Source organism: Nocardioides ureilyticus (genome assembly GCF_051280745.1).
Lineage (GTDB): Bacteria > Actinomycetota > Actinomycetes > Propionibacteriales > Nocardioidaceae > Nocardioides.
Genome location: NZ_JBNCOG010000026.1, coordinates 1 through 50,727, shown reverse-complemented (window position 1 = coordinate 50,727; position 50,727 = coordinate 1). Strand labels below are relative to the sequence as shown.

Here is a 50,727-nt window from a genome sequence, read left to right as displayed (position 1 = left end):
GGCGGCCGGAGGCCCGGGAGCAGCGCCGGGCGCTCGAGCGGGCGGCCGGCCGGGCGGTGGACCTCGCCGACGACGCCCGCCGGGCGGCCAGGGTGCTCGGCCCGGTCGGGACGGCGGTCGACGTCGTGGTGGCTGCCGACAAGATCCGGGACGGCGCCTCCCCGTCCGAGACGGTCGTCTCGACCGCTGCGGGCGTCGCCGGAGCTGTCGGTGCGGCGGCTCTCGTGTCGGCCGGCGCGCCGATCGTGGTGCCCGCGCTCGCCGCGGGCGCGGGGGCGGTGGTCGCCTCCGAGACAGCCGGGTTCGTGTGGCGCCGGCTGCCGGACGGCTTCACCGAGGAGGTCGACGAGGCGGCCGCCGACGCATGGCACGCCGGGAAGAGGTTCCTCGAGGACGGTCTCGACCGGCTGGTGCCGGGATGAGCGCCGGCAGGCCCCGGGCCTTCCGGGCCGACCTCCGTCGCCGCGGCCTCCTCCTGCTCGCGCTCTTCGGCGGCCCCGGCCTGGTCCTCGCCGCCTTCGCCGAGGGCGCGATGCGCCTCCTCGGTGCCGCCACCCTGGTGGCCTGCTGCTGCCTGTGGTCGCTCGTCCGGCGTGTCCGGCGGCCGTCCGAGACGTTCGATCCCGGTGCCGGTCTCCCCGTCGTCATCGAGGCGGCGCGCCCGATCGCCCGCCTGCTCGCCGTCGCGTACGGCGCGACCCTGCTCGGCGTCGGTGCCGTGACCGTCCAGTTCGTGCTCGCCCCCGACGAGGAGTCCAACCGGCGTGCGGTGGGCTTCGTGGCGGTCGTGGTGCTCAGCATCCCGTCGGCCGCACGCCTGGCGTGGGGCGGGCGGCGGGCGTGGCGGCTGGAGCTCGACCGCTCCGGCATCCGCTACCGCGGCGGTCGCCGCGAGGAGCACGTCCCCTGGCCCGACCTGGGCGAGGTGGCGGTCGACGCGGACGACAGGTACCTCCTCCTGGGCCACCGCCAGCGCTGGCGGGAGCCGGTGTCGGTGCCGGTCGTCGGGTTCGACGTCCACCCGCAGCGCCTGGTCGAGCTCGTCGAGGAGACCCGGACGTCGGCCTCGTCACAACGCTGACCGGCATGGTTCGCGCCCGGACCGGGTATCTGCTCCTCAACCGATCCGGGGAGTGATTCCTTCATGGCAGCGAACACGTCCGCACCGAGCACCGCCGCGGCCGCCGACGGCCGCGACACGATGGTGGCGCTGGCGATGCTCTGGCTGGTCCCGGCGCTGGCCTTCCTGGCCGCGCTCCTGATGCTGGGCTGAGCCCAGCACAGACCAGCCAGCACCCAGCCAGCAGCACCACAGCAACAGCAACCACACCAGGGCCGCCGGGTGCTCACCGCACCTGACGGACCTCGAACGACGCCGGCGGGGTCGCGATGGCCTCCTGGGCAGCGACGAGCTGGATCTCGCGGGTGCCTGCCGCGATGGTCGCCTCCAGCACGGCGAAGACCGACGACGTGGTCCGGGACAGCGCCTCGGCCGGAGACCCGGTCGAGCGCAGGTGGGCCAGGTAGAGCGCTGCGGTGACGTCGCCGCAGCCGTTCGGGCTGATCGGCAGCAGCGGCGTCGTGACGACCCAGGCGCCGGCGTCCGAGACCGCCACGACGTCGAGGAACCCCTCCGCGACCTCGTCGTGGAGCACGCTGGTGACCAGCACGTCACGGGGGCCCCGCTCGCGGACGGCGTCGACCGCCTCCAGCACCTCGGCGAGCGAGCGCGTGGTGCGGCCCGCGAGGAAGTCGAGCTCGAAGTGGTTGGGCGTCAGCACGTCCGCCTGCGGGACGACCGTGTCGCGCATGAACTCCGGGATGCCGGGCCGGACGAACATCCCGCGTCCCACGTCCCCCATGACCGGGTCGCAGCAGTAGACCGCCTCGGGGTTGGCCGCCTTCACCTTGGCGACCGTGTCGAGGATGATCGCGCCGACCGCCGGGTCGCCCTGGTAGCCGGAGAGGACGGCGTCGGCCTCGCCGAGCACGCCGCGGTCCTCGATGCCGGCGATGACGTCGGCCACGTCGGCCGGCGCGAGGAGCGGGCCGCGCCAGGCGCCGTACCCCGTGTGGTTGGAGAAGTGGACCGTCAGCACCGGCCAGACCTCGTGACCCAGCCGCTGCAGCGGGAAGACCGCCGCGGAGTTGCCGACGTGGCCGTAGGCGACCGAGGACTGGATCGAGAGGATCTTCATCCCGCTGATCCAACCGTCCGACGCGTGGTCGAGCAAACTAGAACGAGTTACAGTTATGCCCTACTGTGGGCGCCGACACATTCCGGCAGTATGTGACGCGCCCGGCCCGAGCCGCCGCGCGAGCGCGACCACCAGCAGGGGACGAGATGGCACAGAAGGTCCAGAAGAACGAAGCCGACTACGTGGTGGTGGGCTCCGGCAGCTCCGGTGCCGCGATCGCCGGCCGGCTCGCGGAGTCGGGCGCGAGCGTCATCGTGCTCGAGGCGGGCAAGAGCGACGACCAGTTCCTCACCAAGAAGCCCGGCATGATCGGCCCGATGCACGCCGAGCCGAAGATCAAGCGGCTCAACGACTGGGGCTACTACTCGGTGCCGCAGAAGCACCTCCTGGACCGGAAGATGCCCGTCCCCCGCGGCAAGGTGCTCGGCGGCTCCAGCTCGGTCAACGGCATGGTCTACGTCCGCGGCAACCGCGCCAACTACGACGCCTGGGCCGCGGAGGGCTGCACCGGCTGGGACGCAGACTCGGTGAACGCGGCGTACAAGCGGATGGAGGACTACGAGGGGGGCGAGGACGCCTTCCGCGGCACGGGCGGCCCCATCCGGGTCACGCGCAACAAGGCTCCGCAGGAGGGGTCCCTGCAGTTCCTCCAGGCGACCGCCGACACGGTCGGCTGCAAGATCCTCGACGACTACAACGGGGCCTCGCAGGAGGGGGTCGGCCGGATGCAGCAGAACGCTGCCGACGGCCTGCGCTACAGCGCCTCCCGCGGCTACATCCACCACCTCGCGCCGCCGACGCTCGACGTCCAGACCCGGGTGCTGGTCACCAAGGTCGTCATCGAGAACGGTCGCGCCACCGGCGTCGAGGTGCAGGACAGGGACGGCAGCCGTCGCACGATCCGTGCCGGCAAGGAGGTCATCCTCTCGGCCGGCTTCGTCGGGTCCGCCCAGCTGCTCATGCTCTCGGGCATCGGCCACGCCCAGCACCTCAAGGACCACGGCATCCCCGTGGTCGCGGACCTGCCGGTCGGCGACAACCTCCACGACCACATGTTCCACGCGATGACCTTCCACGCGACGTCGTCCAGGATGCGCGGCAACGCGTTCTTCTTCGCCAAGGGCGTGGCCAGGGAGGTGCTGCGGCCCGGCTCGACGTTCCTCGCCAACTCCGTCTTCGAGGTGCTCGCCTTCCTCAAGAGCTCGCAGGCCACCGACGTGCCCGACCTCCAGCTGCACCTGCTGCCCTGGAGCTACGTCTCCCCGAACCAGGACGCCCCCGTCCGCCACGAGGTCTCCCCGCTGCCGGCGCTGACGGTCCTCACCACGCTGATCTACCCCCGCAGCAGGGGCACGCTCCGGCTGGCCTCGGCCGACCCGACGGCGGCGCCGCTCATCGACCCGCAGTACCTCGCCGAGTCCGCCGACGTCGACCTGCTGGCGGAGGGCTCGGAGCTGGTGCGCGAGATCATGGGCGCCGCCGCGTTCGGCGGCTCGGTCAAGGACGAGATCCACCCCGGCAAGGACCTCCGGGGCCCCGAGCTGCGGCAGGCGATCCTCAACCGGGCCACCTCGGTCTACCACGGCGTCGGCACCTGCCGGATGGGCGTCGACGAGCTCGCCGTGGTCACGCCCGACCTCAAGGTCCGCGGCGTCGAGGGGCTGCGCGTCTGCGACGCCTCGATCATGCCGTCGATCACCGGCGGCAACACCAACGCGCCCGCGATCATGATCGGCGAGCGCGGCGCCGACCTCGTCCTCGGGAGGGCCTGAGATGACCGCCACCGCCGACCGGCCGACCACCACGGGCACCGCCTCCGGCGCCGGCCCGGCCCCCGCGGGACCGCCACGACCGGCCTCGCTGACCGACACCTTCCTCCGTGGCCTGGTCGAGCGGGTGCCCGGGTCCGGCGGTGCGACGTGGTCGCTGACCGAGGTCTACACCGGGGAGACCCTGGTCGAGCTGCCGCAGTCGACGCCCGCCGACATCGAGCGCGCCTTCGCCGCTGCTCGGTCGGCCCAGCAGGAGTGGGCCGCCTGGCCGCTGCGCAAGCGGCTCAAGGTCTTCAAGAAGGCGCACGCGCTGCTGGTCGAGCACGCCCACACGACCGCGGACCTCATCCAGGCCGAGAGCGGCAAGAACCGCCGGATGGCCATCGAGGAGACCTGCGACCCGGTGATGGTGATCAGCCACTACCTCAAGCGGGCGCCGAGGCTGCTGGCCCCGGTGAAGCGCGGCGGCCCGGTCCCGCTGGTCTCCACCTCCACCGAGATCCGCCAGCCCAAGGGCGTCGTCGGCATCATCGCGCCCTGGAACTTCCCGTTCGCGACCGGCCTGTCCGACGCGATCCCGGCGCTGATGGCCGGCAACGCCGTCGTGCTCAAGCCGGACAACAAGACCGCCCTGTCCCCGCTCTACGGCATCTCCCTGCTCGAGAAGGCGGGCCTCCCGAAGGGGCTCTTCCAGGTCGTCTGCGGCGAGGGTCCCGACGTCGGTCCACCGCTCATCGACCGTGCGAACTACGTGATGTTCACCGGCTCGACCGCGACCGGCCGGGTCATCGGGGAGCGGGCGGGGCGCAACCTCATCGGCTGCTGCCTCGAGCTCGGCGGGAAGAACCCGATGATCGTGCTGGACGACGTCGACGTCGACGAGTGGGTCAACGGCGCGCTCTTCGGGGTCTTCGGCAACACCGGCCAGATCTGCATGCACATCGAGCGCATCTACCTCCCCGAGAGCCGGTACGACGAGCTCAAGGCGCGCTTCGTCGCCGCTGCCGAGGGCCTGCGGCTCGCCGCGGCGTACGACTTCGGTCCCGACCTCGGGTCGCTGGTCTCGGTCGACCACATGCAGCGCGTGCACGGTCACGTGCAGGACGCCCTCGCCAAGGGCGCCCGGCTGGTCACCGGCGGCAACCCGCGGCCCGACATCGGCCCGGCGTTCTTCGAGCCGACGATCCTCGAGGGCGTCACCAAGGACATGGCTGCCGGCTGCACCGAGACCTTCGGCCCGGTCGTGGCGCTGCACCGCTACCGGACCGTCGACGAGGCGGTCGCCCTGGCCAACGACACCGACTACGGCCTCAACGCCTCCGTGTGGGGTGCCGACCTCGACCGCGCCACCAAGGTCGCGGCGCGGATCCAGGCCGGCAACGTCAACGTCAACGACTCGCTCGCCACCGCCTACGCGTCCAAGGGCACGCCGTCGGGAGGCGTCAAGCAGTCCGGCGTCGGTGCCCGCCACGGCGACCAGGGCCTGCTGAAGTACACCGACGTGCAGAACCTCGCGGTGCTCAAGAAGCAGGTGATGGGCGCGCGGCCCGGGCAGGACTACGACGAGTACGTCAAGGGGATGCTCACCGGGTTGAAGATGATGCGCCGCACGCGGATCCGCTGACCGGCAGCCGCCAGTCGACCCCCGGAGCCCCCTGCTCCTCGAGCAGCCGGTTCACCCGGCTGAAGGGCCGCGAGCCGAAGAAGCCACGGCTCGCCGAGAGGGGCGAGGGGTGCACGGACTCCACGGACGGGGTCGCGCCCAGCATCGGCTTGAGGCCCTGGGCGTCCCGGCCCCAGAGGATGGCCGCCAGCGGCCCGCCCCGGCCCACCAGGGCCTCGATGGCGCAGGCCGTCACCTCCTCCCAGCCGCGACCGCGGTGCGAGGCGGAGGCGCCGGGGCGGACCGTCAGCACCCGGTTGAGCAGCATGACCCCGGCGTCGGCCCAGGCGGTGAGGTCGCCGTGCTCGGGGCTCTCGATCCCCAGGTCGCTGCGGAGCTCGGTGTAGATGTTCGCCAGCGACCGCGGGACCGGCCGCACGTGGGCGTCGACCGCGAAGCTGAGCCCGATCGGGTGCCCGGGCGTCGGGTACGGGTCCTGGCCCACCACGAGCACCCGGACGTCGGCCATCGGGCGGGCGAAGGCCCGGAACACGTGGTCGCCGGCCGGCAGGTAGCCGTGGCCGGCCGCGACCTCCTCGCGCAGGAAGGACCCCAGCGCCGCGATCCGCCCGTCGACCGGGGCGAGCGCCTCCGCCCAGTCCGGGGCGACGAGGCCCTTGGCGAGGAGTCCGGCGAGCGCGCTCACCCGCCCGAGGCTAGGGGACGACCGGCACGAGGTCGCGGTGAGGGAGGCGACGTGCACCACAGCTCTAGAATCGTGTCCGATCCGGGTGCCGCCCTACAGTCCGGGCTGTGCCTGCCGAGACCCTCGGGCCCACCTCTCCTCGCCGGGTGCCCACCCAGGAGCGGAGTCGACGTCGGGTGGCGCGGATCCTCGACGCCGCGGCCCGGCTGGTGGTCGAGCGCGGGGTGGACTCGATCACCACGCGCGACATCGCCCAGGCGGCCGGGGTCCCCGTGGCCTCGCTGTACCAGTACTTCGCCGACCGCGACGACGTGCTGCTGGCGCTCGCGGAGCGCGACATGGCCGAGATGGACGAGCAGGTGGCCGCGGACGTGGCGGCCCTCGAGGAGCCGTCGATCCCGGTGCTCGTGCGCACGGTGATGCAGGCGTTCGTCTCGGTCTACCACCGGCGCTCCGCCTTCGTCGTGCTCTACCTGCGCGGACGCACCAACGTCGCGGTGCACCGGTTCGGGCGCGAGCACAACGCCAAGGTGGCGGCCGCGCTCCTCGACCATGCCCGCTCGACCGGCCTCGCCGGACCGGGGCTCACGCCTCGGGTCGTCCAGCTGGCGGTCGAGGTCGGCGACCGGGTCTTCCAGCTGGCCTTCGAGCACGACCTGCACGGCGACGCGGAGACCATCGAGGAAGGGATCCAGCTGGTGACCGCCTACCTCGAGAAGGCCGGCTCCCTGGACGCGCGGTCGTGAGGCGTCGGACGCGTCAGCCGGTGCTGGGCCAGACAGGGTCGGGTCGGCTGAGGCGGTCGAGGAAGGTCAGCAGCAGCGCCTCGCGCATCGCGGGCGAGGCCAGGTCGAGCATCGCGTTGACCTCCGCCATCCGCTCCGGCAGCGCCAGCTCGCCGTCCCGGCCCTCTCCGCCCTCGCCGACGAGTCCGGAGGCGGCCAGCAGGCCGTCGAAGTCCGCGTCGCTCAACGTGGCCGGGTCCAGGGACCGGATGTAGTCGGCGATGCCCGGGTCCACGACGACCGGCCCCGCCGCGACGGCCGCGGCCACCGAGTCGCGGAGCGCCGCGAGCAGGTCCTCGACCGAGCCGAGGGTCGCCGCGCTCACCGACAGGTGGATGGTGGGCGGCTGCTCGCCGTAGGACATCTGGGGCTGGACGTACCAGCCGCGGGCGGCCATCTCGTCGCAGACCGTGAAGGCGTCGCAGGTGCCGTCGGTGGCCAGGGCCACCAGGGTGGAGTCGGGTGCGACCACCAGCCGCAGGGCCGGGACGTCGGCCAGCCCGGCCACGATCCGGTCGACCGCCTCGAGCACGTCGGCCGTGAGCCGCTCGTAGCCGGCGTCGCCGAGGGTCCGCACGACCGCCCAGGCACCGGCCGTCGGGCCGCCGGAGCGCGTCGACTGCAGGGTGGCGTTGAGCATCGTGTAGCCCGGCCACGCCGCCGACGCGAAGAGCTGCGGCCGACGTAGCTCGGGCGTGCGGTGCAGCAGCAGCGAGGTGCCCTTCGGGGCGTAGCCGTACTTGTGCAGGTCCACGCTGATCGAGGTCACCCCCTCGACCGCGAAGGTCCACGGGCGGACGGTCCGGCCGAGCCGGGCGGCGTACGGCAGGACCCAGCCGCCGATGCAGGCGTCGACGTGGCAGCGCACGCCGCGGGCGGCGGCCAGCGCGGCGAGCTCGGTGACGGGGTCCACCACGCCGTGGGCGTACGACGGTGCGCTGGCGACCACGAGCACGGTGCTGTCGTCGACGGCGGCCTCGGTGGCCGCGACGTCGGCACGGAAGTCGGCGCCGACAGCGACCAGCCGCGCCTCCACGCCGAAGTAGTGGGCGGCCTTGTGGAAGGCGGCGTGCGCCGTGGCCGGCAGCACCATGGTCGGCCGGGCCACGTCGGGGCGTGCGTCCCTCGCGGCCTGGACCGCGAGCAGCACCGACTCGGTGCCCCCGGAGGTGACCGTGCCGACGACGGACCCCGGCGCGTCCAGCAGCCGGGCCGCGAAGCCGACCAGGTCGTTCTCCATCCGCAGCAGGCTCGGGAAGGCGGCCGGGTCCAACCCGTTGGACCCGGCGTACGCCGCCACGGCCTCGCGCCCGACCCGGTCGACCTCCGCGAGCCCGGAGTCGTAGACGTAGGCCAGCGTGCGGCCGCCGTGCACCGGGAGGTCGTCCTGCTGCATCCGGTGGAGGGCGGCGAGGGTCTCCTGGGCTGTCGCCGGGGATGCATCGGTCACGCGTCGACCTCCGTGGCGTCGAGGGTGTAGCGGGCCAGCCAACCCAGGCTGACCAGCACGAGCAGGGCGGGCAGCAGCGAGAACCCCAGGACGATGGCGGTGACCGCGCTCCCGGGCTGGCTCACCGCCCCGCCGGTCGAGGACTGGTAGTCGCCCACGGCGAGCACGAGCGCGAAGACGGCGGGACCCAGCGCCAGGCCGAGGGTCTCGCCCGCGGTCCAGACGCCGGTGTAGACGCCGACCCGGTTGCTGCCGGTGCGCCGGGCGTCGACCGCCGCCGCGTCGGGCAACATCGCCATCGGGAAGACCTGGCACCCGGCGTACCCCACCCCCGCCAGCGCCACCGCGGCGTAGACGGCGGCGGCGGGCGCGGAGTCGGCCACCACCGACCCGGCCGCGCCGAGCGCGAGGAGGAGCGAGGACGCGACGTACCCGCGCTTCTTGCCGACCCGCTGGCCCACGGCCGACCACACCGGGGTGAGGAGCAGGGCGGGGCCGACGAAGCAGAGGAACAGCACGGTGCTGGCGGCGGTGCTGTCCAGCACGTCGCCGGCGAGGTAGTCGACGCCGGCGAGCATCGCCCCGGTCGCGAGCGCCTGGACGACGAAGGTCGTGAGCAGCAGCCGGAAGTCGCGGGCCGTCGCGACGATCCGCAGCTGGTCGCGGAGCGTGCCGGCGCCCGGCTGCGCCGCGGCCACCGGTGCCCGTCGGGTGCCGGCGTAGGACGCCAGCACGCCGACCAGGATGACCAGCGCCATCACCACGCCCATGACCCGGTAGCCGTCACGGCCGCCGACCGCGTCCCGGATCAGGGGAGCGGTGCCGCCGGCGACCAGGATGGTCGACGCCAGGATGACCACCCGCCAGGTCATCAGCCGGGTGCGCTCGTCGTAGGAGGAGGTGAGCTCCGCGGGCATGGCGACGTAGGGCACCTGGAAGAAGGCGTACGCCGACGCGCAGGCCAGGAAGCAGGCCAGCACCCAGGCCGCCTCGAGACCGGTGGCCATCGAGGGCACCGCGAAGATCAGCGCGAAGGTGGCCGCCAGCGGCAGGCCACCCCGCAGCAGCCACGGTCGGCGCGGGCCCCTCGGGTCGACGGTCCGGTCGCTGATCCGGCCGGCCACGGGGTTGAGGACCACGTCCCAGGCCTTGGGCAGGAAGACGATGACGCCTGCGAGCAGCGCTGTGATGCCGAGCGAGTCGGTGAGGAACGGCAGCAGCATGAGCCCGGGCACGGTCCCGAACGCGCCGGTGGCGACCGATCCCGACCCGTAGCCGATCCGCACGCCCTGGGGGAGCGGCCCCGGCGCCGGCGGGGCGCCGGTCGGGTGGCCGGCCAGGTGGACGGCCAGGTCGCCGCTCAGGTCACGGGCCACGTCGCCGGCCACGTCAGCGGCCCAGCGACCGGGAGCCCGCGGACCCGTAGCGCCGCGAGCGGCTGGTGCCGAGCGTCGGCGGGGCCGGCGCCTCCCGGTCCGACCACTGCTCGAGCCACTCGTCGAGCACCTGCCAGGTCGTGCCGCGGGCGCGGCGGCCGGTCAGCATCCCCAGGTGGCCGCCGGGCACGATCTCGAAGCGGACCTCCTCGGCGGAGGACAGGTGCGGCAGCAGCGCCCGGACGGCCGAGACGGGCGCGATTCCGTCGTTCGCGCCGGCGAAGACCAGGGTCGGGTGGGTGATCGACTCCAGCCGGATGGTGCGCTCGCCCAGCTCCACCTCGCCGGTGCTGAGCACGTTGCCCTTGACGAAGCGGTGGTAGAGCTGGCCGAAGCTGCGGCCCGGGTAGGCGTACATGTTGGCGGTGAACCGGTCGACGGCCTCCAGTTGCGCCAGGAAGTCGGTGTCGTCGAGGTGGGTGGCCACCGCGAGCGGCCTGGTGACCAGCTTCTGGAACGACGAGAGCTGGAAGGCCCACCGCACCAACGGGGCCGGCGCCCCGCCCATCGCCTGGTAGGCGCGGGTCACCGCGCCACGGCCGTCGGTGCGGTTGAGGTTCAGCAGCGGCCGCAACGGTGCCACGATCGGCACCTGCGAGACGTCGAAGGGCGTGCCGACCGCCGTCAGCGACGCGATCGGCAGGTCGGGGTGGTCCGCGGCCGTCAGCAGGGTGAAGATCCCGCCGAGCGACCATCCCACGACGTGGACGGGGCGGCCGCCGGCGTGGGCGGACACCTCCCGGACCGCCGCCGGCACGACCTCGTCGACCCAGTGCTCCATGCCGAGCGAGCGGTCGCGGAAGGAGACCTGGCCGTACTCGACGAGGTACGTCGGCCGGCCGCCCTCCAGCAGGTGCTCGACCAGCGAGCAGCCCCGCCGCAGGTCGAAGCAGATGGCCGGCGCCGCCAGCGGGGTCACGAGGAGCACCGGGTCGCCCTGCTCCCGGACGGTCGCTCGCGGACGGTAGTGGTAGAGCTGGCGCAGGGTGCCCTCGTCGATGAGCGTGCGCGGCATCGGCCGGAGGTCGGCCAGGCCGCCGTAGAGCACCTTGTGCGCCACGTTCCCGGCCGCCGAGACGACCTGGTCGGGCTTGGGGACGAGGTCCATGGGGGGAAGGTACCTGCGCCAGCGGGTACCGCACAGGGCATGAGGTGGACCAAGCTCGCCACGGCCGGTGCCGCTGCCCTCGGGGCGGTCGCCGCCCACGACGTCACGCAGCGCAAGCACGCGATCCTCCGGAATTTCCCGGTGGTCGGCCACCTGCGCTTCCAGCTGGAGCGCTTCGGCCCCGAGCTGCGGCAGTACATCGTGACGTCGAACGACGAGGAGCGCCCCTTCAGCCGCGACCAGCGCCGGTGGGTCTACGCCTCCTCGAAGGGGGAGAACACCTACTTCGGCTTCGGCACCGACAACGACGTGGAGCGCGACGTCGGCTACCCGATCATCAAGCACCGGACGTTCACCGGTCCGGGCGCCACCACCGACCGGCACGCCGAGGAGGGCGTGCCGCTGCCGATGGGCAAGGTGCTCGGCGGCCCTCGTGGCCGGGCCAAGGCGTTCCGCCCCGGCTCGGTCGTCAACATCTCGGGCATGAGCTTCGGGTCGTTGTCCGGCCGGGCGATCGAGGCGCTCAACAAGGGCGCGGCCATGGCCGGCTGCCTGCAGAACACCGGCGAGGGCGGGCTCTCGCCGTACCACCGCAACGGCGGGGAGCTGATCTTCCAGATCGGCACCGCGTACTTCGGCTGCCGCGACGCCGAGGGCCGCTTCGACCTCGACCGGCTCAAGGCGCTCGTCGACTCGGCGCCGGTGCGGGCGCTGGAGGTCAAGCTGTCGCAGGGCGCCAAGCCGGGCCTCGGAGGGATGCTGCCCGGCGCCAAGGTGAGCGAGGAGATCGCCGAGACCAGGGGGATCCCCGCCGGCGAGGACTGCGCCTCGCCGAGCCGGCACACGGCCTTCTCCGACGTCGACTCGATGCTCGACTTCGTCGAGCTGCTCGCGAGCGAGACCGGGCTCCCCGTGGGGATCAAGTCGGCCGTCGGCGACCTCGACTTCTGGGACGAGCTGGTCAGCCTCATGTCGTCGCGGGAGCGAGGGGTCGACTTCGTCAACATCGACGGCGGGGAGGGTGGCACCGGCGCGGCCCCGCTGGTCTTCGCCGACTCGGTCGCCTACCCGTTCCGGGTCGGGTTCACCGAGGTCTACAAGCGGTTCGCCCGTGCCGGGCTCCACGACGAGGTGACGTTCTTCGGCGCCGGCAAGCTGGGGCTGACCGAGAACGCCGTGGTGGCGTTCGCGCTCGGGCTCGATGGCGTCAACGTCGGCCGGGAGGCCATGCTCTCGATCGGGTGCATCCAGGCGCAGAAGTGCCACGCCGACACGTGTCCGACGGGCGTCGCGACCCAGGACCCGTGGCTGGTGCGCGGGCTGGACCCGGAGCTGAAGTCGGTCCGCGCAGCGACGTACGTCCGCTCGCTGCGCCGCGACCTGCTCAAGGTGTCCGAGGCGGTCGGGGTGGTGCACCCGGCGCTGATGGGACCCGGCGACATCGACCTCCTCGACGGCACCCGGTGCGCCACCTCCTTGGGAGAGCTCTACGGCTACGAACCGGGCTGGGGCTGTCCCGGCCCCGAGGTGACCGCCACGGTCGAGGACCTCATGCGCGGCCGGCTGCCCGACGACCGGCACCCCGTGCGGACCTGACCGTCGAGGGCGGGGAGGGTCAGGAGCGCCGGGCGGGACGCACGGCCTTCCCGTGCGAGCCGGGGATCTCGCCGAGCTCGGACATGAAGGAGTCGGCCCAGGCGGCGACGTCGTGCTGCGTCACCGTCCGGCGCATCGCCCGCATCCGCCGGGTCGTCTCCCGCGAGTCGGCGTGGTAGGCGTCGAGCAGCGCCGACTTCATCCCGTTGATGTCGTAGGGGTTGACCAGCCACGCCTGCCGCAGCTCGTCGGCGGCACCGGCGAACTCCGAGAGCACGAGGGCGCCGGTGTCCTCGAAGCGGCACGCGACGTACTCCTTGGCGACCAGGTTCATGCCGTCGCGGTACGGCGTCACGACCATGACGTCGGCGGTCCGGTAGAGCGCCGCCATCTCCTCGCGGGGGTAGGAGGAGTGCAGGTAGCTGATGGCGGGCCGGCCGATGCGGCCGAGGTCGCCGTTGATCCGGCCGACGAGGCGGTCGATCTCGTCGCGCAGGATGCGGTACTGCTCGACCTGCTCCCGCGAGGGGACGGCGACCTGGACGAAGACCGCGTCCTCGACGTCGAGGTGGCCGTCGGCGATCAGCTCGGCGAAGGCGCGGAGCCGGGCGTAGATGCCCTTGGTGTAGTCGAGCCGGTCGATGCCGAGGAAGACCTTGCGCGGGTTGCCGAGTGCCGCCCGGATCTCCTCGGCGCGCGCGGCGACCGGCTCGGACCGCGCGAGGGACTCGAAGCCGGCGGCGTCGATGGAGATCGGGAAGGCCTTGGCCCGCACGGTCCGGCCGTCGGGCAGGTAGACCAGGTCGCGGTGCGTCTTGTGCCCGACGCGCTGGCGGACCAGGCGGATGAAGTTCTGGGCCGCGCCGGGCAGCTGGAAGCCGACCAGGTCCGCGCCGAGCAGGCCCTCGAGGATCTGCCGGCGCCACGGCAGCTGCTGGAACAGCTCGGCCGGGGGGAAGGGGATGTGCAGGTAGAAGCCGATGCGCAGGTCGGGCCGTAGGTCGCGGAGCATCTGCGGCACCAACTGCATCTGGTAGTCGTGCACCCACACCGTCGCACCCTCGGAGGTCAGCTCCGCGGCGCGCTCGGCGAAGCGCCGGTTGACCGCGACGTAGGCGTCCCACCACTCGCGGTGGAACTCCGGCTTGGCGACCAGGTCGTGGTAGAGCGGCCACAGGGTGCCGTTCGAGAAGCCCTCGTAGTGGCCCTCGATCTCCTCGCGGGTCATCGACATCGGCACCAGCTTCATGCCGTCGTCCTCGAAGGGCTCCATGCCCTGGTCCGTGCCGCCGGGCCAGCCCATCCAGGTGCCGTCGTTGGCACGCATCACCGGCTCGATGGCCGTCACCAGGCCGCCGGGCGAGCGCCTCCACCCGGGTGTGCCGTCGGCCAGGTGCACCCGATCGACGGGCAGCCGGTTCGCGACGACGACCAGATCCGCTGACACGCCGCCCACCCTAGGGGAGCGCACAACCGCTCCCCGCCCCACGCCACGGGTCGGCCAGGTCCTCAGCCGAACCGGACGCCGATCTGCTCGCGCAGCGAGTCCAGCTGCCCCATCAGGAGCAGCGTCTGCGCGTGCGGCACCCACGGGCTCTCGCGGAGCCCCTCCCGCAGGCACCGGCCGACCTCCGCGATCTCGTTGCCGTAGCCCCGGCCGACCACCTGCTCGTCGGCAGTGATCTCGACCGGCTCGGCGGAGTCGTGGCGCCCGCCGTCGCCGTACGGCGTGAAGGTGGCGCGGGTCGGGTGGTGGAACTGCGGCACGTCGATGCGTCCGAGGTCGGTGGCGATGGCCGCCGCGCGGGAGGACCAGGAGGTCATCGAGGCCGACATCGAGGCCAGCGCGCCGCCGGGGTAGCGCCCTGCGACGGCCACGTCGAGGTCGATGCCCCGGTCCGACAGGGCGGCGGTCGCGGTCAGCTCCTGGGCCTCGCCGAGCAGCAGGTGCGCGAAGGTCAACGGGTAGATCCCCATGTCGAGCAGGGCGCTCGCGCCCAGCGCCGGGTCGAGCATCCGGTCGCCGGGGTCGGCGTCGACCCGGAAGCCCAGCTCCGCGTGCAGGTGCCGCGGCGTGCCGAAGCGGCCCGACCCCAGCTGGGCCGCGAGCTCACGCACCAGCGGGTGGCACGCGGTCCACATCGCCTCCATGAGGAACCGGTCCGCCTCGGTCGCCAGGCGGACCATCTCCTCGGCGTCGGCCAGGGTGAGGGTCACTGGCTTCTCGCACAGCACGTGCTTGCCGGCCGCGAAGGCCATCCGCGCGTGCTCGAGGTGGAACGCGTGGGGGCTGGCGAGGTAGACGACGTCGACGTCGGGGTCCGCCACCAGCGCGGCGTACGACCCGTGCGCGCGCGGTGCCTCGCAGCCGTGCGCCCGGGCGTGCTCCTCGGCGAAGGCGCGGGCCGACTCCAGCCGCCGGGACCCCACGGCCACGATCGCCGCGTCCTCCACGAGCGCGAGGTCGGCGGCGAAGCTCCGGGCGATCTTGCCGGGCGCCAGCACGCCCCAACGGATGGTCTCGGTCACGCCGGGGAGCCTGGCACACCGTCCGAGGGCGACGCCGCCGATGACGCGCCGGGCGGACCCGGCGATCCGAATGACATCGATGTCGTTCGTCGCCTACAGTGGTGCGCGGACGACCATCGGACACCATCGGACACCGGGAGACTGCGCATGGACGCCGCGAACGCCCTCCACGGCCAGGAGGCCGGTCACGAGGCCGGTCACGAGGCTGCGGCCACGCCGGCCCTGAGCGACCGCGACCGCGAGATCCTCGAGTTCGAGCGCCAGTGGTGGAAGTACGCCGGCGCCAAGGAGACCGCGGTCCGCGAGAAGTTCGACATGAGCTCGACGCGGTACTACCAGGTGCTCAACGCGCTCATCGACCGCCCGGAGGCCCTGGCGGCCGACCCGCTCCTCGTCCGTCGGCTGCGCCGCCTCCGGTCCCAGCGCCAGCGCCAGCGCTCCGCCCGCCGGCTCGGCTTCGAGGTCTGAGCGCGATGCGCCACCGGGACCAGCGCGGCATCGTCTTCCCCTCGCCGGTGGTGATGCTCAGCATCATCGCGGTCGCGATGGCCGCCGTCGCGTTCGTCGCGACCCGCGGCGGCGAGCCCACCGAGAAGGAGATCACCACGATCTCCCGTGAGGCGACGCCCAGTGCGACGCCGACGCCGAGCGCGGCGCCCGAGAAGAAGAAGCAGAAGCCGAAGCCGCCGGCGATCGAGCGCGGCAAGGTCTACGTCGAGGTCTACAACAACTCGGGGATCACCGGGCTCGCGGGCACCGTCGCGGACAGCGCCGGCCGGGCCGGCTGGCAGGTCGTCGGCTCCGACAACTGGTACGGGACGATCCCGGCCACCACTGTCTACTACCCGGCCCGGCTCGAGCGGGCGGCCAAGCTGCTCGCCCTCGACCTGGGCATCGAGCGGACCGCCCCGGCGGTCGACCCGATGCGGCTGGACCGGCTCACCGTCATCCTCACCGGCGCGCTCGACTGAGCCTGCCCGGGCGCCTGCGGGGCGGCCCGCGAGGACCGCGCTGCCGGCGTTCTGGTTGGGTGGTGCCATGGAGTTCACCTCGGCCGAGGGAGAGCAGAGGTACGCCGCGCTCGTGCGCGCGGCGTCACGGGCCGTGGTCGGCCTGGACTTCGACGGCACGCTGTCGCCGATCGTCGAGGACCCGACGAAGGCGCACGTCCACCCCGACGCCGGCCAGGTCCTGCGTGAGCTGAGCGCCGAGGTCGCCGCGATCGCGGTGGTCACCGGGCGCCCGGCCCGCCAGGCGCTCGACCTGGGCGGCCTCGAGGAGGTCGGGGCCGACGTCGCGGCGGCCGGCAAGCACCTGTTCGTGCTCGGCCAGTACGGCAACGAGCGGTGGTCCTCCGAGCGGCGCCGGATCGTCTCGCCCCGCCCGCCGGCCGGCCTGTCGACGTTCCTGCGTGAGCTGCCGCGGGCGCTGCGCGAGGCCGACGCGGCCGAGGCGTGGGTGGAGGACAAGGGGCTCGCCCACGCCGTCCACACCCGGCGGCTGCCCGACCCCCAGGGCGCCCACCAGCGGCTCCTCCCCGTCCTGCGCGACCTGGCCGGGCGCAACGGCCTGGCCGTCGAGCCCGGCCGGCACGTGATCGAGGTGCGCGCCCCCGGGATGGACAAGGGCAAGGCGGTCGAGGTGCTCGCCGAGGAGGTCGGCGCCGGGGCGTTCCTCTTCGCGGGCGACGACCTGGGCGACGTGCCGGCGTTCAAGGCGCTGCGGACGATGGCCGACGGCGGCATGCCCACGCTCCTGGTCTGCTCGGCCTCCGAGGAGGAGAACGCCCTCGTCGAGCTCGCCGACGTGGTCGTCGACGGCCCGGACGGGGTCCTCGACCTGCTGCGGCAGCTCACCGCCGACGCCCGCGCCACCCGCTGACCCGTTGAGTCGTCACTTCTGACCGTCGAGTCGGGACTCCTCGCCGTCGAGTCGGGAAATCTCCTGCCACCCAGCGGCCTGGTGGTGCCCGCGCGTCCACATGGTGGGCCCGATGTGCACATGGTGAGACACCGCCGTACAGTTCTTCCCAGCTCATCCAGAGGGACAGAGGGAACGGCCCTGTGAAGTCCCGGCAACCGCCAACGCGCCTCCGCCCCCGGTCACCCCGGGTCGGTCGTCGGTAACGGTGCCAATTCCGCCCGGCACGACCGTCGTGACCCGGGGAAGATGAGAAGGAGGAATCATGAGCGCTGTCCCCACCGTCGAGCCCACCACTGAGCAGGGTGCCGAGGGCACCGCGATCCGCGAGGGTGCCTTCGGGAACGCGAAGGCCCTGACCTGTCGCGAGTGTGGCCACCAGGTCCCGCTCGGTCCGCACTACGCGTGCAGCGAGTGCTTCGGGCCGCTGGAGATCGCCTACGACTTCCCGCAGGTCACCCGCGAGGAGATCGAGGCCGGCCCCCGCAACATCTGGCGGTACAAGGCCCTGCTGCCGGTGCCGACCGACATCGAGACCAGCCCGAACACCGAGCCGGGCTTCACCCGCCTGCTGGAGGCGCGCAACCTCGCCGCCGAGCTCGGGATGACCAAGCTGTGGGTCAAGGACGACTCGACCAACCCGACGAACTCCTTCAAGGACCGGGTCGTGGCCTGCGCGCTGAGCGCCGCCCGCGAGTTCGGGAGCAAGGTCTTCGCCTGTCCGAGCACCGGCAACCTCGCCAACGCCGTCGCCGCCGCCGGGGCCCGTGCCGGGATGAAGACGGTCGTGTTCATCCCGAGCAACCTCGAGCAGCCCAAGCAGGTCAACTCCGCGGTCTTCACCGACTCGCTGGTCGCGGTCAACGGCAACTACGACGACGTCAACAAGCTCGCCTCGGAGATCGCCGGCGAGGAGGACGGGTGGGCGTTCGTCAACGTCAACGTCCGTCCCTACTACGCCGAGGGCTCCAAGACCCTGGGCTACGAGATCGCCGAGCAGCTCGGCTGGCGGCTGCCCGACCAGATCGTCATCCCGGTGGCCAGCGGCTCGCAGCTGACCAAGGTGCACAAGGCGTTCCAGGAGCTGATCAAGCTCGGGCTGGTCGAGGACAAGCCCTACAAGGTGTACGGCGCGCAGGCCGCCGGCTGCTCGCCGGTCTCGGTCGCCTACAAGGCCGGGGTCGACGCGATCCGCCCCGTCAAGCCCGACACGATCGCCAAGAGCCTGGCCATCGGCAACCCGGCCGACGGCATCTACGTGCTCGACGTGTGCCGGCAGACCGGCGGGGCGGTCGAGGACGTCACCGACGACGAGGTGCGCGAGGCGATCGTGCTGCTCGCGCGCACCGAGGGCATCTTCACCGAGACCGCGGGCGGCACCACGGTCGGCGTGCTGCGGAAGCTGGTCGAGTCCGGCCAGCTCGACACCTCGCTCGAGACCGTCGTCATCAACACCGGCCACGGCCTCAAGACGCTCGACGCGGTCTCCGGCTCCGTGGCGCCGGCCGCGACCATCGACCCGTCCTACGCCGCCTTCGCCGCGACCGGCCTGGCCTGAGCGCCCGGCCCGAGCGCCCGGCCGTCGGACCCACCCACCAGCAGAGGATCAGCACCATGAGCGTCTCCGTCCGCATCCCGACCATCCTGCGCACCTACACGGGCGGGGAGTCCGAGGTGACCGCGACCGGCGGCACCCTCGCGGAGGTCCTCGACGACCTCGACAGCAGCTACACCGGCATCAAGGGGCGGATCCTCGACGACAACGGCGCGCTGCGCCGCTTCGTCAACGTCTACGTCGGCAACGACGACGTCCGGTTCCTCGACGACCTGGCCACCCCCACGCCGGACGGCACGCAGGTCTCGGTCATCCCCGCCGTCGCGGGTGGCTGATCCCCTAGGGTCGGCGCCGTGGTAGGTGACCTGACGCACCGGGAGAACGACGGACCCGCTCTCGCACGGCGGGTCATGCTCGTGGACCTCGACAGTGTCGCGCAAGCAGACGCCTGGCGCTCCTGGGGGAGTCGTGAAGCAGCACGGCGGCTGGGCGGCGCGGTGCGTGCGGCTGTGCTGCTCGAAGGACTGCTCGTGGTCACCGCGGCTCAGCTCTTCGACGGGCGGTACCTCCTTGCGCTGGGGCCGGATGGCCTGGCCCGGTTGCTCGGCTGTGACCATGAGCTCCCCGTGCTCGCGATCTGCCAGGGCGGCAAGCTCTCGGCGGATCTGGCGCGGATGCGATCGGACAGCGGCTTCCACTGGTCGGCGCTTGCAGCCGGTGACCTCAGCCGGCGCGAGCTCGAGGAGCGGCAAGAGCGCTGGCTGGACGCCTTCGGAGAGCAGCGGTTCGAAGCGGCCGCCTACGAGACTCCGACAGGAGCGCTGGAGGCGCAGGTCGGCAACCACCTGTGGCCGCAGGACGTCGACGCGTCGGTGCTCGGCGCTCACCGGGAGCCGTCGATGGATCCGGTGCCGGTGGATGGTCTGTCGCGCTCCGCGGTGTGGGACGGTCTTGTCGCGCGGGCCGAGCACGGGGTGATCACGCCCGAGCAGGCCACCGCCCTGCGGGCGTGGTGGAACGAGCCCTACCTGCAGATGGTGGCTCGCACCAACCACGCGTCGTGGCTCTCGTTCAGTGGCATCGATGCTGGTGCGCATGCCGGTGGCGAACGAGGGCCGGGCTCGCAGAAGAGGCGGCCCGTCCCCGGCGCGCAGCCGTTGCACCGGAAGCCGCCGGCCACCCTCGCTGTGAGGGGAAGCCTGCTCGACGACCTGGCTGCGATGCCGACCTCCGTCTACGAGGCGGGCGCTCACCGGGCCCGCGCGGCTCGACAAGCGTGGCGCGACCGACCGGACCGGCGGACGCTGGCCGACCTGACCTACGCGATGTCAACCGTCGTCGCGCAACCGACCCCCCGTCCCCGGGTCATGGTCTGGGCTGGGGTCCGTCTCACCGTGGTCCTCTTGCTCGCCCTCTACATCGCTGTCGCGGACGTGGTGGGCGCGCGCGATCGAATCGTCACGATGACCGTGGCTGCAGCAGCGTTCTTCTCGACCGTCCCGTGGGCGGACCTGGAGCGGCTGCGGTCGGCGCGGGTCGGCCGGCTCCGCGGCTTAATGCAGGTGACGACGTGAGCGGCGATGGCTGGGTGACCGTGTGGGGGACGACCGAGCCGCCGATCCGGGTCGAGCGCGCGACTGGGCCCACCGGCCTGGAGCTGCACCGGGTCGTGGTCGGCAACGCCTTGCCCGGAGCGGTCGTGCTCGCCGAGCGCGACGACGAAGTGCTGCTCGTGAGCCAGTACCGGCCCGCGATCGGGAGGCGCTGTTGGGAGCTGCCACGCGGGTTCGCCGACCACTCGGATGGTGGCGACCCGCTCGTGGCGGCGGCACGCGAGCTCTTCGAGGAGACCGGTCTCGTCCTGGAGGGCAGTCGGTCGATCGGTTCCGTCTATCCCGACACGGGGCTCCTCGCCGGGGCGGTCGCGATCGTCGCGGGGACAGTTGCCCACGACGACGACCCCGGCGATCCAGGCACCGATGGTGAGGTCGACGAGGTCAGGTGGGTCGACCGGCACCGCTTCCGCTCGATGGTCGAGTCTGGCGAGATCTGCGACGGCATCAGCCTTGGTGCGGCGCTCGTCGGCCGCTGGTGCTAGCGGATGACCCGGGTACTGCTGGCCACCTTCTGCCTGCTCCCGGACGGTGAGGCCGGCGGCGAGCTGCTCCTCGCCGCGCTGGCCGAGCGGGGCGTCGAGGCGCGCTGGGCGGTCTGGGACGACCCGGCCGTGGACTGGGCCTCCGCCGACCTGGTCGCGGTGCGCTCGACCTGGGACTACCACCGCCGTTGTGCTGAGTTCCTGGCGTGGGCGCGCTCGGTCGAGCGGTCGACCCGGCTGCTCAACGGGGCCGACGCCTTCGCGTGGAACGCCGACAAGGCCTACCTGCTCGACCTGGGCGGCGTCGCGACCGTGCCGACCTCGCTGGTCGAGGACCCGGTGCTGGTGCCCACGCTGGCCGCCGCCCTCGAGCGCTGGGGGACCGTGGTCGTGAAGCCGCGGACCGGTGCCGGCGGGGTCGGGGTCGTCGTCGCCGACCGGGTCGACGACCCGCGGCTGGAGGGCCTGGTCGCCGGTCCCTGGGTGGCGCAGCCGCTGGTGGAGTCGGTGCGGACGGCGGGGGAGAGCTCGGTGCACGTGCTCGGCGGCGTGCCGGTCAGCCAGGTGGACAAGCGCCCGGCCGGCGGGGAGATCCGGGTCCACGAGCTGTACGGCGGCCACGCGGCGCCGGCCCCGCTCGACCCGGCCCGCGCCGAGGTCGCCCGGGCGGCGGTCGCAGCCGCGGCCGCGCGGCTCGGTGCGGCTCCGTCGTACGCGCGGGTGGACCTGGTGGAGCTGGCCGGCGCGTGGGTGGTCAGCGAGCTCGAGCTGATCGAGCCGGGGCTCTACCTCGACGTCGTCCCCGGGCTCGCGGGGCGTTTCGCCGACCTGGTCGTCGCGGAGCTCGACCGGCTGTGAGGCGTCTTGCACTCGACGGGTGCGAGTGCTAAACATGGCATTGGCACTCTTACCATGAGAGTGACAAACCGGAGCGGTGTCAGCTGAGGTTCGTTCGCGCCGGCGAGAAAGGGTTCGCCGGGTCTGCAGGACCGTCCGTCGCGGGCAGCCCATCGAGCCGGATCCGCAACTTCCAGCGTGAGGAATCGCAGGAATGCCCAAGCTGATTGCTTTCAACGAGGAGGCCCGGCGCGGCCTCGAGCGTGGCATGAACACGCTCGCCGACGCCGTCAAGGTCACGCTCGGTCCGAAGGGCCGCAACGTCGTCCTCGAGAAGAAGTGGGGCGCGCCCACCATCACCAACGATGGTGTGAGCATCGCCAAGGAGATCGAGCTCGAGGACCCCTACGAGAAGATCGGCGCCGAGCTGGTCAAGGAGGTCGCCAAGAAGACCGACGACGTCGCCGGTGACGGCACGACGACGGCGACCGTCCTGGCCCAGGCGATGGTGCGCGAGGGTCTGCGCAACGTGGCGGCCGGCGCGAACCCGATGGGTCTCAAGCGCGGCATCGAGGCGGCTGTCGAGGCCGTCTCCGAGCAGCTGCTGAACATGGCCAAGGACGTCGAGACCAAGGAGCAGATCGCCTCCACGGCCTCGATCTCCGCCGCTGACACCACCGTCGGCGAGATCATCGCCGAGGCGATGGACAAGGTCGGCAAGGAAGGCGTCATCACCGTCGAGGAGTCGAACACCTTCGGGCTCGACCTCGAGCTCACCGAGGGCATGCGCTTCGACAAGGGCTACATCTCGGCGTACTTCGTCACCGACCCCGAGCGGATGGAGACGGTCCTCGAGGACCCCTACATCCTCATCGCCAACTCCAAGGTCTCGAACGTCAAGGACCTGCTGCCGCTGCTCGAGAAGGTCATGCAGTCCGGCAAGCCGCTCGTCATCCTCGCCGAGGACGTCGACGGCGAGGCGCTCTCGACCCTGGTCGTGAACAAGATCCGCGGCACCTTCAAGTCCGTCGCGGTCAAGGCGCCGGGCTTCGGTGACCGCCGCAAGGCCATGCTGCAGGACATCGCGATCCTGACCGGCGGCCAGGTCATCTCCGAGGAGGTCGGCCTGAAGCTGGAGAACGCCGGCATCGAGCTGCTCGGCCAGGCCCGCAAGGTCGTCATCACCAAGGACGAGACCACCATCGTCGAGGGCTCGGGCGACGCCGACCAGATCGCCGGTCGGGTCAACCAGATCCGCGCCGAGATCGAGAAGTCGGACTCCGACTACGACCGCGAGAAGCTGCAGGAGCGCCTGGCCAAGCTGGCCGGCGGCGTCGCGGTGATCAAGGTCGGCGCGGCCACCGAGGTCGAGCTCAAGGAGCGCAAGCACCGCATCGAGGACGCCGTCCGCAACGCGAAGGCGGCCGTCGAGGAGGGCATCGTCGCCGGCGGCGGCGTGGCCCTGGTGCAGGCCGCGGCCACCGCGTTCGACAAGCTGGACCTGTCGGGCGACGAGGCCGTCGGCGCCAACATCGTCCGCTTCGCCACCGAGGCCCCGCTCAAGCAGATCGCGATCAACGCCGGTCTCGAGGGCGGCGTCGTGGCGGAGAAGGTCCGCAACCTGGAGGCCGGTCACGGCCTCAACGCGGCCACCGGCGAGTACGTCGACATGCTCGCCGAGGGCATCATCGACCCGGCCAAGGTGACCCGCTCGGCGCTGCAGAACGCCGCGTCGATCGCCGCGCTGTTCCTCACCACCGAGGCCGTCGTGGCCGACAAGCCGGAGAAGGCCGCCCCCATGGGTGGCGACCCGTCCGGCGGCATGGGCGGCATGGACTTCTGAGTCCTGCCGACTCCTGACCCGCACCACCAGCAGGGCCCCGCTCCGGCGGGGCCCTGCTGCCGTTCCCGGGCACGGCGGCCGTGCGAGGCTGGGACCGTGGATGCCGAGAGCCGCCGGACCAGGTTCGAGGCGCTGGCGCCCGGTCTGGTCGACCCGCTGCGGCGCTACCTCGCCCGGCGGACCGACGCGGCCACGGCCGACGACGTCCTCTCCGAGACGCTGCTCGTCTGCTGGCGACGGGTCGACGAGCTGCCGCCGGACCCGCTGCCGTGGGCGTACGGCGTGGCGCGCCACGCGCTCGCGAACGCCGAGCGCGGCGCCCGGCGCCAGCGCCGGCTCGCCGCCCGGGTGGCGGTCGTCGACCCGCCGCGTGAGTCGGTCGCCGGCCCGGGTGACGAGGCGGCGGTCGACGTCCCGCTCGAGGAGGCGCTGGCCGCGCTGCGCCCGGCCGATGCCGAGCTGCTCCGGCTGTGGGCGTGGGAGGAGCTCGGTCCCTCGGAGATCGCCACCGTCCTCGGGCTCACGCCGAACGCGGTGAGCATCCGGCTCCACCGGGCCAGGCAGCGGCTCGCCGAGGAGCTGCGAAAGATCGGCGCCCGTGCCGGACATGAGAAGTCGAGGAAGGGCGGTGCGCGGTGAACCAGCGCGACGACGACCACGACGGGCACGACGAGCAGCACGACGACCGGCAGCTGCGGGCGCGGCTGCAGGCCGCGGACCCCGCCTCCTCCCTCGCCCCGGCCGACCCGACCCGGGTGGCCCGACTCCTGGAGGCAGCGATGTCCGAGACCCCTCAGCAGCGTAGGAACCCCTTGACCTGGCTGGCCGCGGCCGCCGCCGTGGTGGTGATCGGCGGTGTGGCGCTCGCCGCCGCGCTCGGTGGTGACGGGGAGACGCCCCCGACCGAGGGCGAGGTCCCGGCGGCCCAGCCCGCCGTGCTCACCCTGGAGGCGCCGGGCGCGGGCGCGGGTCGGTGCATGATCCCGAACGCCCGGGCCCTCGCCATGCAGGAGGTCGCCTTCCTCGGTGTCGTCGAGGAGGTCGGCGACGATGTCGTCGAGCTGACGGTCGAGGAGACCTACGCCGGCACCGAGGCGTCGACCGTCGAGGTCGCCGCGCCGTCCGGCGACCTCTCCCCGACCGTGGGGGAGGTCGACTTCCGGGAGGGGGAGCGGTACCTCGTCTCGGCGACCGACGGCCGGGTCACCGCCTGCGGCTTCAGCGGCCCGGCGACCGAGGACCTCCAGGCGCTCTACGACGAGGCCTTCGCCGGGTGAGTCGAGGATGATCCACGGGTTCGTGCTCGCCGCCGGTGCCGGCACCCGCATGGGCCGCCCCAAGGCGCTGGTCGACGACTGGCTGGCCCGGGCGGTGGCCGCGCTGGCGCAGGGCGGGTGCGACCGGGTCACCGCGGTCCTCGGTGCCCGGGCCGAGGAGGCGGTCGCGCTCCTGCCTCACGGGGCGGACCACGTCGTGGCTGCGGACTGGACCGACGGCATGTCCGCCTCCCTGCGCACCGGCCTGGCCGCCGCCGACCCGGCCGCCGACGCCGCCGTGGTCACGCTGGTCGACCTGCCCGACGTGACGGCCGCGGTGGTCGCGCGGGTGGCCTCCCACGCAGCACCCGCGGCGCTGGCGCGCGCGGCGTACGGCGGGAGGCCCGGCCATCCCGTGCTGCTGGGCCGCGACCACTGGGCCGGTGTGCTGGCCGGCGCCGCGGGCGACGAGGGCGCCAAGCCCTACCTGGCGGTCCGCGAGGTGGACCTGGTCGAGTGTGGCGACCTGGCGACGGGCCGGGACGTCGACTCCCGCTAGGACGGCGGCTCGGACGGCACCCGCCGGATCCGCACCGGCCCTCGGGCGCCGGCGACGTCGACGACCTCGCCGCGCTGGGTGACCTCGACCGCGCCGGTCGCAGCCAGCCGGCCGGCCGCCTCGCGCGCCGGCGCCATCAGCCGCCGCCAGTCGGCCTCCCCGCCGACCGCCCGGGCCGCCTCGGACGGGCAGATGGTCCGGCCCGGCTCCCGTCGGTCGAGCAGGTCGAGGATCCCCCGCTCGAGCCGGGCGCCCAGCTCGCTGTCGTCCACGGGGTCGAGTCAACCAACCGGGGCCCAACACCCGGAGTCGTAGCCTCGCGCCATGGAGGTCTCCCTCGAGGTGGCGGCGGTCGACGATGTCGCGGACCGGCTCGCCGCGACCGGCTACCTCTGCGACCCCGAGCTGGCGACGGTGGCGTTCCTGGCGCTGCGGATGGGGCGCCCGCTGCTGCTCGAGGGCGAGCCGGGCACCGGCAAGACCGCGCTCGCGGAGGCGCTGGCGGAGTCGCTGGGCCTGCCGCTCCTGCGGCTCCAGTGCTACGAGGGGATCGACGCCAGCCAGGCGCTCTACGACTGGGACTTCCCGCGGCAGGTGCTCCACCTGCGCGCGCTGGAGGCGGCCGGCGGAGCGGGCGAGGGTGGTGTCGAAGCGGCCGAGAGGAGCCTGTACGACGAGCGCTTCCTCCTCGCCCGCCCGGTGCTGGCCGCGCTGCAGCGGAGCCCGGCGGTGCTCCTGGTCGACGAGGTCGACCGGGCCGACGACGAGTTCGAGGCGTTCCTGCTCGAGGTCCTCTCGACCTACCAGGTCACGATCCCGGAGCTCGGGACGGTGCGGGCGGCGACCCCGCCGGTCGTCGTGCTGACCTCCAACCGGACCCGCGAGCTGCACGACGCGCTGAAGCGCCGCTGTCTCTACCACTGGATCGACCACCCCACGCTCGAGCGCGAGGTCGAGATCGTCAGGTCGCGGGCGCCCGAGGTGTCCGCGGCGCTGGCCCGTCAGGTGGTGCAGGTCGTCCAGCGGCTGCGCGAGGACGTCGGGCTGATGAAGCCGCCGGGCGTCGCCGAGACGCTGGACTGGGCCCGCGCGCTCCGGCACCTGGGGGCGGCCGAGCTGGACCTGGCGACGGCCGCGGCGACCCTGGGCGCCCTGGTGAAGTACCGCGAGGACGCCGACCGGGTCCGCGCCGCGCTCGACCGGGTGCTGGCGCCGTGACCGCCACGGCCCCCACCCCGGCGGCCCCCGTCGCGGCGCGCGAGGCGGACGAGGTGCTCCTCGGCTTCGCCCGCGCGCTCCGGGCCGCCGGCGTGGCGGTGACCCACGACCGGGCACGGGAGTACCTCGCGGCCGTCGCCGTGCTCGGCCTCTCCGAGGAGGGGACCCGCGCCGCCGGCCGCGCGACCCTCTGCTCCGGGCCCGACGACCTGGTCCGCCACGACCAGGTCTTCGCCGCCTACTTCGACCACCGCACCGGCCTGCCGCGGCCCCGGCCGCGACCGGCCACCACGACCGTGCGGAGCACGCTCCCGGCGGCCGACGCACCCGGCACGGGCAACGAGGGCGACGGGCCCGAGGAGGAGCGGGACGTGCTCCAGGCAGCGGCCAGCGACGTCGAGCAGCTGCGGCACCGGGACGTGGCCGCGCTGTCGGCCGCGGAGCGGGCGCGGCTGGCGCGGATGTTCGCGACGTTGCGCCCCCGGCCGCCGTACCGACGCAGCGCCCGGCACCGGGCGTGGCGCCGCGGGGAGGTCGACGCGGCTCGGACGGTCCGGGCCAGCCTGCGCCGGATGGGCGAGCCGGCCGCGGTCGTGCACCGGCGCCGGACGTCGCGGCCCCGGCGGGTGGTGCTGCTCGTCGACGTGTCCGGCTCGATGAGCGGGTACGCCGACGCCCTGCTGCGGCTGGCGCACCGGATGACCCAGGCGATGCCGGCCACGGTGGAGACCTTCTCGCTCGGCACGCGCCTGACCCCGCTCACCCGCCCGATGCGGGTCCGGGACGCCGAGCGTGCCCTGGCCGCTGCGGGTGAGGCGGTGCCGGACTGGTCGGGCGGCACCCGGCTCGGGGAGAACCTGCAGGCCTTCCTCGACCGCTGGGGCCGCCGCGGCACGGCCCGCGGAGCGGTCGTGGTCGTCTTCAGCGACGGCTGGGAGCGCGGTGACACCGCCGTGCTCGCCGAGCAGGTCGAGCGGCTCTCCCGGGTGGCCCACCGGGTGGTGTGGGTCAACCCGCACCGCGGCAAGGCCGGGTACGAGCCCGTGCAGCGGGGCGTGGTCGCGGTGCTCCCGCACGTCGACGACTTCCTCGCCGGCCACTCGCTGGCCACGTTCGCGGAGGTGGTGGAGGTGGTGGCCCGTGCGTGAGGTGCTGTCGGAGCTGCTCGCCTGGTGGGAGGCGGGGGAGGAGGTCGGCGTCGGCACGGTGGTGGCGACGTTCCGGTCCGCGCCCCGCCCGCCGGGCGCCTCGATGCTGGTGGGACCCGACGGGTCGGCGGTCGGGTCGGTCTCCGGCGGCTGCGTCGAGGGTGCGGTCTACGAGCTGGCGCAGTCGGTCGTCGGCTCCGGCGAGCCGGTGCTCGAGCGGTACGGCGTGTCCGACGACGACGCCTTCGCGGTCGGGCTGACCTGCGGCGGGATCCTCGACGTGTACGTCGAGAAGGTCTCGCGCGCCACCTTCCCCGAGCTGGGCGAGGTGGCGGCGGACGTCGAGGCGGGCCGGCCGGTGGCCGTGGCGACCGTGGTCGAGCACCCGGAGCCGGGCTGGGTCGGTCGGCGGGTCGTGCTCCGTCCCGGCGAGGAGCCGAGCCGCTCGCTGGGGTCGGACCGGGTGGACGCCGCGGTCCGCGACGACGCCCTCGGGCTGCTGGTGGCCGGCCACAGCGGGACGCTCGGCTACGGCCCCGACGGGGAGCGCCGTGGCGAGGGCATGCGGGTCTTCGTGTGGGCCTTCGCCCCGCGGCCGCGGATGCTGGTCTTCGGGGCCATCGACTTCGCGGCGGCGGTCGCCCGGATCGGCTCGTTCCTCGGCTACCGGGTCACCGTCTGCGACGCCCGCCCGGTCTTCGCGACCGCGAGCCGGTTCCCGGAGGCCGACGAGGTCGTCGTGGACTGGCCGCACCGCTATCTCACGGCCGAGGACGAGGCCGGCCGCATCGATGCCCGGACCGTCCTCGCCGTGCTCACCCACGACCCGAAGTTCGACGTGCCGCTGCTCGAGGTCGCGCTGCGCCTGCCCGAGGTCGCCTACGTCGGCGCGATGGGGTCGCGGCGTACCCACGAGGACCGGCTGGCGCGGCTGCGGGAGGCCGGCCTCACCGAGACCGAGCTCGCCGGGCTGCGCAGCCCGATCGGCCTCGACCTGGGCGCCCGGACGCCGGAGGAGACCGCGGTCAGCATCGCCGCGGAGATCATCGCCGGGCGGTGGGGCGGCAGCGGCGGGCCGCTGGCCAGCACCGAGGGGCGCATCCACCGGTGAGGGCGGCTGTCCTCGTCCTCACGGTGCTGGCCGCCCTGGTCTCGTGCAGCGACGAGCCCGCTGCCGGTCCGCCGTCCGCCGGCCCCGCGGCCACGCCGACGGCCACCCCGACGACCACCCCGACGACCACCCCGACCTCCACGCCGACGACCACGCCGACCGTCGGACCGGCCGAGGTGCTGCCGCCGGTGCGCCACCGGCTGTCGCTCCCCGCGCTGATGCGCGAGGAGGTCCGGGCGGGTCGCGTCCGACGTACCCAGCCGCTCGCCGAGACCGAGCGGTGGCGCAGCTGGGCGGTCACCTACTCCGTCGACGGCGCCACGGTGTCCGGAGAGCTGCTCGTGCCGCGGGGGCGAGGACCGTTCCCGGCGGTGGTGCTCAACCACGGGTACATCGACCCCGCGATCTACACGCTCGGCCGGGGGCTCTCGCGGGAGCAGGAGTGGCTGGCGTCGAACGGCTTCGTCGTGCTGCACACCGACTACCGCGGCCACGCCGGCTCCGACCCGGTGAGCGACGTGGGCCGCGAGACGCGGCTGGTCTACACCCGCGACGCGATCGGCGCCGTCAAGGCGCTGGAGCGGGAGCCGTACGTCGACGGCGACCGGCTCGCCATGCTCGGCCGGTCGATGGGCGGCGGGGTCACCTACAACGCGCTGGTCGCCGAGCCGGGCCTCGTCGACGCCGCCGTGGTCTTCGCCTCGGTCAGCTCACGGTTCGTCGACAACCTGCGGCAGTTCACCGAGCCGAACCGGCCGGACGGCGCTCGGGCGTTCTACGACCGGTTCGGCACGCCGTCCGAGTCCCCGGCGTTCTACCGCGGCCTGTCGTCGCGGGCCTACTTCGACCGGATCACCGAGCCGGTCCTCCTGCTCCACGGCACCGCCGACGACACCTGCCCGATCGCCTGGTCGCGGGAGACCCATCGGCTGATGGAGGAGGCCGGCGTCGACGCGCAGCTGCAGGTCTACGAGGGCGAGGGCCACGCCTTCGGGCCCCGCTTCGCGGACTCGATGCGCCGGACGGTGCGGTTCCTGCGGCGCCAGCTCGACCTGTGATCGGGGTCACGGCGTGGTGCTAACGTCCGTGGCGGAGGTCCGCGATGACACCTGACCTGGAGACCCGGCGCCACGAGGCGGTGCGCGCCTGGACGTCGTTCGTCGAGCACGGCGACACCGCTGCCGCCGTACGCCCCGAGATCCTCAGCAGCTGGGCCAGGTCGGCCGCGGTGGGCACCGACGTGACCGAGGCGCCGCTCGCCGACGAGTCGGAGACCGCCAGCCGGTGGCGCGACTCGCCGCTCCAGGTGGCGGTCGAGCGGGTCGAGGCCGAGCTGCGGCGCACCGCCGAGGACGGCGACCTCGTCGTCGCGGTCACCGACCCCGACACCCGCATCCTGTGGACGTACGGCGGGCGCGTCATGCGCCGCAAGGCCGAGACGGTGAACTTCGTGGCCGGCGGCCGGTGGGACGACCGCTCCGTGGGCACCAACGCCCTCGACCTGGCGAACCGGTTGGGCACGCCCTCGATGGTCTTCAGCGCCGAGCACTACGCACCGATCGTCCACAACTGGGTCTGCTGGGCCGCCCCGGTGCACGACCCGGTGAGCGGGGCGCAGCTCGGCGTCATCGACCTGTCGACCACCTGGGAGCGCACCCACCCCATCGGCCTGGCGACGGCGCGGGTGATGGCGCGGCTCATCGAGTCGGCGATGCCCCGCTCCCGCACGCACGGCGGCCGGGAGGAGACCGGTGACCCGGGCCTGGTCATGACCCTGCTCGGCACCGCCGAGACCCGCCTCGACGGCCAGCGGCTGCTGCTCAACCGGCGCCAGACCGAGATCCTCGCCCTACTCGCGATGCACCCCGAGGGGCTCTCGCTCGACCAGCTGCACGCGCTCGTCTACGGCGACCAGGCCGTCACCTTCTCGACCCTCAAGGCCGAGGTGTCCCACCTGCGCGCAGCCCTCGGCGGGCAGCTCTCGTCACGGCCCTACCGCCTGCTCATGCCGGTCGCGACCGACGTCGACCACGTCCTCGCGCTGCTGCGCCGCGGCGACGTCGCGGCCGCGGTCGACGCCTACCGTGGCGACCTGCTGCCCGGCACCAACAGCCCCGCCCTGCACGAGCTCGCCGAGTACGTCGCCGTCGCGCTGCGGGAGGCGCTCCTCGCCGACCCGCAGCCCGACGCCGTGGTCCGCTACAGCGAGCTGGCGCCGTACGACGCCGAGGTGCTCGAGGTCTGCCTCGCCCGGCTCGCGGGCACGCCGCACCCGGCCGTCCCGCTGCTCAAGGGCCGGCTCGCGGTCGCCCACGCCGGCTGAGGCGGACGCGGAGGAGCGCTCAGGTCAGCCGGCTGAACGCCTCCACCTTGGCGCGCGGCCCGGAGACGATGATCTGGTCGCCCGCACGCAGCACCGTCTCCGGCGTCGCGTAGGTGAACTCGCCGGCGCCGGCCTTCACGCCCACGACGGTGACGCCGTACTGCGCCCGGACGCCGTAGCCGGCGAGGCTCCGGTTGACCAGCCCGGGCGGCGGTGCGGTCTTCGCGAACGCGTAGCCGTCGTCGAACTCGATGTACTCCACCATCCCGCCGCGCACCAGGTGCGCGACCCGGCGGCCCATGTCGTGCTCGGGGCGGACGACGTGGTGGACGCCCACCTGGGTGAGGATCCGGGCGTGGGCGGAGCTGATCGCCTTCGCCCACACGTCCCGGACGCCCAGGCTCAGCGCGACCGAGGCGGTGAGGATGCTCGACTCGAGGTCGTTGCCGACGCCGACGACCACCACGTCGAGCTCGGCGATCCCGAGCTGGCGCATCGCGTCCTCGTCGGTGGTGTCGGCCTCCACGACGTGGGTCAGCCGCCCCGCCAGCGACTGCACGATCCGGCCGTCGGAGTCGACGCCGAGCACCTCGACGTCGTCGGCGGCCAGCTCGAGCGCGAGGGAGCGGCCGAAACGGCCGAGGCCGAGGACGGCCACTCCGCTGAGATTCTTCCTAGCCAATGATCGGCCGTCCTTCCGGGAGGCGGTGCAACGAGGGGCGTTCGCGGAGCGCCAACGCCGAGACCAGGGTGACCGGCCCGAGCCGGCCGAGGAACATCAAGACGATGAGGACGACCTGCCCGGAGTCGGGGAGGGCGGCGGTGATCCCCGTGGACAGGCCGACGGTCGCGAAGGCCGAGACCGACTCGAAGAGCACCGCCCGCGTCGGCTCGTCGCTCACCTCGAGCAGCGCGAGCGTCCCGGCGACCACGGCGGCGACGCCCAGCAGGGCGACCGTCAGCGCCTGGCGGACGGCCCGTTCGCCGATCCGGCGCTCGAAGGCCTCCACCTCCGGCTCGCCCCGCACCTCGGCCCAGATGACGAAGAGCAGCAGGACGAAGGTCGTCACCTTGATGCCACCGGCGGTGCCGGCCGCGCCGCCGCCGATGAACATCAGGATCTCGGTGCCGAGGAGCGTGCCCTCGCGGACCTGGCCGTAGTCGATGGCGTTGAAGCCGGCGGTGCGCGGCATGACCGAGTGGAAGAAGCCGACGAGCAGCCGGTCGGGACGCTCGTAGGCCCCCAGGGTGGCGGGGTTGCTCCACTCGTTCGCGGTGACGAAGACGGTGCCGAGGACCAGGAGGACGACGGTGGCCCACAGGGTCATCCGGGTGTGCATGCTCCACTTCCGCGAGCGGCCGAGGTGGCGCCGGAGCTCGATCCACACCGGGAAGCCGAGGCCGCCGGCGATGACGGCGAAGGCGATGGGCAGGCAGATCCACGGGTCGGTGGCGAACTGCGTGAGGCTGTCGCTCCACAGGGCGAAGCCGGCGTTGTTGAACGCCGACACCGCGTGGAAGACGCCGAGGTACGCCGCACGCGGCCACGCCTCGTCGTACCCGAGGGCGAAGCGGAGGGTCAGTGCGACGGCCGTGACGGCCTCGAAGGCGAGGCTCGTGACGACGACCCCGCGGACCACCGAGCGCACCTCGCCGAGCCCGACGGCCTTGGTCTCCGTGGCGGCGATCATCCGCGAGCGGAGCCCGAGCCGCCGCCACACGAGGATGCCGAGCAGCGAGGCGAACGTCATGATGCCCAGCCCGCCGAGCTGGATCATCCCGAGGATCACCCACTCCCCGAACGTCGACCAGTGACCGGCGGTGTCGACGACGGCCAGCCCGGTGACGCACACGGCCGAGGTCGCGGTGAAGGCGGCGGTGAGCAGGGACGTCGGCTCCCCCTCCTCGCTCGACACGGGCAGCGCGAGCAGCGCCGTGCCGATCGCGATGGCGACGGCGAAGCCGATGACGACGAGGCGGGCGGGGTGCCAGTTGATCAACCGCCTGCGCTTGTCGAACGCCGGCGCAGGTCGTGGTGCGCGTCGCATCGGCCTCCCTCCTCGTGCGTGCGGGTCGCGGGCACGCTAGTCCTGTGCTGCGGGCGGGCCGCAGTCGGACCCGGTCATGCCTACGCTGGCCCGGTGCGGAGCCGTGAGACCGACGACCTGGTCGAGGCGGTCGTGCGGCCGGCGCTCCCGGTCGAGCTGTTCGGCCCCGACGCGGAGGCCGCGGAGGCGGCGGAGGCACCGGCTGGCACCCCCGGCACGTCGACCGGTCCGCTCGGCCCCGGCAGCGTGCTCTGGTGCGCCGGGTACCGCGACCTGCAGGCGGGCTACCCGCGGCTGCCGCAGGCGCACGACCAGGAGGAGCACGGCGACGGGAGCTGCGTCGACGTGATGATCGAGGTCGACGCCGACGGTCGGCTGAGCCGCGCCGACGTCGAGACGCTGTCGGTCGGCGCCACCTTCGCCGAGCTGGGGGACCGGGTTCGAGCGGCTCGCGCGGACGCGCTCCTCGGCGCCGACGCGCGCACCGCGCTGCCCCTCCTGGCCGAGCTGCTGCGCGACCTCTTCGCCATGGCCCGCGCCGACTGACCACGCTACCTCCACCGCTCTCCGGCCGACCAACGAACGGCCAACCGTCGGAGTCCTAGCGTGAGCCGGGTCACATCCCGCCACTGGGACGCCACTGCGACGCCACTAGGGAGAGCCATGGTCCGGATCAACCTCACCGTGGACGGCTCGTCGGTCTCCGACGACGTCGAGCCACGCATGCTGCTGGTGCACTACCTGCGCGAGAAGCTCGGCAAGACGGGAACGGTCGTCGGTTGCGACACCAGCAACTGCGGCGCCTGCACCGTCCACCTCGACGGCACGAGCGTGAAGTCGTGCAACGTCCTGGCCGTGCAGGCCGACGGCGCGGACGTCGCCACCGTCGAGGGGCTGGCCACCGACGGCAGGCTGCACCCGGTGCAGGAGGCCTTCCGTGAGTGCCACGGGCTGCAGTGCGGCTTCTGCACGCCGGGGATGATCATGCAGAGCATCGCCCTGCTGGAGGAGAACCCGGACCCCACCGAGGACGAGATCCGGCAGGGGCTCGAGGGCAACCTCTGCCGCTGCACGGGCTACCACAACATCGTCAAGGCCGTGCAGCGCGCGGCGGCCACGAGCCCGGCAGGGGCGGCGCAGTGACGGCCACCGAGGCCCGGCCCGACGCCGAGGCGCCCGAGAAGGAGATCGGCAAGGACCGCCGTCGCAAGGAGGACCAGCGGCTGATCACCGGCCGCACGCGCTGGACCGACAACATCCAGCTCCCCGGCATGCTGCACCTGGCGATGGTGCGCAGCCCCTTCGCACACGCCCGGATCACCAGCATCGACACCGCGGAGGCCAAGCGCAGCACGAACGTCGTCGACGTCGTCACCGGCCAGGACCTCGCCGAGACGCAGGGCACCCTGATCAACGCCTGGCCGATCACGCCCGACCAGGTGACCCCCACCCACCTGCCGGTCGCGATCGACCGGGTCGCCTTCGCCGGCGAGATCGTCGCGGTGGTGGTCGCCCGCAGCGCGGCGGAGGCAAGGGACGCGGCCGAGCTCGTCGACGTCGAGTACGACGAGCTGCCGGCCGCGCTCGACCTGAAGGAGGCCGCGGCCGCGGACGCCGACAACGGGGGAGCGTTGGCCCACCCCGACCTCGGCACCAACAAGTCGGCGTACTGGGTCTTCGACTCCGGTGAGGCCGGCACCGGCGGCGACGTCGACGAGGCGATCGCGAAGGCGCGAGCGGACGGCATCGTGCTGGAGCGGGAGTACCGCCAGCAGCGGCTCATCCCGGCCTTCATGGAGCCGCGGTCGACGGTGGTGGACCCGACGGGCGAGCAGCTGACGGTCTGGTCGGCGACGCAGATCCCGCACATCCTCCGGTTCGCGCTCGCGGCGACGACCGGCATCCCCGAGTCCAAGCTGCGGGTCATCGCGCCCGACGTCGGCGGCGGCTTCGGCGGCAAGCTGCAGACGACCCCCGAGGAGTGGATCACCGTCGCGCTCGCCCGGCGGACCGGCAAGCCGGTGAAGTACACCGAGACCCGCAGCGAGTCGCTGATGGCGGCCCACCACGGCCGCGACCAGTGGCAGAAGCTGACCCTGTCGGCGGAGAAGGACGGCACCGTCACGGGCCTCAAGGTCGAGCTCCTCGCCGACCTCGGGGCCTACATCTCGCTGGTCGGCGGCGGGGTGCCCGTGCTGGGCGCCTTCATGTTCAACGCGATCTACAAGTTCCCGGCCTACCACTTCGCCGTCCAGACGGTGCTGACCAACAAGACCTGGACCGACGCCTACCGCGGCGCCGGCCGGCCCGAGGCCACCTTCGCCATCGAGCGGCTGATGGACGAGCTCGCGGCCGAGGTCGGCGTCGACCCGCTGGAGATCCGGGAGAAGAACTGGATCACCCACGAGGAGTTCCCGTTCACCACGGTGGCCGGGCTGGAGTACGACTCGGGCAACTACGAGAAGGCCACGGCCCACGCCAAGGACCTCTTCGGGTACGACGAGCTGCGGGCCGAGCAGCGCCGCCGGCGCGAGTCGGGCGACCCGGTCCAGCTCGGCATCGGCGTCTCGACCTTCACCGAGATGTGCGGGCTGGCGCCGTCGCGGGTGCTGGGCCAGCTCGACTACGGCGCCGGCGGCTGGGAGCACGCCAGCGTCCGCATGCTCGCCACCGGCAAGGTCGAGGTCGTCACCGGGGCCAGCGGCCACGGCCAGGGCCACGAGACGGCGTTCAGCCAGATCGTCGCCGACCGGCTCGGCGTGCCGTTCGAGGACGTCGAGGTGCTCCACGGCGACACCCAGGTCGCGCCCAAGGGCCTCGACACCTACGGCTCCCGCTCGCTCGTCGTCGGTGGCGAGGCCCTGGTCAAGGCCACCGACAAGGTCGTCGAGAAGGCCAAGGACGTGGCCGCCCACCTGCTCGAGGCCTCCGCCGAGGACCTGGAGTTCGCCGGGGGCCGGTTCACCGTCCGCGGCACCGACCAGGGGGTCGCGATCCAGGAGATCGCCACGGCGGTCTTCGCCGCGCACAACCTGCCGGACGGGATGGAGCCGTCGCTCGACTCCGACGCCACCTACGACCCCGTGAACTTCAACTACCCGCACGGCACGCACCTGTGCGCGATGGAGGTCGACACCGAGACCGGCGCGCTGCGGATGCGGAAGTACACCTGCGTCGACGACATCGGGAACGTGATCAACCCGCTGATCGTCTCCGGCCAGGTCCACGGCGGGCTGGTGCAGGGCATCGCCCAGGCGCTGTGGGAGGAGGCGGTGTACGACGACTCCGGGACGCTGGTCTCGGGATCGTTCACCGACTACCTGCTGCCGACCGCCGCGGACACCATCAGCTTCGAGGTCGACCACACGACGACCCCGTCGCTGACGAACACGCTCGGCACGAAGGGCGTCGGCGAGGCCGGGACCATCGCCTCCACCCCTGCGGTGGTGAACGCGGTGGTCGACGCCCTGCGCCACCTCGGCATCCACGACGTCCGCATGCCGTGCACTCCCGAGCGGGTCTGGCGCGCCATCCAGGACGCCGGCTCCGGCACGGAGCCCACCACCGGTGCGGCTGCCCCGCACTTCGACGCGTCGACGGGCATGGAAGGCACCGTCGACCGCACCACAGGAGGCGACCGATGATCCCCGCGCAGTTCGACTACGTCGCGCCCACCACCGTCGAGGAGGCGCTGGCCGCGCTCTCCGAGCACGGCGACGAGGCCAAGATCCTCGCCGGCGGGCAGAGCCTGCTGCCGGTGCTGCGGATGCGGCTGAACGCACCCGAGATGGTCATCGACCTCGGCCGGATCCCGTCCCTGCGCGGGGTCCGCGACGCCGGTGACGCGATCGTCGTCGGCGCGATGACGCCGCACTCCGTGGTCGGCTCGGACCCGCTGGTCGCAGAGCACGCCGGCCTGGTCGCCGAGGCGGTCGAGCACCTGGCCGACGCCCAGATCCGCCACCGGGGCACCTTCGGCGGTGCGCTGGCCCATGCCGACCCCGCCGGCGACCTCGGGGCGCCGGCCCTGGCCCTCGGTGCCCGGTTCGTCGTCCAGGGCCCGAGCGGGACCCGGACGGTCGAGGCGGAGGACTTCTTCGTCGGGCTCTTCGAGACCGCCATCGGGGAGGACGAGATCCTCACCGAGGTGCACCTGCCCAAGCACACCGGCTGGGGCAGCCACTACGAGAAGTTCGTGCGGGTGGCCCACCAGTGGCCGATCGTGGCCGTGGCGGCCGCGCTGCGCATCGAGGGCCCGCCCGACGACAGGGTGATCGCCGACGCCCGGATCGGGCTCACGAACATGGGCAGCACCCCGCTGCGCGCCAGGGCGGTGGAGGAGGCCCTGCGCGGCCGGCCCGCCACGGAGGACGCGGTGCGCGCCGCCGCCGCACGGGCCGCGGAGGGCGCCGACCCGCCCTCGGACCTCAACGGTGACGCCGACTACCGCCGGCACCTGGCGACGGTCCTGACCCGCCGGGCCGTGCTGGCCGCGGCAGGGTCGGCGGCCGGGAGCGGCGGCTGATGGACCTCCGTCACGAGTTCACCGTCCCCACGGGCGTCGCGGAGGCGTGGGACCACTTCAACGACATCGCGTCCGTGGCCGAGTGCTTCCCCGGCGCGACCGTGACCTCGGTCGAGGACGACTCCTTCACCGGCACGGTCAAGGTCAAGCTGGGCCCGATCGCGTTGGTCTACGGCGGCTCGGGGACCTTCGTGGAGAAGGACGAGGCGGCCCACCGGTTCGTCGTCGAGGCGAAGGGCAAGGACAAGCGCGGCAACGGCACGGCCGGGGCCACGGTCACGCTGACCATGGCGGACAGCGGCGGGTCCACCGACGTGGTCGTGGTGACCGACCTGTCGATCACCGGCAAGCCGGCGCAGTTCGGCCGGGGCGTGATGCAGGACGTCTCCGACAAGCTGCTCGGCCAGTTCGTGGCCTGCCTGGAGCAGCGGCTGACCGGCCCCTCCGAGCCGGCCGGCCAGGGGGCGGCGCCGGCCGGTGACCTCGCCGGCACGGTGGCGGCCTCGGGGGCCGACGACTCCGTGGCCGCCGACGAGGTCGCGCCCGTCGTCGCCACGACGGGCAACCCGCCGCCGGCACCAGCGTCGGGAGGAGGCCCGGGAGCAGGCCCGGGAGCAGGCCCGGGAGCAGGCCCGGGAGCAGGCTCTGGCGGACGCGCCGACGACGCCCTCGACATGGGCGCCGCCGTGCTGCCGGTGCTGCTCAGGAGCTACGGCAAGCAGGCCGGTGCCGGGCTCCTGGTCGTGCTGCTGCTCCTGGTGCTCAGGAGACGGCGTTCTCGCTGACGTGGGGTGCCGGTCGCGCGGCGTCGACGGGGTGCTCGGGCACGTGGACCCCGTTGACGCCGGGCGGCAGCCGGCGCTCGACGCGCAGCACGGCGTGTGCGGCGACGGCGAGGCAGCCGAGGACCAGCGACGCGACGTACACCTCGCCCAGTGAGTGGCCGATGAGGTAGCCGGCGACCGCCGGCGCGACCACCTGGGCCAGCTGGAAGGAGCCCGAGCTGAGCGCGTTGTAGCGGCCACGGAGGTGGTCGGGCGCGAGGTCGTTGACCAGCGCCGGGATGGTCGGCTGCAGCAGCGTCTCGCCGAGCCCGAAGACGGACGCGCACGCCGCCACGAGGAGGGTCGCGCCGAGGGTGCCGGCCACCAGCCCGGAGGCGCCGAGCAGCAGCCACGCCACCGCCCACAGCAACGCCATCACCACGATCACGCGGGTCCGACGGCGACCCTCGATCCGGCCGAGCACCGCCAGCTGGAGCACCACGATCACCAGGGTGTTGGCGGCGAAGGCGAACCCGAGCCCCTCGGTGGAGACCTCGCCCACCGCGCGGGCGTACGCCGGCATGCCGGCGTTGAGCTGGGCGTACCCCACGAACGACGCGCAGAAGCCCAGTGCCATGAGCGAGGCCACCGCCGGGCGGCGCAGCACGGCCAGGTAGGACGCCCGGTCCTCGGTGGCCGTGGCGTCCGGCACGGGTCGACCGGCGACGTGGCGCAACGGCACGAGGAGGAGGAACAGCGCCGGGAGGTAGCTCGCCGCGTCGCCGAGGTAGATCGCCTGGAAGGTGACCAGCCGGTCGACGTCGACCACGAGGCCACCGATGACCCCGCCGAGCCCGATGCCGAGGTTGAGCAGCGTGAAGTTCACGCCGAAGTACCGCTGGCGCAACGCCCGGGGCACGACCGCCGCGATGAGGCTCTGGCTGGCCGGCCAGGAGACCCCGAGCGCCACGCCGGACATCGAGAGGGCGACGGCCGCGGCCGCGGGCGTCGCGGCCAACGAGAGCACCACGTTCCCCACCACGAGGAGTCCCAGCGCTCCGATGAGGATCCGGCGGGCGCCGAGGCGGTCGATGGCGGCGCCGGTCGGCCCGACGGCGAGGAATCCCATGAGCGGGGGCACTGCGAGCAGCAGGCCGACGTCGCTCAGCGGGAAGTCCCGGACCTCGTTGAGGTAGACGACGTGGAAGGGGAGCACCAGGCCGGTCCCGAGGAACTGCAGGACGACGACCGAGAGCAGCAGCCGCCCCTCGCGGGGGAGGTCGCTCCAGAACGAGGCGAGGGTCAGGCGGGTCGGCGAGGTGGTGTCGTGCGGGGTGCTCATCAGGGCGGGAAGTCTTCCACCGACCCGCTCGAGGTCAGAACACGCCGAACGGCCGGAACTGCACCGAGATCCGCGGCCCGGCGGAGGCGACCTTCGGCACCGCGTGCTCCCAGGTGCGCTGGCAGGACCCGCCCATGACGACGAGGTCGCCGTGGCCCATCTCGATCTGGATCGCGCGGCCGCCGGACCGGGGCCGCAGGTGCAGCCGGCGCGGGTCGCCGACCGACACGATGGCGACCATGGTGTCGCGGCTGGAGCCACGACCGATGGTGTCGCCGTGCCACGCCACGCTGTCGCGGCCGTCGCGGTAGTAGCAGCAGCCGGCCGTCCGGAACGGCTCGCCGAGCTCGGGGAGGTAGTGCGCGCTCAGCGCCTCCCGGGCGTCGGTGAGCGCCGGGTGGGGGAGCTCCTCACCGGCCAGGTAGGTGTGCAGCAGCCGCGGCACGTCGACGACCCGGTCGTACATCTGCCGCCGGTCGCGGCGCCACGGCACGGAGGACACCAGCGTCGCGAAGACGTCGTCGGGGACGGGCAGCCAGGACCGGCGTACGTCGACCCAGGCGCCGTGGCTGAGCGGGTGCCGCTCGGCTCCCCGCAGGTCGGCCACCAGCGCTCGCCGGCGGCCCTGCGGTCGGTCGCCGGCCGCCTGCCCGGGCTCCTCCGTGGCGAAGAGGGAGGTCTGGAAGTCCACCCGCCGCAGGCTATCGAACAGGTGTTCGAGGCGCAAGGGTGTCTGCGGGTTCTCCGAATCCCAGGACAGCGGTGGTCTGGTCCGCCTACGCTCCGTGGCGTGGACGAGGTGCTGGTGTCGGACGGACGTGCGTTGAAGCACGTCCAAGTGCGCGAGTACGTGCGTTCCCTGGTCAACGGGAGCGCTCCCGGATCGCCCGCTCCCTCGGAGCGCGAGCTGGTCCATCGGTTCGGTGTCGCGCGGATGACCGTCCGTCAGGCGATGGACGCCCTCGTGGTGGAGGGGCTGCTCGAGCGGATCCCCGGGCGCGGCACCTTCGTCGCGCGGCCGCGACGCAGCGCCAGCCGGATCACCGGCTACACCGAGGAGATGAACCGGCGTGGCCTGCTCGCCGAGTCCTCGACGTTGCTGGCCCGCCGGGAGCAGGCCGGCCCGGGTGTCGCGCGGGCGCTGAACCTGTCCGAGGGCGACGCGGTCATCCACTGGCGACGGCTCCGGCGCGCCGACGCCATCCCGATGTGTCTCGAGGACGCCTACCTCAACGAGGTGCTGCTCCCCGGCTTCCTGCAGAGCGGCATGCCGACCAGCCTCTACGAGGCCCTGGAGATCCGCGGCCTGCGCCCCACCTGGGCCGAGGACTCCATCGCCGCCGACCAGGCGACCGCGGAGGAGGCCAAGCTGCTCGACGTCGAGCAGGGAGCGCCGGTGCTGCGGCACTCGCGCCGTGCGATCGCCGGTGAGAAGGTCGTCGAGGTCTCCCGCACCGTCTACCGCGCGGACCGGTTCACGCTCTGGGTGCAGCTCGGGCACGAGGGCTGACGGCCCCCGTCCGGCTCGCCGCTCACAGGCTCCCCAGCGGGGCGATCGCCTCGCCCGACTCCTCGCAGACCCAGACCGGGTCGGGGCCGCCCAGGTCGGGCTGGATGTAGAGGGCGTGCTCGGGCTTGCCCTGGCAGCCCAGGCACAGCGGCCAGCGTCCGACGGTCTCGAAGAGCGCGTCCTGGACGTCCTGGGCGACCAGCCCGGCGACGTACTCCTCTCCCTGCGGCCACTGCTCGGCCCACCACTGGCGCGAGGAGCAGGCGTCCTCAAGGACGGACACGGCCGCGGCCGTCGCGTGCCCGCGGGCCTGCAGGTCCGCCAGGACCCGGGCCCGGGCGTCGAAGAGCAGCGCGTTGTCCACAGGCCCATGGTTGCGCGCGTTTCAAGGCCGTCCCCCGGCGGGCAGTCGCAGGGCCCCGGCCGCGACGGGTGGTCGGTGCTGGCGGAGAGGGACGGTGAGGTGCGGGATGGACGGGATCACGGCTGACTGGGACGACCTGAGGCGGCTGCCCCTGCTGCTCGACGAGGCGGCCGGGCAGGCCGCGGACGTGACGGCGTACGCCGTGCGCTGGGTGGCGCGGCGCGAGGGGTTCGAGCCGAGCCCCGTGTGCCTGCTGCGACCGCTCGCCGAGGCCATGGAGGTGGTCCGGTGGGCCTTCGAGGAGGCGGGGCGGGCGGCGGTCGGCGAGCTGGCCGAGCTCCGGACGGGCATCGAAGTCGCCGCCCGAGAGCTCGAGGCGGCGGACCGTCGCGCGGCGGACCACTGCCCCGAGGTCGGCTGATGCTGGCCGTGGAGCTCGTCGTCCCGGACCTGCGGGCGCCCGAGCCCGGTGGGCGCGAGCTGCGCCACGACGCCACGTTCGGCGCGTGGGACGCCTCGCTGTCGGCGTTGCGCGACGTGGTCAACACCGGCATCCGGGTCCTGAACCAGGCCGGTGCCGGCCTCACGCTGCTCCCGGAGGGATCGCTCGAGGAGCTGCTGGTCCACCCGGTGAGCGGCGACTACGGCGCCATCCGGCGCAACGCCCACGCCTGCCACCGGGTCGCCGACGCGCTGGAGACCTGGACCGGCAACCTCACCGGGCTCTGCGTGGCCGTGCTGCCGGCGTGGCGGGGCCTCGCGGGGGCGGCGTTCCTCGCCCGGCTCCAGGCCCAGGCGGTGACCGCCCGGGTGGTGGCCGAGGGGGTGCGCCGGGGATCGATCCTCTTCGAGGAGATCGCCGACGCCTCGGAGCGCCTGGGCGTGCGGGTCGAGGAGCTCGTCGTCGAGCTGGGCAAGGCGCTCGGTCGGCTCGCGTGCCGGCTGCTCGCCCGGGCCGGCGGGCCGGCGGGGTGGGCCGCCCTCGCCGGCGAGGTGGCTCTGCACGGCCTCGAGGTGGTGACCGACCTCGTCGACGACGTACGGCGCGTGCTCGGGCTCGTGGAGGACCTGCGGGCCCTCCACCGCACGGTCTCCGCGTGGGCGGAGCTGCAGCGCGGCCGCCTCGGCTCCTTCGCCGACCTGGCGGCGGCGTGACCGAGGTCGACGCGACCCTCCGTGCCGCCCTGGCGGCGGCCTGCGCGGGGGACGCCCCGGCGCAGCTGCGCGAGGTCGCGGAGGCGGTCGCGGCCGGCCGGACCACGTGGCAGGAGGTGTGGGAGCGGCCGGGGCCGCTGCTGGTGGGCAGGGTCCTCGCCGACCTCGCCCGTCGCTGGGCACCCCCGGCCTAGCATCGGCGCATGCGGGTGACAGCGGCGTGATCCTGGTCGACCCACCGAACGCCCCCGGGCACGGCCGGCTGTGGTCCCACCTGGCCAGCGACGCCTCCTTCGCGGAGCTGCACGCCTTCGCCCGCGGTCTCGGCATCCCGGAGCGGGGCTTCGACCGCGACCACTACGACGTACCGGCCGAGTGGTACGACCGCGTGGTCGAGGCGGGCGCCCAGCCCGTCAGCTCCCGCGAGCTCGTCGCCCGGCTGGTCGTCGCCGGGCTGCGCCGGCGCAAGCGCGGCGCCACCCGTCTCACCGACAGTGCCGTCGGCGGGGGCGGAGGACCAGCCGCTATCGTCGCGTCGGTGAGCGCACCCCACCCGAGCTACGACCAGCTGGTCGGCATGCCGGCCTACGTCGAGCAGCCGGTCCCCATCGCCTTCGAGGACGCCAACGGCCACCTCAACGTCCGCCACTACACGGGCATCGCGAGCGAGGGCCTCGACGAGTCGCTGGTCGAGCTCGGGATCCCCCAGAACTGGCCGGTCCAGGGGCACGCCTGCTTCTCCGCCGAGCACCACCTGGTCTACCTCGCCGAGCTCCGCACCGGCGACATGCTCTCGGCCCGGGTCCGGATGCTCGGTCGCTCCGAGCGGGCCGCCCACGCCCTGGTGTACCTGCTCGACGACACCCACCAGCGGCTGAGCTACGTGATGGAGGAGATCTTCCTCCACGTCGACCTCGGGACCCGGCGCACGGCGCCCTGGCCGGCGGAGGTCGCCGCCGGGCTGGACGCGCGGATCGCCGAGGACGGGCGCCTGCCGTGGGAGCCCGACGTGTCGGGCTCGCTGGCGCTGCGCTGAGCCGGCTCGGGGGCGGTCAGCCGCCGGCGATGGTCAGCTCCGCGAGCTCCCGCTCGAGGTTGGCCCGCGCCGGAGCCTCCCACTGCGCCCGCGCCCAGGCGGTGTGGAACAGGTGCTCCTTCTCGGCCAGGGCTCGCAGCACCTGGGCGCGGCCCTTCCGGAAGAGCTCGTCCGGGAGGTGGGCGAACTCGCGGCGCACGGAGGCGACGTACTCCCGGTAGCGCTCGTCGGGGGCCGCGAGGATCGCGAGGTCGGCGTCGGAGAGGGCGCTGCCGTTCGCGTCGCCGTCCTCGGGGCGGTGGGTCTCGGTCAGCCGCACCAGTCGCGCCACCTCCGCCACGACGTCGGGCGGCACCAGCCCCTCCAGGGCGTCCTCGGCCCACACGGCCGAGCGCTCCTCGGCGTCGCGCTCGCCGTCGTACACGCCGTCGTGGAACCACGCCGCCAGCAGCACCGGCACGCGGTCGTACGCCGCGCCCCGCTCGGCGAGCTCGGCGAGACGCGCCAGGACCTCCGCCAGGTGACGGGTGTCGTGGTAGTCGCGGCCCGGCGCGGCGTACGCGGCCGCGAGCCGGTCGCGCAGCTCCTCACCGGTCGGGAGGGGCCAGGAGGCGAGTGGGAGGGCCACCGCCCCAGTGTGGCGGAAGCAGTACGGTGCCGGCCATGCCTGCCAGCAACGAAGCCGTCCGCGCCGTCGTCGAGCGGTACGTCGCCCTGGTCGCGACGGGGACCGCCAAGCAGATCAGCGAGCTCTACGCCGACGGGGCCACCGTCGAGGACCCGGTGGGCAGCGAGGTGCTGACGACGCGGGAGCAGATCGAGGCGTTCTACGCGACGCTCGAGCCGCCGGAGCAGGAGACCCGCCTCGTGGCGGCGCGGGTCGTGGCCGGCGAGGCGGTCTTCCACTTCGAGGTGCGCACGAAGGCGGGCGACCAGACCTACGTGCTCGCGCCGTTCGACGTGATGACCTTCGACGACGATGCCCGGATCACGAGCATGCGGGCCTACTGGAGCGACACCGACATGACGGTGGCCTGACCCGGCCGCCCGCCGTTCAGACGGCGCACTGGACGGTCTCGGCCGGCGCGTGCGGCAGCGTGATGGCGTCCACCCACCGCTCCCGGCCGGCGACCACGGACCACGGGCCGCTCGTCACGCTCTCGAACCGGCACCAGCTGACGCCGGCCATCCAGCCACCGCCGGACGGGTTGACGACCACCTGGAGGCCGCTCTGCGTCGGGACCTGGCCGTCGAGGGTGAAGCTGCCGTCGGTCCGGGTGGCGGTCTCGTCGAGCCGCCGGCCGGCCTGGTCCAGGAGCAGCACCTGCGCGCCGACCATCGGCGTCTCGCCGTCGGCCTCGTCGACGACGACGCCGCTGACCCACGCCCCGCGCTTGGTCCACCGGAAGGTGCTGGCCAGGTCCGCCCGGCCGCTCTTCACCGCCGCGCCGCTGACGTCGCCGCTGCGGGCGAACCAGCTGCCCACACCCGGTGCGACCATCCGGTAGCGGCCCGGGAAGAGGTTCGGGAAGGAGACCTCGCCACGGCGGGCCCGTACGGTCCAGAACTGTCCGCTGGCCTTGCTCACGACGGTGACGTGGAAGCTTCCGCCCATGGGGGAGCCGTCGGCCTTCCGCAGCTGGACCAGCAGGCTGCCGCCCCGCTTGGTGAGCGCGATCGGCACGTTCGCCGCCTTGCCGAGGGCGAGGCCGGGCACCCAGGTGGACCTGCCGACGTAGGCCTCGCCGCGGTCGTAGGTGAAGACGGAGTAGCTGCCGGCCGGGAGGCCGGCGACGGCGAACCGGCCCTTGCGGTCGGCCTTGACCTCGAAGGACTGCTCGTGGGTGTTCGCGGCCACCACTCGGGCGCCCGAGGCGGGGCGCCCGCCCGCCCGGACCGTGCCGGTGATGGCCGCACCGCGCCGCATCCGGACGTCTCGCTGCACCACCTGGCCGGAGCGCACGGTCACCGACACGTCACTGGGTGCGTACTTCGTGACGTCGTAGGCGGGGCGGAGGTCGACGAACTGGAGGTGGTAGGTGCCGGGAGGGAGCGAGAGCGAGTAGATGGTGCCGTCGAGCCGGCGCTGGCCGAGGTAGCCCCAGTCCTCGTCGAACCAGAGCATCTTCGTCCGCAGCTTGCCGTCCTGGGTCCCGATGACCTGGCCGACGGCCTTGCCGTGGGCTGCCTGCGCCGGCGCGGCGGGGACCGTCACGGCCGACAGGGCGACGCCCAGGACGAGGAGCGAGGACAGGAGTGCCCGCAGCGTCGTCAGGCGCAGCCGCGCCGAGGTGCGGGCAGAAGTGGTCCCCATGCTGTCGATGGTAGGAACCCCGGTGCCCGGCGTGCTCAAGAACGGCGCAGGCTTGCCTCAAGACGCGGACCGGTCATCGCCCAGCGGATCGTGCCGACCGCGAGGGTGCCCAGCGCCCGGACGACGGTCCGCTCCGAGAGGGGGAACCACGGGAGCACCAGGTGTCGCCGGGTCCAGGTCGGCATCAGGCCGATGGCGGCGGCGACCAGCACGCCGTACGGCCCCCGGGCCGGCAGGGGGAGCGGCGGCCGGAGGAGCAGGTAGCGCACCGCCTCGCGCGCCTCCGGCGTGCCGCGCAGCTCGGGGCGGTAGGCCGCCAGCGCCTCGCGCAGCTCCGCCTCGGTCGTCGGCGGGTCCAGCACGCCGAGCCGGCGGGCGACCTCGGCGGTCTGGGCGACGTACTCGTCGCGGCCCGCCTGGTCCAGCGGCTCCGCGCCGTACGTGGTGTGGGCCAGCAGGAAGCTGTCGACCTCCGCCACGTGCACCCAGCCGAGCAGGTGCGGGTCGCTCGCGGCGTACGGCGACCCGTCGGGCATCGTCCCGGTGACCCGCTCGTGGATGCGGCGGACCGCGTCGATGGCCTGCTGGGCGTCCGCGGCCGTGCCGAACGTCGTGACCGCGAGGAAGGTGCTGGTCCGCGCGAGCCGGCCCCACATGTCGCCGCGGAAGCCGGAGTGCTCGGAGACCGCTCGCATCGCGGCCGGGTGCAGGGTCTGCAGGAGCAGGGCGCGGATCCCGCCGACGAACATCGCGGCGTCGCCGTGCACGCGCGCGATGGCGCTGTCGGACGCGAACCAGCGCGGGCCCTCGGTGAGGTGGATCCGGTCGCGCTGCCGCGGTCCGTCGGGCCCGGCCACGCGCAGGAAGAGCGCCTCGCCGAGCCGCTCGCGCACCGTGGTCACGTCATCGAGCCTACGAGCGCGCTCCTACCGGTCCCCTCGTCCGCCCCGCGCCTCACAGGCCCAGGGCGTCGGCCTCGCGCTCGACCAGCGCGAGCCAGAGCTCGTCGGCAGGGTCGAGCCCGCCGACGAAGTGGCCGTTGAGCTCGAGGGTCAGCAGCCCGACGAGCCGGCCGAAGGCCCCGGTCAGCAGCAGCATCGCCGAGGGGTCGACGGCGAGGTCGAGTGCGGCGGCGGTCGCCTCCAGCTGGCTGCCCAGGCGCCCGCGCGGGGCGGGGCCGGGCGGGGTGACGTGGCCGACCACCGGACCGCAGAGCGCCCGGACGACACGGGCGGCCGGGGCCACGGTGTCCTGCGGGGCGACGTAGCCGGGGATCGCGGAGCCGTAGACGAGCGCCCAGCGGTGCGGCTCGGACCGCGCCCAGTCGCGCAGGGCCCGGCATCCGTCGACGAACCGCCGGCGCGCGCCCCGTCGTGGGTGGTCGGTGGCGCTCTCGACCGCCGCCGCCAGGTCCTCGTACGCGTCGACGATGAGGGCGGTGAGGAGCTCGTCGCGGCTGCCGTAGTAGCGGTAGATGGCGCTGGAGACGATGCCCAGGTCCCGGGCGATCGCCCTCAGGGAGATCGTCGTCGCGCCGGAGTCGGCGAGCTGCGCGAGCGCGAGCGACTTGATCCGACCGAGGGTCTCGGCGCGCGCGATCGCGCGCGGCGTGGGAGGTCTGGACATGTCGGCAGCATCGCACACAGATGTGAGCGGTGCTCTTGCTTTGCGTCCGCGTGCCGTGCCATGGTCCCCGCAACAGAGAGCACCGCTCACACTACGGAGGCATTCATGGACAGCACGACATCGACCCGCAGCACCGCCACGGCGGTCGCCCTGGCCGTCGCCGGAGCGGCGCTGGCGACGTACCCGGCACTGCGCCCCTACGGCCCCGAGTCCGGTCTCGAGGGGGCGGCCGACCTCGGCTCCGGCGCCTGGGTCGCGGCCCACGTGCTCGGCATGGTCGGCTTCGTCGCCCTCGCCGTGGCACTGCGGGTCGCCGCGGTGGCGGCACCGTGGCGCTGGACGGGCCAACCGGTGCGGCAGGCCGAGACCCGCGCCTGGCTGGCCGTCAGCCTCCTGCTGCCCTACTACGGCGCGGAGGCGTACGGCCTGAACGCCGTGGGGCGGCACGCCCTCGAGACCGGCGACGTCGGGCTCCTCGAGGTGGCCGACTCCTTCCGCTACGCGCCGTTCGAGATCGGCAGCTTCAGCCTCGGCCTGCTGGCGCTGCTGATGGTGGGCGGGCGGCTCGCGCACGGCATGTGGCGCACGGGCCCGGTCGGCCGCGTCGGGGGCCTGCTCGCCGGGCTCGGCCTGGCGACGTACCTGCCGCAGTTCTTCGGGACGCCCGGGCTGCGCGTGCTCCACGGACTGGTCCTCGGCACCGGCCTGCTGCTGATGGCGGTGGCGACGTGGCGCGCACCCAGGGGCGGGCGGTCGGCCGGGCAGCGGCCGGGCGGGTCGCGGTCGGCGGGGGAGCCGGGCGACCGCCCGGTGGGAGCGCTCAGTCGCCCTTGACGTTGACGACCTGGCGCAGCACGTGGCGGACCTCCACGAGGTCCGCCGCGTCGGCCATCACCTGGTCGATGTCCTTGTACGCCGCAGGGATCTCGTCCAGGAAGGCCTCGGTGTCGCGGTACTCGATGCCGGCCATCGCCTCCCGCAGCTGCTCGAGGCTGAAGGTCTTGCGCGCGCGGCTCCGGGAGAAGTTCCGCCCTGCGCCGTGCGGCGCCGAGTGGAGCGAGTCGGCGTTGCCCCGGCCCACCACGACGTACGACGCCGTGCCCATCGAGCCCGGGATGAGGCCCGGCCGTCCGGCCTCGGCGTTGATCGCACCCTTGCGGGAGAGCCAGACGTCCTCGCCGAAGTGGTGCTCGGGCTCGGTGTAGTTGTGGTGGCAGTTGATCTCCTCGCGCCGCTCGACCGGCTCGCCGGTCCAGGCCTGGAGTTCGGCCACCACCCGGTCCATCATCTCCTCGCGGTTGAGCAGGGCGTAGTGCTGGGCCCACCGCATCTCGCGGAGGTAGGTGTCGAACTGCGTCGTGCCCTCCGCCAGCCACGCCAGGTCGCGGTGGGGGAGGTCGATCCCTTCGCGTTCGCACCGCTTCCGAGCGATTGCCACGTGCTGCTGGGCGATCTTGTTGCCGACTCCGCGCGAGCCGGAGTGGAGGAAGAGCCAGACCCGGTCCTCCTCGTCGAGGCTCACCTCGATGAAGTGATTCCCGGACCCGAGCGTGCCCAGCTGCAGCTCCCAGTGCTTGCTGTAGGTCGCGGGGTCGAAGCCCGCCTCCTGGGCGGCGCGCCGCAGCACGCCGAGCCGCTCGCGGGTGTGGTCCCTGGTCACCGCGTCGTTGCGCGCGCCGGCCGAGAGCGGCACCGCGCGCTCGATGCCCTCCCGCAGCCGGCGTCGGTCCCGGGGCAGGTCGTCGGCGCCGTGCTGGGTCCGCACGGCGATCATCCCGCAGCCGATGTCGACACCCACCGCGGCCGGCATGATCGCGCCCTTGGTGGGGATGACCGAGCCGACCGTCGCACCGAGGCCGAGGTGGGCGTCGGGCATCAGGGCCAGGTGCGGGTGGATGAACGGCATGGACGCCGTGGTCACGGCCTGGGCGCGCGTGCCCTCCTCGAGCACCGAGGCCCAGCTGAGCAGGGTGGGGGTGATCCGTTCCACCGCGCCCCCGTACCCGGTTTCCGCCCACCGCTGCCCGGGCACCGGCGACGGGTGAGGACACGGGAGATCGGCAACGACCACGTCGGCCGCGAGACGGTCGGCGCCATCGGCCTGGGGCTGATGACCTTCGACCAGTCCGGCACCCAGCCGCGCGAGCAGCTGCTCGACACGGTGCGGGCGGCGCTCGACGCCGGGGTGACCCTCTTCGACACCGCCGACGCCTACGGTCCGGGCGAGGAGCGGGGGGCGGCCGCCCAGGGGGAGAACGAGCGGCTGGTGGCCGGGCTGATCGACGAGCTCGGGGTGCGGGACCGGGTGCTGCTGGCCACCAAGGGCGGCCACGTCCGCACCGACGGCGGCGGCTGGGACACCGACAGCTCGCCGGAGCACCTCCGTCGCGCCGTCGACGCCAGCCTGCAGCGCCTCGGTGTCGAGCAGATCGCGCTCTGGCAGCACCACCGGCCCTCCCCGAAGGTTCCCTACGAGGACGTCATCGCCACGATGAAGGAGATCGCGGAGAGCGGGAAGGTGCGGATGGTCGGCCTCTCCAACGCCGACCCCGGCCAGATCCGGGCGGCGCACGCCGTGCTCGGGGAGGCGTTGGTGAGCGTGCAGAACCAGTTCTCCCCGGCGTTCCGCTCCAGCCGGCCGGAGATCGACGTCTGCGCGGAGCTCGGGCTCGCCTTCCTCCCGTGGAGCCCGCTCGGCGGCCTCGGTGATGCCAAGTCGTTGGCCGAGAAGCACCCGGCCTTCGCCGAGGTCGCCGCCGACCGTGGCGTCAGCGCGCAGCAGGTCGCGCTCGCCTGGGAGCTCGCGCAGTCCCAGGTCGTCATCCCGATCCCGGGCGCCAAGCGTCCGCAGTCGATCACGGACTCCGCGGCCGCCGCCGACCTCGACCTCACCGAGGAGGAGCTGGCCCGGCTCGACGCCGACTGAGCAGGCGGCCGGGCCGCCGGCGTGGCGGCCGGGCCGCCGGCGTGGCGGCCGGGCCGCCGGCGTGGC

The 50,727-nt window shown here is 73.6% G+C and carries 55 protein-coding genes and 1 riboswitch; of the genes, 37 read left to right on the top strand and 18 right to left on the bottom strand.

The window, feature by feature from the left end:
* The 3 genes from ACSMHG_RS14555 to ACSMHG_RS14545 all read left to right on the top strand — a co-directional run.
* On the top strand, positions 1-422 hold a 422-nt coding region (locus ACSMHG_RS14555), incomplete at its 5' end, for a hypothetical protein (RefSeq protein WP_435746345.1).
* Positions 419-1,081, top strand: coding sequence for a hypothetical protein (locus tag ACSMHG_RS14550; RefSeq protein WP_435746343.1), 663 nt, complete (start codon positions 419-421; stop codon positions 1,079-1,081). The genes ACSMHG_RS14555 and ACSMHG_RS14550, both read left to right, overlap by 4 nt.
* Positions 1,082-1,144: 63 nt before the next feature.
* Positions 1,145-1,273 carry a hypothetical protein gene (locus ACSMHG_RS14545; RefSeq protein ID WP_435746341.1) on the top strand — a complete coding sequence of 43 codons (129 nt, stop codon included), beginning with the start codon at positions 1,145-1,147 and terminating at the stop codon, positions 1,271-1,273.
* Between the two features lie 73 nt (positions 1,274-1,346).
* Here ACSMHG_RS14545 and pdxY read toward each other — a convergent pair whose 3' ends face one another.
* Complete coding sequence (gene pdxY, locus ACSMHG_RS14540; protein ID WP_435746339.1) at positions 1,347-2,198, bottom strand: pyridoxal kinase PdxY; 852 nt, start codon at positions 2,196-2,198, stop codon at positions 1,347-1,349.
* Between the two features lie 146 nt (positions 2,199-2,344).
* On the opposite strand from pdxY, the gene ACSMHG_RS14535 reads away from it, so the two are divergent.
* Positions 2,345-3,970 carry a GMC family oxidoreductase gene (locus ACSMHG_RS14535; protein WP_435746337.1) on the top strand — a complete coding sequence of 542 codons (1,626 nt, stop codon included), beginning with the start codon at positions 2,345-2,347 and terminating at the stop codon, positions 3,968-3,970.
* Position 3,971: 1 nt separating this feature from the next.
* Positions 3,972-5,594, top strand: a complete 1,623-nt coding sequence (locus tag ACSMHG_RS14530; RefSeq protein WP_435746335.1) for a succinic semialdehyde dehydrogenase — start codon at positions 3,972-3,974, stop codon at positions 5,592-5,594.
* Here the strand turns inward: ACSMHG_RS14530 and ACSMHG_RS14525 are convergent.
* On the bottom strand, positions 5,554-6,279 hold the full coding sequence (locus ACSMHG_RS14525) for a uracil-DNA glycosylase (protein WP_435746333.1): 726 nt from the start codon (positions 6,277-6,279) through the stop codon (positions 5,554-5,556). The genes ACSMHG_RS14530 and ACSMHG_RS14525 overlap by 41 nt on opposite strands.
* A 107-nt stretch (positions 6,280-6,386) precedes the next feature.
* Between ACSMHG_RS14525 and ACSMHG_RS14520 the strand changes: the two genes are divergently transcribed.
* Complete coding sequence (locus ACSMHG_RS14520) at positions 6,387-7,025, top strand: TetR/AcrR family transcriptional regulator (RefSeq protein ID WP_435746331.1); 639 nt, start codon at positions 6,387-6,389, stop codon at positions 7,023-7,025.
* A 13-nt stretch (positions 7,026-7,038) separates the two neighbouring features.
* On the opposite strand, the gene ACSMHG_RS14515 is transcribed toward ACSMHG_RS14520, so the two are convergent.
* From ACSMHG_RS14515 to ACSMHG_RS14505, 3 genes are read right to left on the bottom strand one after another with little or no spacing between them, the layout of a single operon-like run.
* On the bottom strand, positions 7,039-8,514 hold the full coding sequence (locus tag ACSMHG_RS14515) for a pyridoxal phosphate-dependent decarboxylase family protein (RefSeq protein ID WP_435746329.1): 1,476 nt from the start codon (positions 8,512-8,514) through the stop codon (positions 7,039-7,041).
* Positions 8,511-9,890 carry an MFS transporter gene (locus ACSMHG_RS14510; protein ID WP_435746327.1) on the bottom strand — a complete coding sequence of 460 codons (1,380 nt, stop codon included), beginning with the start codon at positions 9,888-9,890 and terminating at the stop codon, positions 8,511-8,513. Before ACSMHG_RS14510 ends, ACSMHG_RS14515 begins: the two co-directional genes overlap by 4 nt.
* A 13-nt stretch (positions 9,891-9,903) precedes the next feature.
* Positions 9,904-11,058 (bottom strand): alpha/beta fold hydrolase, encoded by a 1,155-nt coding sequence (locus ACSMHG_RS14505; RefSeq protein WP_435746325.1) that lies wholly within the window; start codon positions 11,056-11,058, stop codon positions 9,904-9,906.
* Positions 11,059-11,097: 39 nt separating this feature from the next.
* Here ACSMHG_RS14505 and ACSMHG_RS14500 point away from each other — a divergent pair, with 39 nt between their 5' ends.
* Positions 11,098-12,654, top strand: coding sequence for a glutamate synthase-related protein (locus ACSMHG_RS14500; protein WP_435746323.1), 1,557 nt, complete (start codon positions 11,098-11,100; stop codon positions 12,652-12,654).
* Positions 12,655-12,673: 19 nt separating this feature from the next.
* Here ACSMHG_RS14500 and ACSMHG_RS14495 read toward each other — a convergent pair whose 3' ends face one another.
* Positions 12,674-14,110, bottom strand: a complete 1,437-nt coding sequence (locus tag ACSMHG_RS14495) for an alpha,alpha-trehalose-phosphate synthase (UDP-forming) (RefSeq protein ID WP_435746321.1) — start codon at positions 14,108-14,110, stop codon at positions 12,674-12,676.
* A 53-nt stretch (positions 14,111-14,163) separates the two neighbouring features.
* Positions 14,164-15,183, bottom strand: coding sequence for a Gfo/Idh/MocA family protein (locus ACSMHG_RS14490; RefSeq protein WP_435746319.1), 1,020 nt, complete (start codon positions 15,181-15,183; stop codon positions 14,164-14,166).
* A 147-nt stretch (positions 15,184-15,330) separates the two neighbouring features.
* Here ACSMHG_RS14490 and napA point away from each other — a divergent pair, with 147 nt between their 5' ends.
* The 12 genes from napA (at position 15,331) to ACSMHG_RS14430 (ending at position 25,251) form a co-directional block, all read left to right on the top strand.
* Positions 15,331-15,651: a nucleoid-associated protein NapA gene (gene napA, locus ACSMHG_RS14485; RefSeq protein WP_435746317.1), complete on the top strand. Its 321-nt coding sequence runs from the start codon at positions 15,331-15,333 to the stop codon at positions 15,649-15,651.
* Positions 15,652-15,656: 5 nt separating this feature from the next.
* On the top strand, positions 15,657-16,154 hold the full coding sequence (locus tag ACSMHG_RS14480) for a LytR C-terminal domain-containing protein (protein ID WP_435746315.1): 498 nt from the start codon (positions 15,657-15,659) through the stop codon (positions 16,152-16,154).
* 67 nt (positions 16,155-16,221) lie between these two features.
* Positions 16,222-17,064 (top strand): trehalose-phosphatase, encoded by an 843-nt coding sequence (gene otsB, locus ACSMHG_RS14475; protein WP_435746313.1) that lies wholly within the window; start codon positions 16,222-16,224, stop codon positions 17,062-17,064.
* A gap of 150 nt (positions 17,065-17,214) precedes the next feature.
* Positions 17,215-17,359, top strand: a riboswitch (SAM riboswitch).
* 9 nt (positions 17,360-17,368) lie between these two features.
* On the top strand, positions 17,369-18,661 hold the full coding sequence (gene thrC, locus ACSMHG_RS14470; protein ID WP_435746311.1) for a threonine synthase: 1,293 nt from the start codon (positions 17,369-17,371) through the stop codon (positions 18,659-18,661).
* Positions 18,662-18,717: 56 nt separating this feature from the next.
* Positions 18,718-18,993, top strand: coding sequence for a MoaD/ThiS family protein (locus ACSMHG_RS14465; protein WP_435746309.1), 276 nt, complete (start codon positions 18,718-18,720; stop codon positions 18,991-18,993).
* Positions 18,994-19,068: 75 nt separating this feature from the next.
* A complete protein-coding gene (locus tag ACSMHG_RS14460; RefSeq protein WP_435746307.1) occupies positions 19,069-20,232 on the top strand; it encodes a hypothetical protein in 1,164 nt (387 codons plus the stop codon).
* Entirely contained in the window at positions 20,229-20,756 is a 528-nt protein-coding gene (locus tag ACSMHG_RS14455) for an NUDIX hydrolase (RefSeq protein ID WP_435746305.1), read from the top strand. The genes ACSMHG_RS14460 and ACSMHG_RS14455 overlap by 4 nt, the downstream gene beginning before the upstream one ends.
* A 3-nt stretch (positions 20,757-20,759) precedes the next feature.
* Positions 20,760-21,614 (top strand): ATP-grasp domain-containing protein, encoded by an 855-nt coding sequence (locus ACSMHG_RS14450; RefSeq protein WP_435746303.1) that lies wholly within the window; start codon positions 20,760-20,762, stop codon positions 21,612-21,614.
* Positions 21,615-21,807: 193 nt separating this feature from the next.
* The gene (gene groL / locus ACSMHG_RS14445) at positions 21,808-23,436 is read left to right on the top strand and encodes a chaperonin GroEL (RefSeq protein ID WP_435746301.1); all 1,629 of its coding nucleotides are present in this window, start codon (positions 21,808-21,810) and stop codon (positions 23,434-23,436) included.
* Between the two features lie 96 nt (positions 23,437-23,532).
* Complete coding sequence (locus tag ACSMHG_RS14440; RefSeq protein WP_435746299.1) at positions 23,533-24,075, top strand: RNA polymerase sigma factor; 543 nt, start codon at positions 23,533-23,535, stop codon at positions 24,073-24,075.
* Positions 24,072-24,713 carry a hypothetical protein gene (locus tag ACSMHG_RS14435; RefSeq protein ID WP_435746297.1) on the top strand — a complete coding sequence of 214 codons (642 nt, stop codon included), beginning with the start codon at positions 24,072-24,074 and terminating at the stop codon, positions 24,711-24,713. The genes ACSMHG_RS14440 and ACSMHG_RS14435 overlap by 4 nt, the downstream gene beginning before the upstream one ends.
* Positions 24,714-24,720: 7 nt before the next feature.
* Positions 24,721-25,251: a nucleotidyltransferase family protein gene (locus ACSMHG_RS14430; protein ID WP_435746295.1), complete on the top strand. Its 531-nt coding sequence runs from the start codon at positions 24,721-24,723 to the stop codon at positions 25,249-25,251.
* Here ACSMHG_RS14430 and ACSMHG_RS14425 read toward each other — a convergent pair.
* Positions 25,248-25,523, bottom strand: a complete 276-nt coding sequence (locus tag ACSMHG_RS14425; RefSeq protein WP_435746293.1) for a DUF3253 domain-containing protein — start codon at positions 25,521-25,523, stop codon at positions 25,248-25,250. The genes ACSMHG_RS14430 and ACSMHG_RS14425 overlap by 4 nt on opposite strands.
* A gap of 52 nt (positions 25,524-25,575) precedes the next feature.
* On the opposite strand from ACSMHG_RS14425, the gene ACSMHG_RS14420 reads away from it, so the two are divergent.
* The 5 genes from ACSMHG_RS14420 to ACSMHG_RS14400 are packed head-to-tail and all read left to right on the top strand — an operon-like array spanning position 25,576 to position 31,051.
* Positions 25,576-26,469: an AAA family ATPase gene (locus tag ACSMHG_RS14420; RefSeq protein ID WP_435746291.1), complete on the top strand. Its 894-nt coding sequence runs from the start codon at positions 25,576-25,578 to the stop codon at positions 26,467-26,469.
* Complete coding sequence (locus ACSMHG_RS14415; RefSeq protein ID WP_435746289.1) at positions 26,466-27,617, top strand: vWA domain-containing protein; 1,152 nt, start codon at positions 26,466-26,468, stop codon at positions 27,615-27,617. The genes ACSMHG_RS14420 and ACSMHG_RS14415 overlap by 4 nt, the downstream gene beginning before the upstream one ends.
* Positions 27,610-28,728, top strand: a complete 1,119-nt coding sequence (locus ACSMHG_RS14410; RefSeq protein WP_435746287.1) for an XdhC family protein — start codon at positions 27,610-27,612, stop codon at positions 28,726-28,728. The genes ACSMHG_RS14415 and ACSMHG_RS14410 overlap by 8 nt, the downstream gene beginning before the upstream one ends.
* A complete protein-coding gene (locus ACSMHG_RS14405) occupies positions 28,725-29,786 on the top strand; it encodes an alpha/beta hydrolase family protein (protein ID WP_435746285.1) in 1,062 nt (353 codons plus the stop codon). The genes ACSMHG_RS14410 and ACSMHG_RS14405 overlap by 4 nt, the downstream gene beginning before the upstream one ends.
* A 44-nt stretch (positions 29,787-29,830) precedes the next feature.
* On the top strand, positions 29,831-31,051 hold the full coding sequence (locus ACSMHG_RS14400) for a transcriptional regulator (RefSeq protein WP_435746283.1): 1,221 nt from the start codon (positions 29,831-29,833) through the stop codon (positions 31,049-31,051).
* Positions 31,052-31,070: 19 nt separating this feature from the next.
* Here ACSMHG_RS14400 and ACSMHG_RS14395 read toward each other — a convergent pair whose 3' ends face one another.
* Entirely contained in the window at positions 31,071-31,709 is a 639-nt protein-coding gene (locus tag ACSMHG_RS14395) for a potassium channel family protein (protein WP_435746281.1), read from the bottom strand.
* Between the two features lie 16 nt (positions 31,710-31,725).
* Entirely contained in the window at positions 31,726-33,099 is a 1,374-nt protein-coding gene (locus ACSMHG_RS14390) for a TrkH family potassium uptake protein (protein ID WP_435746279.1), read from the bottom strand.
* A gap of 93 nt (positions 33,100-33,192) precedes the next feature.
* Here ACSMHG_RS14390 and ACSMHG_RS14385 point away from each other — a divergent pair, with 93 nt between their 5' ends.
* The 5 genes from ACSMHG_RS14385 to ACSMHG_RS14365 all read left to right on the top strand — a co-directional run bounded on the left by ACSMHG_RS14385 (position 33,193) and on the right by ACSMHG_RS14365 (position 38,409).
* Positions 33,193-33,645, top strand: a complete 453-nt coding sequence (locus ACSMHG_RS14385) for a hypothetical protein (RefSeq protein WP_435746277.1) — start codon at positions 33,193-33,195, stop codon at positions 33,643-33,645.
* 117 nt (positions 33,646-33,762) lie between these two features.
* Positions 33,763-34,242 carry a (2Fe-2S)-binding protein gene (locus ACSMHG_RS14380; RefSeq protein ID WP_435746275.1) on the top strand — a complete coding sequence of 160 codons (480 nt, stop codon included), beginning with the start codon at positions 33,763-33,765 and terminating at the stop codon, positions 34,240-34,242.
* Positions 34,239-36,743: a xanthine dehydrogenase family protein molybdopterin-binding subunit gene (locus tag ACSMHG_RS14375; RefSeq protein WP_435746273.1), complete on the top strand. Its 2,505-nt coding sequence runs from the start codon at positions 34,239-34,241 to the stop codon at positions 36,741-36,743. Before ACSMHG_RS14380 ends, ACSMHG_RS14375 begins: the two co-directional genes overlap by 4 nt.
* Complete coding sequence (locus ACSMHG_RS14370) at positions 36,740-37,624, top strand: FAD binding domain-containing protein (RefSeq protein ID WP_435746271.1); 885 nt, start codon at positions 36,740-36,742, stop codon at positions 37,622-37,624. Before ACSMHG_RS14375 ends, ACSMHG_RS14370 begins: the two co-directional genes overlap by 4 nt.
* Positions 37,624-38,409 (top strand): SRPBCC family protein, encoded by a 786-nt coding sequence (locus ACSMHG_RS14365; protein WP_435746269.1) that lies wholly within the window; start codon positions 37,624-37,626, stop codon positions 38,407-38,409. The genes ACSMHG_RS14370 and ACSMHG_RS14365 overlap by 1 nt, the downstream gene beginning before the upstream one ends.
* On the opposite strand, the gene ACSMHG_RS14360 is transcribed toward ACSMHG_RS14365, so the two are convergent.
* A complete protein-coding gene (locus ACSMHG_RS14360) occupies positions 38,387-39,730 on the bottom strand; it encodes an MFS transporter (RefSeq protein ID WP_435746267.1) in 1,344 nt (447 codons plus the stop codon). The genes ACSMHG_RS14365 and ACSMHG_RS14360 overlap by 23 nt on opposite strands.
* A gap of 34 nt (positions 39,731-39,764) precedes the next feature.
* Entirely contained in the window at positions 39,765-40,421 is a 657-nt protein-coding gene (locus ACSMHG_RS14355; RefSeq protein ID WP_435746265.1) for an alpha-ketoglutarate-dependent dioxygenase AlkB, read from the bottom strand.
* 99 nt (positions 40,422-40,520) lie between these two features.
* Here ACSMHG_RS14355 and ACSMHG_RS14350 point away from each other — a divergent pair, with 99 nt between their 5' ends.
* Positions 40,521-41,240, top strand: coding sequence for a GntR family transcriptional regulator (locus ACSMHG_RS14350; RefSeq protein ID WP_435746263.1), 720 nt, complete (start codon positions 40,521-40,523; stop codon positions 41,238-41,240).
* 22 nt (positions 41,241-41,262) lie between these two features.
* Here ACSMHG_RS14350 and ACSMHG_RS14345 read toward each other — a convergent pair whose 3' ends face one another.
* The gene (locus ACSMHG_RS14345; protein ID WP_435746261.1) at positions 41,263-41,604 is read right to left on the bottom strand and encodes a DUF8819 family protein; all 342 of its coding nucleotides are present in this window, start codon (positions 41,602-41,604) and stop codon (positions 41,263-41,265) included.
* Positions 41,605-41,710: 106 nt separating this feature from the next.
* On the opposite strand from ACSMHG_RS14345, the gene ACSMHG_RS14340 reads away from it, so the two are divergent.
* The 4 genes from ACSMHG_RS14340 to ACSMHG_RS14325 are packed head-to-tail and all read left to right on the top strand — an operon-like array spanning position 41,711 to position 43,795.
* Positions 41,711-42,025: a hypothetical protein gene (locus ACSMHG_RS14340; protein ID WP_435746259.1), complete on the top strand. Its 315-nt coding sequence runs from the start codon at positions 41,711-41,713 to the stop codon at positions 42,023-42,025.
* Positions 42,025-42,759, top strand: a complete 735-nt coding sequence (locus ACSMHG_RS14335) for a hypothetical protein (protein ID WP_435746257.1) — start codon at positions 42,025-42,027, stop codon at positions 42,757-42,759. The genes ACSMHG_RS14340 and ACSMHG_RS14335 overlap by 1 nt, the downstream gene beginning before the upstream one ends.
* Positions 42,756-42,953, top strand: coding sequence for a hypothetical protein (locus ACSMHG_RS14330; RefSeq protein WP_435746255.1), 198 nt, complete (start codon positions 42,756-42,758; stop codon positions 42,951-42,953). The genes ACSMHG_RS14335 and ACSMHG_RS14330 overlap by 4 nt, the downstream gene beginning before the upstream one ends.
* A 26-nt stretch (positions 42,954-42,979) precedes the next feature.
* A complete protein-coding gene (locus tag ACSMHG_RS14325) occupies positions 42,980-43,795 on the top strand; it encodes a DUF4031 domain-containing protein (protein ID WP_435746253.1) in 816 nt (271 codons plus the stop codon).
* A gap of 16 nt (positions 43,796-43,811) precedes the next feature.
* Here the strand turns inward: ACSMHG_RS14325 and ACSMHG_RS14320 are convergent, their stop codons facing one another.
* Entirely contained in the window at positions 43,812-44,423 is a 612-nt protein-coding gene (locus ACSMHG_RS14320; RefSeq protein ID WP_435746251.1) for an HD domain-containing protein, read from the bottom strand.
* 35 nt (positions 44,424-44,458) lie between these two features.
* Between ACSMHG_RS14320 and ACSMHG_RS14315 the strand changes: the two genes are divergently transcribed.
* Complete coding sequence (locus ACSMHG_RS14315; RefSeq protein ID WP_435746249.1) at positions 44,459-44,833, top strand: nuclear transport factor 2 family protein; 375 nt, start codon at positions 44,459-44,461, stop codon at positions 44,831-44,833.
* A gap of 16 nt (positions 44,834-44,849) precedes the next feature.
* Here the strand turns inward: ACSMHG_RS14315 and ACSMHG_RS14310 are convergent, their stop codons facing one another.
* The 3 genes from ACSMHG_RS14310 to ACSMHG_RS14300 are packed head-to-tail and all read right to left on the bottom strand — an operon-like array spanning position 44,850 to position 47,735.
* Positions 44,850-46,109 carry an MSCRAMM family protein gene (locus tag ACSMHG_RS14310; RefSeq protein WP_435746247.1) on the bottom strand — a complete coding sequence of 420 codons (1,260 nt, stop codon included), beginning with the start codon at positions 46,107-46,109 and terminating at the stop codon, positions 44,850-44,852.
* A 35-nt stretch (positions 46,110-46,144) separates the two neighbouring features.
* On the bottom strand, positions 46,145-47,011 hold the full coding sequence (locus ACSMHG_RS14305) for an oxygenase MpaB family protein (protein ID WP_435746245.1): 867 nt from the start codon (positions 47,009-47,011) through the stop codon (positions 46,145-46,147).
* Between the two features lie 52 nt (positions 47,012-47,063).
* Complete coding sequence (locus ACSMHG_RS14300) at positions 47,064-47,735, bottom strand: TetR/AcrR family transcriptional regulator (RefSeq protein ID WP_435746243.1); 672 nt, start codon at positions 47,733-47,735, stop codon at positions 47,064-47,066.
* Positions 47,736-47,840: 105 nt separating this feature from the next.
* Here ACSMHG_RS14300 and ACSMHG_RS14295 point away from each other — a divergent pair, with 105 nt between their 5' ends.
* Positions 47,841-48,569, top strand: coding sequence for a hypothetical protein (locus ACSMHG_RS14295; protein ID WP_435746241.1), 729 nt, complete (start codon positions 47,841-47,843; stop codon positions 48,567-48,569).
* Here ACSMHG_RS14295 and ACSMHG_RS14290 read toward each other — a convergent pair.
* Entirely contained in the window at positions 48,556-49,725 is a 1,170-nt protein-coding gene (locus tag ACSMHG_RS14290; protein ID WP_435746239.1) for an RtcB family protein, read from the bottom strand. The genes ACSMHG_RS14295 and ACSMHG_RS14290 overlap by 14 nt on opposite strands.
* 51 nt (positions 49,726-49,776) lie before the next feature.
* Between ACSMHG_RS14290 and ACSMHG_RS14285 the strand changes: the two genes are divergently transcribed.
* A complete protein-coding gene (locus ACSMHG_RS14285) occupies positions 49,777-50,661 on the top strand; it encodes an aldo/keto reductase (protein ID WP_435746237.1) in 885 nt (294 codons plus the stop codon).
* Positions 50,662-50,727: the final 66 nt, after the last annotated feature.

Coding starts and splice junctions, on each gene's coding strand:
- ACSMHG_RS14550 (WP_435746343.1), top strand. CDS start 419: ATGAGCGCCGGCAGGCCCCGGGCCTTCCGGGCCGACCTCCGTCGCCGC.
- ACSMHG_RS14545 (WP_435746341.1), top strand. CDS start 1,145: ATGGCAGCGAACACGTCCGCACCGAGCACCGCCGCGGCCGCCGACGGC.
- pdxY (WP_435746339.1), bottom strand. CDS start 2,198: ATGAAGATCCTCTCGATCCAGTCCTCGGTCGCCTACGGCCACGTCGGC.
- ACSMHG_RS14535 (WP_435746337.1), top strand. CDS start 2,345: ATGGCACAGAAGGTCCAGAAGAACGAAGCCGACTACGTGGTGGTGGGC.
- ACSMHG_RS14530 (WP_435746335.1), top strand. CDS start 3,972: ATGACCGCCACCGCCGACCGGCCGACCACCACGGGCACCGCCTCCGGC.
- ACSMHG_RS14505 (WP_435746325.1), bottom strand. CDS start 11,058: ATGGACCTCGTCCCCAAGCCCGACCAGGTCGTCTCGGCGGCCGGGAAC.
- ACSMHG_RS14500 (WP_435746323.1), top strand. CDS start 11,098: ATGAGGTGGACCAAGCTCGCCACGGCCGGTGCCGCTGCCCTCGGGGCG.
- napA (WP_435746317.1), top strand. CDS start 15,331: ATGGACGCCGCGAACGCCCTCCACGGCCAGGAGGCCGGTCACGAGGCC.
- ACSMHG_RS14480 (WP_435746315.1), top strand. CDS start 15,657: ATGCGCCACCGGGACCAGCGCGGCATCGTCTTCCCCTCGCCGGTGGTG.
- otsB (WP_435746313.1), top strand. CDS start 16,222: ATGGAGTTCACCTCGGCCGAGGGAGAGCAGAGGTACGCCGCGCTCGTG.
- thrC (WP_435746311.1), top strand. CDS start 17,369: ATGAGCGCTGTCCCCACCGTCGAGCCCACCACTGAGCAGGGTGCCGAG.
- ACSMHG_RS14465 (WP_435746309.1), top strand. CDS start 18,718: ATGAGCGTCTCCGTCCGCATCCCGACCATCCTGCGCACCTACACGGGC.
- ACSMHG_RS14460 (WP_435746307.1), top strand. CDS start 19,069: ATGCTCGTGGACCTCGACAGTGTCGCGCAAGCAGACGCCTGGCGCTCC.
- ACSMHG_RS14450 (WP_435746303.1), top strand. CDS start 20,760: ATGACCCGGGTACTGCTGGCCACCTTCTGCCTGCTCCCGGACGGTGAG.
- groL (WP_435746301.1), top strand. CDS start 21,808: ATGCCCAAGCTGATTGCTTTCAACGAGGAGGCCCGGCGCGGCCTCGAG.
- ACSMHG_RS14430 (WP_435746295.1), top strand. CDS start 24,721: ATGATCCACGGGTTCGTGCTCGCCGCCGGTGCCGGCACCCGCATGGGC.
- ACSMHG_RS14420 (WP_435746291.1), top strand. CDS start 25,576: ATGGAGGTCTCCCTCGAGGTGGCGGCGGTCGACGATGTCGCGGACCGG.
- ACSMHG_RS14400 (WP_435746283.1), top strand. CDS start 29,831: ATGACACCTGACCTGGAGACCCGGCGCCACGAGGCGGTGCGCGCCTGG.
- ACSMHG_RS14390 (WP_435746279.1), bottom strand. CDS start 33,099: ATGCGACGCGCACCACGACCTGCGCCGGCGTTCGACAAGCGCAGGCGG.
- ACSMHG_RS14380 (WP_435746275.1), top strand. CDS start 33,763: ATGGTCCGGATCAACCTCACCGTGGACGGCTCGTCGGTCTCCGACGAC.
- ACSMHG_RS14370 (WP_435746271.1), top strand. CDS start 36,740: ATGATCCCCGCGCAGTTCGACTACGTCGCGCCCACCACCGTCGAGGAG.
- ACSMHG_RS14365 (WP_435746269.1), top strand. CDS start 37,624: ATGGACCTCCGTCACGAGTTCACCGTCCCCACGGGCGTCGCGGAGGCG.
- ACSMHG_RS14360 (WP_435746267.1), bottom strand. CDS start 39,730: ATGAGCACCCCGCACGACACCACCTCGCCGACCCGCCTGACCCTCGCC.
- ACSMHG_RS14340 (WP_435746259.1), top strand. CDS start 41,711: ATGGACGGGATCACGGCTGACTGGGACGACCTGAGGCGGCTGCCCCTG.
- ACSMHG_RS14335 (WP_435746257.1), top strand. CDS start 42,025: ATGCTGGCCGTGGAGCTCGTCGTCCCGGACCTGCGGGCGCCCGAGCCC.
- ACSMHG_RS14315 (WP_435746249.1), top strand. CDS start 44,459: ATGCCTGCCAGCAACGAAGCCGTCCGCGCCGTCGTCGAGCGGTACGTC.
- ACSMHG_RS14310 (WP_435746247.1), bottom strand. CDS start 46,109: ATGGGGACCACTTCTGCCCGCACCTCGGCGCGGCTGCGCCTGACGACG.
- ACSMHG_RS14300 (WP_435746243.1), bottom strand. CDS start 47,735: ATGTCCAGACCTCCCACGCCGCGCGCGATCGCGCGCGCCGAGACCCTC.
- ACSMHG_RS14295 (WP_435746241.1), top strand. CDS start 47,841: ATGGACAGCACGACATCGACCCGCAGCACCGCCACGGCGGTCGCCCTG.